Source organism: Maribacter sp. (assembly GCA_020629415.1).
In the GTDB taxonomy this organism is placed as follows: domain Bacteria; phylum Bacteroidota; class Bacteroidia; order Flavobacteriales; family Flavobacteriaceae; genus Maribacter; species Maribacter huludaoensis.
Genome location: JAHDDL010000009.1, coordinates 39,230 through 96,900, shown reverse-complemented (window position 1 = coordinate 96,900; position 57,671 = coordinate 39,230). Strand labels below are relative to the sequence as shown.

Sequence of the window (57,671 nt, the reverse complement as noted above, 5' to 3'; positions counted from 1 at the left end):
TCCCTTAAAAGTAATTGTAGTTTTAGGTTAATTTGCTTTCAGAAAGTTAGACCGTAAAGATTTTAAAAACTTAATCGTTAAATGATAAAACAAAAAAAGAGAATGCAAAATGCATCCTCTTTTTTAAATTTAAGTTTCTATTTTTTTATCTGTATAAAGTAAAGTGACCTACATATTTAAGCTCATCGCTGTTGGCATTTACCACATACCAATAATCTCCTGTAGGTACTTCTTTTCCTTCATAGGTACCGTCCCAACCGCTAACTTCATCTAAAACAGCCACTACCCTACCGTAACGGTCATATATTCTGACTTCTACGCCGTCAAAAAGCTCTCTATTCTTTGGTGACCAAATATCATTAAGGTTGTCTCCATCAGGAGTAAAGAAATTAGGGAATTCTAGCATACCTGTAAATTCGAACGGTACACTCAATTCTAGCTCACAACCTCTTGCATCTCTTACACGAACATTTACCATTCCGCTTTCATTGGTTGTAAATGTAGTTTCGGTGCCGTATGATTCTCCGTTAAAGAAAAATTCATAGTCTCCATAACCACCTTCTGCAAAAGCTTGAACTTCATTTGGTCCTGTTTTATCAACCACCAAGCTTAAAGGCTCGTATGCATCAATACTGAACTCCACAAAATTAGTACATCCGTTTTCGTGATAGATATAAACAGTATGATCACCTGCAGGTAAATCTCCCCAAACATATTCATCATTTGCATTTGCAGTAATCGCATCTGTAGGATCAATAGGATCTAATGCAAACATTAACTCAGATAGCAAATTGGTATTATCTAACTGAATAGTTGTTGTACTATTCGGAAAAATACCCTCACAACCATATTGTACTTGTGGTTCTGCAGTTAAATCTACTCCAATATCAATAGTGAACAATTCTGATGATGTACACAAGTTGGCATCTTGTATATATATAATATACGACGCTCCACCCTGTAAATCCTCTATAATTTCTCCGTTATAAGGTGCAAAAACTGCCGTTCCCGTTTCGTCTACCGGATCAATCATTTCAATTTTATACTCAAAATAAGGAGTAGGATTAATTAAAACATCATTAAAAGGAGTACCACCAACGATATCAAAAACTACGGTACCATCATTGGCGCCAATACATAATTCATCTGTTGTCTCAATATTGATTATTTCCAATTGATCAGGCTCTTCTACCGTAATAAAATCCTTTTCAAAACAGCCATTATCATCCTTAATCAAAATTTCATAAGTACCGGCAGCAAGTTCATCAAAAGTATAAACACCTGGGTTATCTGAATCACTAAAGAATTCATTAAAGTTTGGTGCAATTGCAAATTGAATTAAACCAACACCACCATCACTAACAGAAACTGTAATTGTACCATCTTCTTCACCGTTACAGGTAACATCTGTTGCAACTGCATCGAAAATAATTGGTTCTGGCCTAATGATTTCAAACGGTCCGTCTATAGCCTCACAGGTTAGCCCGCTAGTAACACCAATCCAATAATCCGAACCTTCGGGAAGACCTTCAAATGTACCTTCAGACTGCGGGCCCCTAAATATAGTTGCCGTTCCTGGATTAAAACCATCTGTTGGTTGACCTATATACAGCGTAAACATATTATTTCCTACACCGCCACTGGCAAAAGATTCTATTCTACCATCCAATTCAGATGCACATGAAATGGGATCTACTGGAGAGTTAGGCAAAAATTCAAGATCAGAAGCATCGGTCATAGTAATACCATTAGAACGTATAGCAGGACAAGTACCTGCTCCGTTTACTTTTCTAACATCAAACTGATACGTAATGCCCTGAACTCCTGTAACTGTCACAGAATTCCCTGTCAATGGCATATATGTTCCAATAGTTACGCCATTTTCAACCCTTAAATATTCATACGTAAACAATGGGTCAGGATTCTCGATCGTCAGTCTTATCTCACCATCGCCTCCACAACCAGGTACTCTAATCTGTACCAAAACCGGTTGAACTGGTGGTGGTGGATCAACATAGTAAGCATCCGTAACAAACGAACATCCAAAACTAGAGGAAACTTCTATTGCATACCAACCAGCGCTAATATAACCACCACTATCCCCAATAAAAGTAGGTGTATTTTGCAATCCACTTTCAGAAACAACGGCTGTATTATCATCTCCACTTAAATATAACAATGTGTAGTTATAACCTGCACCGGCAAAACCACCGCTTGCACCAGGTGTGGCCGTAATGGCATCACCGGTAGTGATATCATAAGCCTCTAAAACTGCATTGTTACCATTAGGACAATCTAAACTTTGAGGCTCCCTTATACCCGCTACTATTTGCGGAACTTCTTCCAATTCAATCTCTACGGTATTTGTACAACCCTCAACATCTCTTACCTCTACCTCGTAAAATCCAAAAGATAATCCTGTAAATTCATTGTCATTTGAGAATGTAGCAATCTCTGTAGTATAACTTGCACCACCATCAGTACTCATTAATAATCTGTACTCATACGGTGTTGTATCCCAACCACCTGAGCTGGTAGCTATAATTTCACCAGTATCATTAGTACAACTTACATTACCTATAGATTCTGCCGTAACCTGAAGTTCACCATTAGGGGTTCTAATATTGGTAACATTACTTGTAGCAGAACAATACGGTGTATCTATTGAGACGATGTCGATAATTAAATTACCGCCAATTAAATTATCAATTCTAGCCTCATCCCCGTTAATATCAGGAAAATTATTGGTATCAAAAGTCCCTGAAGCCAATGGTGTTGTTCTAGCATCATCAGTAGCCTCATAAACAATATAATCATACACCCCAACATAATCACTGACCGTTATGAACAATGCGCCATCATCACCGGGTACTGCACAACTAACCGGTTTGGCCTCCGTAATTGATACTGTTGGCGCTATTGGAGTATTTACCGTATGTACAGGCATTGGGTATGTACAACCCACTGTATTATCTACAATCTCGAATAAGTAATCACCCACATCTGGCAAGTACACATCTACATAGTTATTACCAGAAGTATTCGTTACAGGAGCAACCGCTGTAACCGATACTGTATTAACGGTAAAATCAGTTGTACCCGCTACTTCTATACGTACGCGCTCATCATCTCTACAATTTAAAATATCTACCTCAACAATTGTTGGAACAACATCTGTAGGTGGATTGATAGTAGGAACGTCAAATGTCGTTTGACAACCATTACCATCAATAGCATAAACAGTGATATTTTGTGCGCTACCGTCATCAATAATTTCAAAAGTATTCCCAGGTTGATAATTCTCAAAACCAGTAATACTATATTGATATCCTGACCCAACCGTACCCGCATCTACAACATTTACGGTAATGATAGTAGAACTATATCTATTAGCACCTGGCTCGCACGCAAAATCCGCAGCACTTGCCGTAATACTAAAAGCATCAGGATTTGTAATGGTATGAACAGCAGATAAAACCTCACAGTTACGTGCCGTAACCACTTGAACTTGATAATCACCTGCCGGTAAACTAGAAAAAGCTCCGGTATTATTTCTGGTCACCTCTGTAGTTCCTGAACTAACATCATTTAAGATATAAGTTATAGGAGTGTCTTGAGATGTGAATGGCACTAATGCATTTGCCGGACCAACTACTATCTCAATAGACCCATCATTTTCATCTCTACAGCTAATATCAATTGCTTCTTCTGAAACAATTACCGGCTGTGCCGCTTGATTTAAAATAATGTTCGATACGGTTGTTTCACAGAAACCAGCACCATCGTTTACAATATTGTCAGTTATTAAAACCTCATATGTACCTGGAGCAAGTCCTGTAAAAACTGGATTATTATTTTGAGTAATAGGACCTACGGCATTAGAATTATAATCTGTGCCCGTTAGTTCATACTCAAAATCACCGCTACCTCCAGTTGTCGATATTGTTATAATACCATCGGCATCATTACAAGTACTATCTGTTGAAAATCTACCAGTTGCCGATAAGAAGTCATAAACCGTAGCAGCACCTTCACTAGTACAACCATTTGCGTCTACTACATCTACAACATAATCACCAGGACTACTAACAACATAAGTATACTCCCAAAATGCACCATTTACCGTTGGTAATTGCTCATCACCACCCAAAGTGAATCTAGGAGTATTCACTGAACTTGGTACTCTTACCGTAATATCAAATGCTGTCGAAGTAGGATCACATTGATTTACTACCGCAAAAGTAGGTACCGGTAAATCTGGATCTAATGAAATAATTGTTGCAATATCAAAAGAAGTACAACCACTTGCATCTCTTACATATACATCATACGTACCATCAGGCGCTGAGAATGTCGTATCTGTAGTCCAACCTGTAGGAGCTACACCACTGTCCATAAAAGCAAATTCATATGGTCCACCAGAACCACCTCTACCTTGTACGGTTACCTGGCCAAAAGCATTACAATTTGCAGGAACCTCTTGTAAAATATCGATATCAGGTAAATTCTGAAGTATTGTAACAGGAGCTGCATCTGTACATGTATCAGTTAAATTCTCAACTAAAATCTGATAGTTACCTGGTAATTCAGCATAAGAACCTGTATATGGTAATGCGGTAGTGATAACAGAATTTTCCAAGATAGTACTTGAGCCATCCGAATTATCTATCAACTCTATTTTTAAAACATCTCCAATTGTAAAACCTATGACATCATAAACAATTTCTCCATTTCTATTTACATCACAAGCCCCAGGTGTTGATGTTGCCGTAACATCTAAAGTTGAAGGTGCATCTATAGGAGGAATTTCTTGCTCATAGGTACAATTTGTTACCACGTCTAAAACAACCACAGTATAAGCAACTCCGTATTGAATACTATCCGAAGTATTACTAAAAGTATGATCGTTAACCGCTGGCGTATTATTTAATGCGTAAAAACCAGGTTGATCTAATAATCTTATTTGATAGGTCCCAGAACCTCCGCTTACCGTAACTGCATAAGTAAATGATGAATCATCACAATCTGCTGGTGCCGGTGGCGGTATTGGTGTTATTACTACTTCATTAGAAGTAATTGAAACGGTATCAATATCTGTACAGCCATTAGCATCAATGGTAATAATCGTATAATCTCCCGTTACTAAAAGTGGATCTAAAATTTGTACCGGTAAGGCGGAAGGATCAACATCTTCCATCCTTGTAATTTCTACACCTGTATTATCTTCAATTACAAAAGTATAGTTAGCGGTACCATCAGTAACGGCATCAATATTTACCCCTCCACTAACCGGTCCGCTACCTCCACAAACAGCCTGTACTTCAGAAACCGTAGTTGCTGGTGGTGCTGTGGTATCCAATATTATATCAAACGTATCGGCCGGGGTTTCACAACCTCTAGCATCTCTAACCAAGTATGAGTATGTACCTACCGTTAAGTTGGAATATACCGTTTCTGAAGCCCATCCCGTTCCGTTGAAATTAACTTCGTATGGTGGCACACCACTAGTTGCATTAGGTATAATGGTTACAGAACCGTTATTTGTTGAACTACAACTAACCGGTCTAGCAACATAAGATGCAGCAGCAATATTTTGAGGAGGATTTAATGTAATGGCAACAGACTGTGCTACACAACCACTACTTGTCGTATTATTATCTGTAATTCTGAAAACATAATCTCCAGGTACATTTGTGTTATAATCAAATGTATCTGTAGTTAGTGGAATTGCAGCTCCAAAAGTAGCTCCACCATCAGAACTAACCTCATACTGTTTTGCTCCAGCACCAGATAAATAACCTCCATTAACACTTACTCTAATGGTACCATTAGCTCCACCACAAGGTATTTCCGCTTCAATATTTGTATTCACTCTTAATTGAGGAGCAATGGTAACCGCAATACTATCTGAACAGTCATTACCATCAACTACTTCAATCGTATAATTACCAGGTGAAAGTCCGGCAAAAGTTGGAGTTGGTTGAAGTGCGCCTCCATTAATTCTATATTGATGTGTTCCAATTACTGCTGTACCCGCTGTAGAGGTTACGGCAACCGTAGCGCCAGTACCAGCCACAAAACAAAAATCTGACGATGGTCCGTCCAAAGCTATACCTGGCGCATCAATAGGATTTAGATCGAAAGAAAAAGTATCTGTACAACCTTCAGCATCCTCTACAGTTAATGTATATGTTCCCGCTGCAGAGAGATTACTAAAGGTCCTTCCAGATTTTGGTCCAATTTGTGGCCCTACCGGTTGCGTAAGGGTATATCTAAACGTACCCCAGCCTCCCGTTGCGTTAGCTCTAACCGCTCCTAAATTACCATTGGCACAGCTCATAGCCGTAACCGTACTGGTAGATAAATCTAAAACCGGAGCTTCATTTATATCAAAAGAAATAGTATCTGTACAACCTGTATCGGCGTCGGTTACCGTAATGGTATAGGTCCCTGCACCAGATAATGGCAAATCTACTTCACGATCACTTTGTGGTGCACTCGTAGTACCTCCATTAATATCATAGGTATAATTATTTGCAAAACCATCAACAATAAAAGTTCCAGCACCATCAGTAGCACCGTTACACACTCTAAGGTCTCCACCTGATTTAACCTGAACTCTAATAGAACTGATTTCTACAGGTCTAAAACCTTCCGTATAAGAACATCCATTAACATCAGTAATCTGAAAAATATATGCCTGAGAAGTCATTAACCCAGTAAATGTATCATTAGTACCGTTATCTACATAAGCCGGACTAATAATTTCATATCTATTAATTGCGGCGTTGCTTGTTGGTGTCAATTGCACATCTGTAGTACCGGCAGCACAACTAGTATTACTTTGGGCAAAATCTAAATTTGTAGGTGGATCAACATCTAAAATTTCAATTGCCGTTAATTCTAATCTACATCCGCCTCCATCACGAATAATAGGGGTATAAGTACCCGCAGCCAAATCAGTATAAGTGGTAATAGTTGAAAAGTTAACACCATCTATACTAAATTCATAACCACTTCCGGAACCACCGGAAAACGGACCTACAAAATCAATTTGTCCACCTACGTTTCCTGTTCCAGAACAAGTTACATCAGCAACCTTAGTAGCAGAACCTGTCAATGAACCAACGGTATCTACTGTAACCGATGGCAATGCCAAAGTACATTCGAAACCACCTTGTTGGTATCTTACTTCAATATCATTATAAGTACCGGCAGCAACTGAAATTTGTGGTATACTTACCCAAGGGTCAGATGCACTTTCCCTGTACGATATATTATAACCCCTACCGTTGTTTATAGTAAATTCTAATTTGGCACCTCCGTTACTACAAGTACCATCAATACCTGCTACCGTAACATCTGGTGGTAATAAATCTTCAACATCGGAAGAAGCATTTATAATACAGCCATTACTATCGGTAATCACAAAATCATATGTTCCTGCCGCATTTACGGTATATGTAGTAGTACCGGAGTCTGTAGCGGCATCACCAAATGAAGGCTGCACCGGTCCGCCGTTTACAGTAAATGTATAAGGTGCAGAACCACCAGATGTATTTAAGGTAATATCTACACTAGAAATATCAGAACAACCAAAACTACTATTTACCTCTGTAGAAGCATCTAAAGCAGAAGCCCCTGCACCAATTGTCATAGGGTTTCCGTTGATATCCAAACTTTGTCGTGGAGGATCTATTCCGTTCAAAGGATCACCAGTACATTGTTGCGTTTCAACTTGTACCGTATATGTACCAAAGCCTACAGCTGAAAAGGTGTAGGGATTTGTTGGAATGAATGCCGTAAATTCTTGGGCAACACCACTAGAATTCAATAATGTATATTTATAAGGTCCGGGAACATTAGAAGCCGTTACCGTAATAGTACCTGTGTCCCCACTACACAATGCATCTGTAAAAGTCGTGGCTATTTCAATCTCCTTTTCTTCTATTACTATAGGTTCATAAGGATACTCACAAGTATTTGCCGTATTTCTTAATCTTGCTAGAATATTATAGGTACCTGGTGTCAAGTTAGAAAATATAGCACCTTGCCAAGAAGAACCTCCATCAATACTAAACTCATAAGCACTTGAAAGATTGGTAATCTGTATTCTACCATCTACACCACAGATATAATCTTGCTTAACATATGTTTGGGTTATAGTACTTTTCTTTACTTTAAAGTAATATGGTTGGTTATCTATTTCAACTCTATATTCAGCACCTGAAGTAGCTGATACGGAACTGGCATCTAGATTAAAAGTTTGTCCGGTTCCAACTTCTGTATAACAAGAATTGGTTGTATTAGGACATTCAACATTTACATCTGCTGAACAAGAACCACCCAATACCTGCCATGAAACTGAGCTATAAGGACCACCGGTAAGACTTATTATACGATCATCGAAATCTCCACATAAATTAAACCGTGCAATCGTAAATCCGTTATCGTTACAAGTAACCGTATTGTCCGCGCCTACTATTGGTGTAGTAAACATTGCCGGAGCCGCTAAGCTAGACTTGGATGCAATTTTATTTTCTAATGCAGTTTGGTTGTTGGTAGAAACCGAAACAGCCTTTTCGATTACATGAGCCACCTCTTCATAAAGCGTAGTTACTTTTGAGTTGGCCAGAGCCGTAGTACCAATTACTGAAATAACAATCAGAAGAAGTACATACAGCGCATACCGCTGTTGTTTTGGAAGCATAGGTTAAGGTTCGATTTTAAGAACAAAGTCGATTTGGGATCTAATTAGTTCTTTGGTGTAATTTTTTGCTTATATTTTATCTTTTAAATAATCATGTGTTCTCTAATATATTTCTAACGCCCGTATATGAAAAATAGTATTATTTTCAACCTTTTATTCGTTGTATCGCTAAATTTTTCTTGCGCACAAAATACTGACAACAAGACAACTACACCAAAAGAGTCTGTTTTTTCAGCTGAGCTGTTCGTCGATGAGCTACAGATTCCATGGGGGTTCACCTTCCTTCCTGATAAAAGTATTTTAATTACTGAAAAAGAGGGAAAATTGATTCGTTTTGCGAATGGAAAAAAAACGATTATTAACAATGTTCCCGAGGTTTATAATAGAGGCCAGGGAGGATTATTGGATATAACCCTCCATCCCAAATACACAAAAAACGGATGGATCTACCTTACTTATGCATCAACTGACGGAGAAGAAAAGGGTGGCCATACGGCAATTATGAGGGCAAAATTGAAAAACAGTTCTTTGACCGAAAAACATATTTTATACAAGGCAGTACCCAATACTACCAAAGGACAACATTTTGGATCTAGAATAGCATTTGACAATGACGGTTATCTTTACTTTTCTATTGGGGAACGTGGCGATAGGGATACCAACCCGCAAGACATAAAAAGAGATGGGGGCAAAATTTACCGTTTGCACGATGATGGACGTATACCAGCAGATAATCCCTTTCAGGATGTCAAAGGTGCCAAAACAGCTATTTATAGCTATGGACACCGAAATCCGCAAGGTCTTATAAAACATCCTATAACAGGAGAAATTTGGGACCATGAACACGGACCGCGAGGTGGAGATGAAATCAATATCATAAAAAAAGGTGCTAATTACGGATGGCCTTTAGTTACCTACGGTATTAATTACGGCGGAACACCTATCACCGACAAAACCGAAATGGAAGGTATGGAACAACCTATTCATTATTGGGTACCCTCTATTGCACCTAGTGGCATGACTTATGTTACCAGTGACACCTACAAAAACTGGAAAGGGAGTTTATTGGTAGGATCTTTGGCTTTTCAATATTTAGAACGATTGATTTTGGATGGTAACAAAGTAATTGCAAGGGAAAAATTAATGGACGGTATGGGAAGAGTTCGTGCCGTACATGAAGGTCCGGACGGATTGATTTATGTAGCTGTAGAAGGAAAAGGAATCTATAAATTGATTCCGAAAAGCTAAAGCATAAAAAAGCCTGAATATAAATTTAAATGTTCAGGCTTTCTCTTTAGCTAGGTTTAATCATCACCTTTATTGTTTACCAGCATCTATGGCCAGTTTAACAGACCCATGCTTTTTTAATAACGCTTCGGCAGCGTCATATTCAATACCTAGCCCTTCCATAATATAACGCGTACCACGATCAACAAGTTTATCATTGCTTAATTGCATGTTTACCATCTTGTTCCCCTTCACCCTACCTATTTTAATCATTAGGGCAGTAGATATCATATTCAATACTAATTTTTGAGATGTACCGCTTTTCATTCTAGTGCTACCGGTCAAAAACTCCGGCCCTACATTGATTTCAATGGGAATATCCGCAATTTTTGCAATAGGAGCGCCAGGGTTGTTGGTAATTGCAGCCGTTAAAATTCCATTTTTCTTTGCATCTTCCAATCCACCCACCACATATGGCGTACTACCCGATGCCGCAATACCTACAACAACATCATTATCATTAATGTTATGAGCTTTTAAATCTAGCCATGCCTGTTTGGTAGCATCTTCGGCATTTTCAACAGCTTTTCTAATAGCGGTATCACCACCGGCAATTAAACCTACTACACGTTCATGTGGCATACCAAACGTTGGCGGAATTTCAGAGGCATCTAAAATGCCAAGTCTACCACTGGTACCGGCGCCTATGTAAAAAAGTCTTCCGCCTATGTTGAATCTTTCCGTCAAGGCATCTACCAATTTAGTTACCTGAGGTATCGTTTTCTCTACAGCATGGGCAATCTTTTTATCTTCTTCGTTCATTTTTTGAAGAATAGTTGTGGTATCCATCAACTCTAAATTGTCATGATTGGACGGAGTCTCGGTAATTTTTTTGTAATCCATATAATTATAAAATTTTTATGTCGTGATTTTTAAAAGCATTCAGCAACTTGTCATCGGGCTTTAACTCTGTTATCATGGTATTGATCGAATTAATATCGCACGTTTTATACCGATGTTGAGAATTGAGTTTTTCAGAAATAGATAGCAACACCGTTTTTTTCGATGCTTTAATTACCGCTTTTTTAATCTGTACAATATCCCAATCAAATTCCGTTAACCCAAATGTGGCATCTACGTATCCTGTACCTATGAAACTAAAATCGAACCGTATTTCAGAAATATGGTGAATGGCATTTGCACCAATAGCGATCTGTGCTTCTTTTGAAATTTGACCACCAATAGAAATCACATTAATATTGGCTTTATGAGAAAGCTCCATGGCAACGGGCAGACTTATGGTAAAACAGGTAAGATTTAAGTTTTCAGGTATTATTCGTGCCAATTCCATACACGTGGTTCCTCCGTCCAAAAAAATAACCGCACCATCTCGCAACATGGTGACTGCCTTGGTTGCAATAGTAACTTTATCGTCTAATTTATAAATATTGGTGTTTCTGGCGCTATTGGTCATATACCCCATTGAAATTGCACCGCCATGAACCTTGCGTAGTTTATTTTCTGCATCAAGCTCCTTCACATCTCTTCTTATAGTATCTATAGAAACGTCCAGTGCCTCTGCTATATCTGTAATAAGAATTCTATTATGCAGATCCACCTCATTTAAAATAGTCTGTTGCCGTTCTTCTTTTAGCATGTTAAAAGCTTTTTCACTAATGAATCATACAAAGATAGGGATTTTTAAATCATGCCGTTTTATGACGTTTATATTATTAAAACATGATTTTAAGATTAATTAACGGCAAAATACAGCATAATTTATGGCAAAAAACTGCAAATTGATAAAATAACGCATATATTTGTAAAGCTTATAAGAACTAAAATCCACTGCTGCCAGATGAAAAATACTTTGAAAGATTCTAAAATGGATATTGCCCATAAGCCTATTGGGCAATTTGAAGAAACACGTTTCGAAAAGATACACAATGTAATTTTTGAAGATTCAAACATAGCCTCTATTCAAGTTGCTCATGAAATTGCAGCTTTAATAAAAAAGAGACAAGGGCAAAAAAGAAACTGCGTTTTGGGTTTAGCCACAGGATCGTCACCGATCAGGGTCTATGAAGAGTTGGTTCGCATGCATAAGGAAGAAGGTCTAAGTTTTAAAAATGTAATCACTTTTAACTTAGATGAATATTTACCCATGGAGCCAAATAATATTCAAAGTTACTTCTACTTCATGCACGAACATCTATTTAATCATGTAGATATACCTGAAAAGAATATTCACATTCCAGATGGCACGGTAAGCAATGAAGAAACTACGGCTTACTGCTTAAGCTATGAGCGTAAAATTAAAGAACATGGCGGACTGGATTTTCAGCTATTAGGTATTGGTAGAACAGGGCATATTGGTTTTAACGAACCTGGATCTCATTTTAATTCCGGCACACGGGTAATAACATTAGATCATATTACACGAGTAGATGCCGCACCGTCTTTTTTAGGCATAGACAATGTACCTAGAAAAGCCATTACCATGGGTATTTCAACGGTAAGAAAAGCGAAACGTATTGTCTTATTAGGTTGGGGGCAAAACAAAGCGAACATTATTAAGAAAACAATTGAAGGGGATATATCTTCACACGTACCGGCCACATATTTGCAAGAGCATGACAATTGCACCTTTGTTCTTGATACGGGTGCTGGAAGCGAATTGACAAAAAACAAAACTCCTTGGCTGGTAGATGCCTGTGAGTGGACAGAAGAATTGAAAGCTAAAGCTATCGTTTGGCTTTGTGAGACTACCGGAAAAACGATTTTAAGTTTAACCGATAAAGATTACAACGATAACGGTATGGCAGACTTACTGGCTCTAAATGATGCTTATAACCTGAACATTGAAATGTTCAACAAATTGCAACATACCATAACAGGTTGGCCTGGCGGAAAACCTAACGCAGATGACACTCACCGCCCAGAACGTGCCACTCCTGCAAAAAAGAGAGTGATAATATTTAGTCCGCACCCAGATGATGATGTCATATCAATGGGCGGTACGTTTGACAGACTTGTAGAACAAGGTCATGAGGTGCACATTGTATATCAAACCTCTGGTAACATAGCGGTTTCTGATACAGACGCCAGGAAATATGCAGAAATAGCTTTACATATCAGTCCGTCAGACGAAGCTAATAAAATCATCAAATCTCTTTCGGAAAAGAATGAAACCCGTATAGACTCGCCAGAAGTTCGAAATCTAAAGGGCAAGATAAGAAGAGGAGAATCTTATGCAGCAACAAGATACATGGGGTTACAAGATAAAAATGTGCATTTTTTAGATTTGCCATTCTATGAAACGGGCACCATAAAAAAGAAAAATCTCTCTGATGAAGACATTACCATTGTCGCCAATATTATAAGCGATATAAAACCCCATCAAATATATGCAGCTGGTGATCTTGCCGATCCACACGGCACGCACAAAGTTTGTTTAGATGCAGTGTTTGCAGCCTGCGAAAAACTAAAGACCGAAGACTTTATGAAAGATTGTTGGTTATGGCTTTATAGAGGTGCTTGGCATGAGTGGGACATCAATGAAATTGAAATGGCAGTACCAATGAGTCCGGGTCAGGTTTTGAAAAAGCGTAATGCTATTTTCTGTCACCAATCCCAAAAAGATGGTGTCATGTTCCAAGGAGATGATTCAAGAGAATTCTGGATGCGCGCCGAAGAAAGAAATCGGGATACCGCTAATAAATACAAAGCAATGGGCTTATCATCATATGCAGCAATGGAAGCCTTTGTAAGACATAAATTCAACTAACAACTGAATTGAATTAAAAGGCCTATTTTTAAAATTAAAATGGGCCTTTTTTGTTAAAAGTCATCTAATCGGCTTCTACTTTATGATAAAACAGCTAACACTTTTTGCTTTACTACTTATTCTTAATTCATGTGGCATTTTTAAGTCATATGAAAAATACCCTAAAAGAGAATTTAGAGGGGTTTGGGTAGCTACTGTGGTCAATATAGATTGGCCAAAGAATGGCAATGATTCAGCAGAAAAACAAAAAACCGATTTCTTAAAGATTTTAGATTTTTATGAAAGAGAGAATTATAACGCCGTAATAGTTCAAGTACGTGCAGCCGGCGATGCCTTTTACCAATCTGATTATGCGCCATATTCACGATTTTTAACAGGAGAAGAAGGTACAGCCCCTAAATGGAATACAGACGTCCTAGAATGGATGATCAGCGAAACCCATGAAAGAGGCATGGAGTTCCATGCGTGGTTAAATCCGTACAGGGCAACTTTCGATGAAAATTTCGAAGTATTATCAGAAACCCATGACTACTGTACCCATCCGGAATGGATCGTACATTACGGCAAGAAAAATTATTACAACCCAGGTTTGCCAGAAGTGCGCAACCACTTTTCAAATATTATAGCGGAGTTGGTGACTAATTATGATGTAGATGCCATACACTTTGATGATTATTTTTATCCCTACACCATTAAAGATGCTGTTTTTAACGACTCCTTAGCATTTAAAACCTATGCATTAAAGAATCAAAAGATTGATGATTGGAGACGTAGTAATATTGACTCTTTAGTAAGACAGTCTCACGAAACCATAAAATCAATTAAACCTTGGGTACAGTTTGGTATTAGTCCGTTCGGGGTTTGGAAAAACAATTCTACAGATCCAAGAGGCTCTGACACCAAAGCAGGACAAACTACTTATGAAGATTTGTATGCCGACCCATTACTTTGGATGGAAAAAGGTTGGATAGATTATTTAGCACCCCAAGTATACTGGAGTATGGATCTACCTGTAGCATCGCACAGAAAAATTGTTGATTGGTGGGCAAAGAACAACTATAACACTAATCTATATGTTGGTAACGGACCTTATAAGATTAGAAATAACAGCGATAAGGCATGGGATGATATTGAAGAAATTCCAAATCAGATTAAGCTCGCCCGTGAAACTCCTGAAATTCAAGGCAACATTATGTTTAGTGCAAAATCGCTAATGAAAGATAATGACGATGTGGTTGAATATATGCACAAAAAGTATTACAAAAAACCGGCATTGAATCCTATTTCTGGCTTAGCCAAAAAGCACACAGTAAAAACACCAAAATTGGTAAGTGCAAGTAAAAATGTTACTGAATTATCACTAGAGTTCAATGACTTGAACAATATAAGATTTGCTTTAGTCTACTCATCTGGCATAAGGGTTAAAGACACCTATGACATAAAGAAATTAAGATCGAAAATTTATGTTGAGAACAATAACACTAGCCTAAACATACCACTTGACCAGTTGAAGAAAAAGTACAACGCCATTAGTTTCATAGATGTTTACGGTAAAGAGACCACTCCAATAATTATTAATTTAAAACAAGTGAATAAGTAGTATGGTACAAAAAGACAAAGGAGCTTGGGCATGGGTACCTGTGCTTTATTTCACACAAGGTTTGCCCTATGTATTGGTAGTTACGGTTTCCGTAATCATGTACAAAAAATTAGGGGTCAGCAATGAAGACATAGGTCTATACACCAGCATTCTCTATTTACCATGGGTACTTAAACCATTATGGAGTCCGTTCGTTGATTTAAAAAGCACCAAACGAAAGTGGTTTTTAAGCATGCAACTATTAATAGCTATTGCATTGTTAGGTGTGGGCTTAACATTGCCCACTAATATGTTCTTTGTTTCATCTTTGGCCTGTTTCTGGATGGCTGCATTTGCCTCTGCCACCAATGACATTGCTTCAGATGGATATTATATGCTTGGCCTAACAGAAAAAAAACAATCGTTCTTTGTTGGCATGAGAAGTACTTTCTACAGACTTGCCATGGTAACGGGCGAAGGTTTAATAGTTGTACTTGCCGGTTTCTTGGAAAACAAATATGGCGACAACACCAAAGCTTGGAGCATAACCATGTCAGCTGCCGCTTTTTTAATGTTGATCATGACTGTTGCCAACTTTTTTGTTACACCAAAATATGAATCTGAAAATACGGAGGATAAAGAAAAACCAGCAGGCTTTTTAGAGGTATTCGCATCATTTTTTAAAAAACCGGGCATAGGTATTGCGTTAGCTTTTATTCTTACGTACCGTTTAGGTGAATCACAATTGGTAAAAATGGCGTCCCCTTTTTTATTGGACTCACCCGATAAAGGCGGATTAGGATATTCTACGGAACAATTAGGAACTATTTTCGGTACCGTAGGAGTTATTTTTCTTTCCGTTGGCGGTATATTGGGTGGTATCTTAATTTCACGCGATGGTTTAAAAAAATGGATGTTGCCCATGGTACTTTCATTGAACCTGCCTAATATTCTTTATGCCGTTTTGGCCATGACCAATACTACAAGTATCTATGCCGTTACGGCAACAGTGGTTTTTGAAAAATTTGGATATGGTTTCGGTTTTGCCGCCTTTTTAATGTACCTCATTTATATTGCCGAGGGCAAATCTAAAACATCTCATTACGCCATTGCCACCGGTTTTATGGCCTTAGGGATGATGCTACCCGGCATGATCAGCGGTTACATGCAGCAATGGCTGGGGTATGACGGCTTTTTTGTATGGGTAGTCATTGCGGCCCTGCCAGCACTCTTACTTCTAAAATTTATTACCTACCCAGCAGATTTCGGCAAAAAAACAACGGTTACCAATGAATAGATTACTACCTACAAATAAAACTTTAAAGCAACTTTCACTTTCAGAAAAAGTTGGTCAATTATTTATGCCCGCAGCTTTTATAAATGATACCGAAGAAGAAATACAGCAGCTAGAAAAATTAATATCGGAACACCATGTTGGCGGGCTTTGTTTTTTTCATTCTCGTGCAAGTGCGGCAACTAACTTTGAAGGCAAAAAGAAAATTGTTGTCAATGAAAATAGTTTTGAAACTTTAAAAAACCTCATCAAAAGATATCAAAAAGCGGCTACTTACCCCCTATTGATTTCCATTGATGCGGAATGGGGTTTGGCCATGCGCATAGAAAACACCCCCCAATATCCGTACGCCATTACCTTAGGAGCCAATAAGGACAGTAAAGACTTAGTATTTAAAGTAGGCCAGAACATTGCCAAAGATTGTAAAGCCGCAGGAATACATTGGAATCTTTCTCCTGTAGTAGATGTCAACGTAAACCCTAACAACCCTGTAATTGGGTATAGATCCTTTGGTGATGACAAAGAACAAGTAACCTCATTGGCAAAAGCATTTGTAAAAGGAACCCAGTCCGAAGGTATACTCACAAGCATTAAGCATTTTCCCGGACATGGAGACACGGCTACAGATTCACATTTGGGGCTTCCTGTTATAGAGAAAACAAAAGCCGAGTTATTGGAGACTGAGCTGTACCCTTTTCAAAAATTAATAGATGAAGGTGTAGATTCCGTGATGGTAGGTCATTTATCCGTGCCTGCACTGACCACTAGCCCAGAATTACCATCCAGCATTAATAAAGATATAATAACCGGTGTATTAAGGCATGAAATGGGCTTTGACGGAGTAGTCATTTCAGATGCCTTGAACATGCATGCAGTATCTAAAAACTACCCAACCAATGGAGAATTGGAATGGTTGGCCTTTAATGCAGGTAATGACGTTTTATGTTTTGCCGAGCATATAGAAGAAGGCATTCAATGTATTTTAAAAAATGCATCGGAAGCACAAATTAACAAGAGTATAGAACGTATTTGGAAACTGAAAGCAAAGGCAATATCAGAAGTTGATTCCACTCTAGAATTAACAGACCCAAGTGCTCTGAACAAACAAATAGCGGAGCGATCAATCACCTTTCATAATGGCACTGCGCAAGGTATTGAACATTTTAGAACAACCAATTTCTGCACATTGACACTTAAAAGGTTTACCACAGATCAAACGAACCAAGATATTATTAAAAATGTTATGGCAATGCGAAAAGAAGTTGAAAATGAGACCGAGATTCTTTTGCTGCTAACTCCTCCTCAAATAAAACCAACCAATAATTTTGGTTTTCTTCAAGAGGAAATAGATTTTGTAAATGATTTAATCACTACCAAAAAAGTGGTCCTGTATCATTTTGGAAACCCATATGCTCTACAATCTTTTAAAACGGATAAAACAATGGCTACCGTAATTGCATATCAGAATTTCAAAGAGTTTCAAGACGTTGCCACAGCACATTTTATGGGTACATTAGAGGCAAAAGGAAAATTACCTGTAAAACTAAATTAAAGTCTTATGAATCATAGTGGGTGGGCTAGAGTAATTGCATTGATATTTCCATATTTTATAATAGTTGGTCTATTTCATGTTGCCGGTACTTTTATTGCCGGTATTCCACTTGGAGATAAAGATTTTCAAGAAACCTCTCTTCAGCTACTGATCATGACATTTTTCTCGTTTTTAGGAACGCTACTTTTAGTCTGGATTTTCATGAAATATATGGACAAGCAAAATTTTATGGAGGTTGGGCTTCAGATTAAAAACAGAAAAAACGATATTATAATAGGTACTCTACTTGGGTTGATCATAATGGGGTTGGCCTATGTTAGTTTATGGGCTACCGAAGAAATTATTAATACTGAATTTAACTTTGATGTATTAGAGTTAATCTATACTACATTACTGTTCATACTTGTAGCCATTTTAGAAGAAGTTCTTTTTAGAGGGTATATTCTAAAAAACCTTATGCTATCCTTTAACAAGTATATAGCACTTATAATTTCTTCTATAGTGTTCGCTATAGCTCATGGTGCAAATCCAAATATTAGTCTTTTCAGTTTAACAGGCCTTTTTTTAGCAGGAATTGCACTGGGGGTCTCATACATCTACACAAAAAATTTATGGTACCCTATAGCCTTCCATTTTAGTTGGAATCTATTTCAATCCTTGTTCGGCTTTAATGTAAGCGGACAAGATATCTATAGTATCATAGAGTTCACTGTTCCAGAAAATAATCTGATGAACGCAGGGCAATTCGGTTTTGAAGGCTCTATTTTTTCATTAATAACAGAACTAACACTGGTAGCACTGATCATTTATTATTATCAAGTAAAAAAACGGCAACTCATCAGAAATGAAAATATATAAAATTATCGGTCTCATGTCAGGCACATCATTAGATGGCCTTGATTTAGCTTACTGTCACATTTGGGAGAAAAAAGGAACTTGGCAATTTGAAATCAAAGAAACCAAGAGCATTAAGTATTCAACTGAAATGTTGAACACCTTAAAAAATGCCATTGATTTATCCGCAGAAAAACTTATAGAATTGCATAACACCTATGGCACTTGGCTAGGAGAACAGGTTTTGACCTTTGTTAATGACCATTCGTTGGTAGTAGATTATATTGCCAGTCATGGTCATACCACTCACCATAGACCAGAGATGGGGCTTACATTTCAAGTTGGCTCAGGACAGCATTTGGCAAATGCTTGCGGCATAAAAGTCATCTGTGATTTTAGAACAAATGACCTGGCATTGGGTGGTCAAGGAGCTCCTTTAGTACCTATTGGAGATAGTATTTTCTTTAGTCAATATGATTTCTGTTTAAATCTAGGTGGCATCAGTAATATATCTTTTGATGTAAAAGAAAAGCGAATAGCTTATGATATTGGTTTAGCAAATATGATTCTCAACTATATTACAAGAAAGGTGGATCTAGAATACGACGAGGACGGTAAACTAGCCCGCAAGGGTAAAATAAACAAAACCATGTTAGAAAGGTTAAATGGTCTAGAGTACTATTTATTACCACACCCAAAATCTATTGGGTATGAGTGGTTTTTAGCCGAGGTAGTGCCCATTGTAGAAGATACCAAAGATACCTTAGAGAACTTGTTACACACCAGCATTCATCATATCTGCGATAAAGTGGCACAACAGATTCAATTGAATTTTAAACACAACAACCAAGAATTATTGGTAACCGGTGGCGGAGCTTTAAATTCCTTTCTAACCGAAACATTACAAGCTAAATTGGGCGAAACCACAACTGTAGTGGTGCCCGAAAAAATAATTATAGAGTTTAAAGAAGCTTTGGTATTTGCATTAATGGGCGTTTTAAGAGTTGAGCAACTAACAAATGTACTTTCCTCTGTAACTGGAGCAAAAAAAGATTCATCAAGTGGAGTATTGTTCATACCTAATTAAACTTTTATGCCTAATTTACTTGATATTCAAATTTAAAATAATAGAGCTTTTGCTCTGTCATGGCACAAGTTTTAAACGAATACGGCTTTAGTGCACTCTAAGCGTATTCACTCATTAAAATAGCATATAACATGTCTGAAAAACAAAAGAAAGCTACCGCTTATTGGAAAGAAAATGTACGTTATTTATTCATTTTGCTGGCCATTTGGTTTGCTGTATCATTTGGAGCTGGCATTTTATTTAAGGAAGCATTGGACACTATTAAGATCGGCGGATTCAAATTAGGTTTCTGGTTTGCGCAACAAGGGTCTATTTACATCTTTGTCATCCTAATTTTTGTTTATGTAAGACTCATGAACAAATTGGATAAAAAATACGGATACAACGATTAATCACACCAACTAAAACTAACAAAATGAGTGTACAGACCTGGACATATATTTTAGTAGGACTCACCTTTGCACTATACATAGGTATAGCTATATGGTCTCGCGCAGGTTCTACAAAAGATTTTTATGTTGCGGGTGGCGGCGTTTCTCCATTAGCCAATGGTATGGCCACCGCAGCAGATTGGATGTCGGCAGCTTCATTTATCTCTATGGCAGGCATCATCTCTTTTGCTGGCTATGATGGTTCTGTATATTTAATGGGATGGACAGGCGGATATGTGCTTTTGGCCCTATTACTTGCTCCCTATCTTAGAAAGTTCGGAAAATTCACCGTTCCGGATTTTATTGGTGACCGCTACTACTCAAAAACGGCTAGAATTGTAGCTGTAATCTGTGCACTTATCGTATCGTTTACTTATGTGGCAGGACAAATGCGCGGTGTAGGTGTAGTATTCTCAAGATTTCTTCAAGTAGATATCAATACTGGGGTGATTATAGGAATGATCATCGTATTATTTTATGCTGTGTTAGGTGGAATGAAAGGTATTACCTATACCCAAGTAGCACAATACTGTGTGCTGATTTTCGCCTTTATGGTTCCCGCAATTTTCATATCCATACAAATGACAGGAAATCCTATACCTCAATTAGGAATGGGCTCCACCTTAAATGATGGGTCTGGAACTTTTTTATTGGATAAACTAGACGGATTATCTACAGAACTAGGCTTCAACGAATATACCAATGGATCTAAATCTGTCACCGATATTTTTGCCATAACCTTGGCGCTTATGGTAGGCACAGCAGGCCTGCCCCATGTCATTGTTCGCTTTTTCACGGTAAAGAAAGTAAAAGATGCTCGTAAATCTGCCGGACTCGCCTTATTACTAATCGCTATTTTATACACCACGGCCCCGGCTGTTTCCGCATTTGCAAAAACCAATCTCATCAACACGGTCAGTAATGAAGAATATTCAAACATGCCTGTTTGGTTCAAAAATTGGGAAGAAACCGGACTATTATCTTTTGATGATAAAAATGAAGATGGCAAAATTCAATATGTAGCTGAAAAGTCAAAGAATGAATTGACTATTGACAATGATATTATGGTATTGGCAAACCCCGAAATTGCGGATTTACCGGCTTGGGTAATTGCTTTGGTTGCCGCTGGCGGTCTGGCGGCTGCCCTATCAACAGCAGCCGGGCTATTGCTTGTTATATCTGCCTCGGTATCACATGATCTGGTCAAAAAAGTCTTTAAACCTAACATCTCGGACAAGGCAGAATTATGGGTCGCAAGGGGATCGGCCACTATAGCCGTAATAATTGCAGGGTACTTTGGTATAAATCCGCCAGGTTTTGTAGCTGCAGTTGTCGCCCTGGCATTTGGTCTTGCTGCCGCATCTTTTTTTCCGGCAATCGTACTTGGTATATTTTACAAAAAAATGAACAAAGAAGGCGCCATTGGTGGCATGGTCGTCGGCATCTTACTTATGCTCTTCTATATGACCAAATTTAAATTCGGTTGGTTTGGGGGCGGAATATCAAACGATTGGTGGTTTGGAATTTCACCTGAGGGTTTTGGTAGCATTGCAATGATCGCTAATTTTATAGTAGCCATTATTATACTGCAATTTACTCCTGAACCTCCAGAAGATGTTCAAGAAATTGTAGAAAATATTAGAATACCCAGTGGTGCAGGTGAAGCTACGGGACATTAAACAACATAAATCAATTAGAAACAACAACGACCAAAGGCCTCAACAACCTTTGCATATTAATTAACGCATACCATGAGTAATTACCACATTAAACATCTTGAGGAATACTATCAAGTCTATAGAAAATCGATCAGAAATCCCGAAGCATTTTGGGAAGAGATTGCAGAAGAGCATTTTGTCTGGCGCAAGCGCTGGGACAATGTACTGAGCTGGGATTTCAAAAAGCCCGAAATAAAATGGTTTGAAGGTGCAAAACTCAACATCACTGAAAATTGTTTAGACAGGCATTTACCCACAAGAGGTGACAAAACCGCCATCATATTTGAACCTAACGATCCTAAAGAAGAAGCTCTTAATATCACCTACAGGCAATTGCACGAGAGAGTTTGCCGCATGGCAAATGTTCTATTGGACCATGGCGTAAAAAAAGGAGATCGTGTTTGTATTTATCTTCCAATGATTCCAGAGCTATCTGTCGCATTATTGGCATGTGCACGTATTGGCGCCATACATTCCGTTGTATTTGCAGGATTTTCTTCAAATGCCCTAGCAACACGGATAAATGATTCTGATTGTACGGTTGTCATAACTGCGGATGGTTCTTTTAGAGGAAGTAAATCAATCGACCTCAAAGGTATTGTGGATAAAGCTTTGGAAGGTTGCCCAGGTGTAGCCAATGTTTTAGTGACCAAACGTACAGGAACCAAAATAGACATGCTAGATGGCAGGGACAAATGGCTACAACCCTTATTGGACGAAGCTTATGCAGATTGTGTTGCAGAGATCATGGATGCCGAAGATCCATTATTTATACTGTACACCTCCGGATCAACCGGTACCCCCAAAGGAATGGTACATACCACGGCAGGTTATATGGTATATACCGCCTATACATTTAAAAACGTATTTCAATACAGAGAAAATGATGTCTATTGGTGTACTGCTGATATAGGCTGGATAACCGGGCACTCGTATATTGTGTACGGTCCACTTGCCAACGGAGCCACTACATTAATGTTTGAGGGAGTTCCCTCCTACCCAGATTATGGACGTTTTTGGGAGGTTGTAGAAAAACATAAGGTAAATCAATTTTATACTGCACCTACGGCTATTAGAGCTTTGGCAAAGGAAAACTTGGAATTTGTTGAAAAACATGACTTATCAAGCCTTAAAGTGTTAGGCTCAGTAGGTGAACCTATAAATGAGGAAGCATGGCATTGGTACAACAACAATGTTGGTAAAAAGAATAGTCCTATAGTGGATACTTGGTGGCAAACGGAGACAGGCGGAATAATGATTACACCAATACCGTACGTAACACCAACTACACCTACATACGCGACTTTACCATTTATTGGCATTCAACCGGCACTAATGGATGAAAATGGAAAAGAAATAAAAGGCAATCAAGTTGATGGTAGGCTGTGCATTAAATTTCCATGGCCGTCTATTGCAAGAACGGTATGGGGCAATCATGACCGTTACAGGGACACCTATTTTTCTGCCTTTGAAAACATGTATTTCACAGGTGATGGCGCATTGAGAGATGCCGTTGGGTATTACAGAATTACAGGTCGTGTAGATGATGTAATTATTGTTTCTGGACACAATTTGGGTACCGCTCCTATTGAGGATTCTATTAACGAACATCCGGCTGTTGCGGAATCCGCCATTGTAGGTTTCCCACATGATGTTAAAGGAAATGCACTTTATGGCTATGTTATTCTTAAGGAAACTGGTGAAAGTAGAGATCGTGAAAATTTAAGAAAAGAAATCAACCAGCAAATTACAGAACATGTTGGTCCTATTGCCAAATTGGATAAAATTCAATTTGTATCTGGACTGCCAAAAACTAGAAGTGGTAAAATTATGCGAAGAATTTTACGCAAAATCGCCAGCAACGACACTAGTAATTTAGGAGATACCAGTACACTTTTAAACCCAGAAGTTGTTCAAGAAATTATGGACAATGCACTGTAAAAAAAATTAAATTCCTCAAAAATCCGTCAGATTTATTTAAACATATACTGACGGATTTTTCATATCATAAAATGACTTACACTTTCATTCTACCAAATCCATCAATTGGAGAAAGCACGGTTACTTGCAAAAAGCGGACGCGTTTTAAATGTCATAAACAAAATCACCGATATTAGTCCACATACCCCCAAACCGGCAAAAAGTGCCCATACGGAATCTTCAATAAAACTACCTACGAAAATAGAAATAGGAATTGAAAGAATCGTTGAAATAAAGCCCGTAATTGCTGCGCCAATTCCGGCAATATGACCAATAGGCTCCATAGCAATTGACCTCATGTTACCCCATATAAAACCTAAACACAAAAATTGTAGAGAAAGGAATATCAACAAGATAGTTATGTTCGGATTTTTAGAATCCAAGAATAATAGGGCATAAGATAAAGCTATGACGGTAAAAGCCACGAGAGCTGCAAAAGATAAATTACGCATACCAAAGCGTAACACCAACGTGCCGTTCATTAAGGTAGAAAACCCTACGGACAGTGCCAACCCTGCAAAAACGTAGGGGAAAGTTTCCGTTAGCCCATAAAGCTCTTCAAAAACATGCTGGGCAGAACTTAAGTAGACCAGAAAAGAGCCCGTAATTAAACCAGATATCATAGTACAAGAAACGGTCTCTTTATATTTAAAGATTTCTTTAGTCCCTCTAATAAAAACATTGAAAGAAAAAGGAACCTTATATTCCGGCTTTAACGTTTCCTCTTGCCTTTTATAAAACCAAATCCCCACTACCAGAGCAAAAAACAATTGCATATAAAATATACCTTGCCACCCCATAATACCCATTACGGCCTTACCTATGGCAGGAGCTACCACAGGAACCAGAATAAAGAAAGCAGTAACAAAAGACATTATTTTGGCCATATAATCACCGCGGTACGTATCACGTATAATAGAAATACTTATAGTTCTTGGTGCCGATAGACCAATACCCTGCAGTATACGACCCACAAGCATTATCTCAAGATTTGGAGCAAACAAACAAATAATGCTGGCAATTAAAAATACAATGAACCCTAAGTAAACTATAGGTTTTCTACCAAGACTATCTGACAGTGGACCGAAAAATAACTGCCCTACACCCAATCCTAAAAAAATCATGGTCACCAATAACTGGTTTCGAGTAGGATCCAAACTATTAATAGACACCCCAATATCTGCCATTGCAGGCAAAATAGCATCGATTGTTAATGCTACAATAGACATCAAAGAAGCCATTAGTGCTACAAACTCAAAATTAGGTTTCACCTGTTCATTCTGCATTGTGCAAAAATACGGCTTAACATATCAAGCCATGTTAATAAAAGTTGATTTTTAAGTTTATGCTATTTTGAGATTCAAATATGTATTTTTGCATTAAATTTCAATGTATGCTGATTATAGGTATTGCCGGTGGAACAGGTTGTGGAAAAACCACAGTAGTCAATCAAATCATAAATGAATTGCCAAATGAAGAAGTTGGGGTAATTTCACAAGATTCTTACTATAACGACCTATCTCATCTAACACTTGAAGATAGACGAAAAACCAATTTTGATCACCCAAGTTCTATAGATTTTGCATTACTGGAACAGCATTTGCTTGCATTAAAAAATGGTGAATCAATAGAGCAACCGGTCTACTCATTTTTAGAATGTAACAGAACCGCCAAAACAATACTTACCCACCCTACCAAGGTAATTATCGTAGAAGGTATTTTAATAATGACCAATTCTGCTATTCGTAAAATGTTCGATATTAAAATATTTGTTCATGCAGATACAGACGAACGATTGATCAGAAGATTAAAACGAGATGTAAACGAACGTGGTTGGAATTTAGATGAAACCATAGAAAAATATCAAGCAGTGATCAAGCCTATGCACGAGCAGTTCATAGAGCCTACCAAAGAGTATGCAGATATTATTATTCCAAATAATAAATATAATACGGTAGCTGTTGAGATAGTTAAAAGTATAATCAACGAAAAAATTATGCAAGAGTAATGGCATTCAAAGATTTAAAACAAAAAAAATGGTTTAAAATCATGACCAATATGTATGTATTGGTACTATCCGTTTTTGTTGTTTGGATGCTTTTTTTTGATACCAATTCGCTATTGATCCACCTTGAATTAAGAAAGGAAATAAAAAAACTGGAAAAAACTCAAGAATTTTTAAAAGAGGAAATAGCGCGGGACAAAAAAATAATTGAAAAATTATCTGATGAAGAAGAACTTGAGCGCTTTGCCAGAGAGGAATATTATTTAAAGAAAAAGAACGAAGAAATTTATCTTATTGAATACGAGGACAGTTTAAAACTCAAGGATAAAAATTAGTTTTTCATATTCTTTTAATAAGTTTTTGACTTTTTATATAATACGCAACAAATGGTATCTTAACCATTTCATAATTAAAAGTTTAACGCTTTATTAAAGAAAAGTACGCCCTTATTCACTTAGTGTTAACAAAAAGCTTTCATTAGCCCCATAAATAATTGTATTTTTACGACCTAACTTACTTTGAACATGGGCAAGATTATTGCTATAGCCAATCAAAAAGGAGGCGTAGGTAAAACTACGACCACAGTAAACTTAGCTGCCTCGCTAGGTGTATTGGAAAAAAAGGTATTATTGATAGACGCCGACCCCCAGGCGAATGCTACTTCTGGGCTAGGTATTGATGTCGATGGTGTAGAATTGGGTACGTACCAACTTTTGGAGCATACCAAGACCGCTAAGGAGGCCATTATCCCTACAACATCGCCTAACGTAGACCTTATTCCTGCACATATAGACCTTGTTGCCATTGAAATAGAACTGGTAGATAAGGACGAGCGTGAGTACATGATGAAGAAGGCTATTACGGAATTAAAGAACGATTACGATTATATTCTTATAGATTGTGCCCCATCATTAGGGCTACTGACGTTGAATGCGTTGACCGCGGCAGATTCAGTAATAATCCCTATTCAATGCGAGTATTTTGCATTAGAAGGATTAGGTAAATTATTAAATACGATCAAAAGTGTTCAAAAATTACATAATGCGGAATTAGATATTGAAGGCATGTTGCTGACGATGTACGATTCTAGATTACGTTTATCTAACCAAGTGGTAGATGAAGTAAGAAAACATTTTGGAGATATGGTTTTTGAAACTGTAATTCAGCGTAATGTTAGATTGAGTGAAGCTCCAAGTTATGGAGAAAGTATAATCAAATATGATGCTGCCAGTAAAGGGGCAACAAATTATTTGAACATGGCTAACGAGATAGTCAAAAAAAATAAGCAGACGGTTTAAGTATGGCAAAAGCGACAAAGAAACAAGCTCTTGGTAGAGGACTTTCAGCTCTTTTGAAAGACCCGGAAAATGATATAAACACGGCTTCGGATAAGAATGCTGATAAGGTTGTTGGTAATATTATAGAATTAGATTTAGAACACATTGAAGTCAACCCATTTCAACCACGTTCTAATTTCAATGATGAAAATATAAAAGAACTGGCCGCATCTATTAAGGAATTGGGTGTTATTCAACCAATTACGGTTAGGAAACTTGGTTTTAACGAGTACCAACTTGTATCTGGAGAAAGAAGATATCGTGCTTCCAAACTTTTAGGTTTAGAAACTATACCAGCTTATATCCGTATTGCCAATGATCAAGAGTCCTTAGAGATGGCTTTGGTCGAAAACATTCAACGTCAAGATTTAGATCCAATAGAAATTGCACTTTCTTACCAACGTCTTATTGACGAAATTAATCTTACCCAAGAAAGATTGAGTGAGCGTGTTGGTAAAAAAAGATCTACTATTGCCAATTACTTGCGCCTTTTAAAATTAGATCCGATCATACAAACAGGTATGCGCGATGGCTTTTTGACAATGGGCCATGGTAGAGCTCTAGTTAATATTGACAAGAAACAGGATCAGATATCACTTTACGAAAAAATTATTTTTGACAATCTTTCCGTAAGGGATACTGAAAGTGCGGTAAAAGCGTATCATGCAGATGATGTACCTACTGATGAAGTAGTTAAAAAAGTAAACAAAGAAGCTTCTGTTTTTGTTCGCAAAGGTATTAAAGAACTGACGGAAGCCTTATCCGTAAAGGTCGACATTAAGTCTGCCGATAACGCAAGAGGAAAAATAACCATACCATTTAAGTCTCAGGAGGAATTTGACCGTATCAAAAAATTGATAACAGGTGCGTAACTATCTTTTATTATTTAGTACTCTATTATTATTTATTAATTTATCCTTTTCTCAACAGGAACAAGATTCTATTCCTAAAACTGAAATAGACAGCTTACAAGCTCATTTAGCTGATAAGGGAATGGTAATCAAAGATTCCGTATCCTTCAAGAAAGCAAAAAAAGAATTTAATCCATTAGCACCAAGTAAAGCAGCATTTTACTCTGCCGTAATACCAGGGCTAGGTCAAATCTACAACAAGAGATACTGGAAAGTTCCTATCGTTTGGGGAGCTATTGGTGGCAGTGCATATATGTATATCTACAACAACGATCAATATCAACGTTTTAGAACTGCATTTAAACGAAGACAAGCTGGTTTTACAGACGATGAATTTAATGGTGAAGGTACATTGCCCCTTTTTGATGAAGATGACCTTGAATATCAACAAGAGCGTTTTCAAAATGACCGTGACCTTTGGTTGGTTGCGGCTATAGGGTTATACGCCCTTAATATTGTCGACGCCAATGTTGACGCACATTTAAAACAGTTTAATATTGACGATGACCTAAGTATAGACTTTGAACCTTATCTTGATTTTAATCAAATAACGAATAGTCCTAATTACGGAATGGCATTAATTATAAAATTTTAAAAATGAGGATTGCACTTTTCGGATACGGAAAAATGGGTCAGATGATAGAGCAAATTGCAGTGAATAGAGGTCACGAAATTGTTGCTAAAATTGACGAAAATTCCGAGAATATAGACTTTAGCATTATGGATGTTGCTATTGATTTTAGTATGCCAAAAGCAGCTTACGGAAATATCAGCAAATGCTTGAACAATGATATTCCCGTAATTTGTGGAACAACGGGGTGGCTAGATAAATATGATGACGCTGTTTCTTTATGCGAAGAAAAGAAAGGTGCTTTTATTTACGCTTCCAACTTTAGTTTAGGAGTAAACATTTTTTTTGAGTTAAATAATTATTTGGCCAAAATGATGCAAAACCTTCCTGAATACAAGGTAGAACTAGAAGAAATACATCACACTCAAAAATTAGACGCACCAAGCGGAACCGCAATAACTTTGGCAGAAGGTGTCATTGCAAACTCTAATTATACAGAATGGAAACTAGATAGTTCAGCAGAAAAAACGTTGAAAATTACATCTAAAAGAATTGGCAAGGTACCTGGTACACATACGGTAGCTTATAACAGTGATGTTGACAGTATTGAAATTAAGCATACTGCGCATAATAGAGAAGGGTTTGCACTGGGTGCGGTTACCGCTGCAGAATGGATTATTGGAAAAACAGGTGTTTTTTCAATGCGAGATGTGTTAAACCTAGGTTAAAAGCGTAACAATAATTTATCTAAAAGACTGATGGATTATTAATGTGAACCTTCACATTTATAATTCAATCTATTTCAATAAAAAATAAAGACGATGAACGGCACTCAATGGATTATTTTTATTCTCATTGTACAAGTAATACATTTTTTAGGTACTTGGAAACTATATGTTAAGGCAGGCAGGAAAGCTTGGGAAGCAGCAATACCTGTATACAATGCTATAGTTTTAATGCAAATTATCAATAGACCAAAATGGTGGGTAGTGCTACTGTTCATTCCCATTATTAACCTATTGATGTTCCCGGTAATATGGGTAGAAACAATTAGAAGCTTTGGAAGAAATAGCAAGTTAGAAACTTGGATCGTAGTATTGACACTGGGTTTTTATATTTACTATGTAAACTATTCTCTAGATGTAAAATATATTGAAGACAGGTCTTTACAACCAACTACAGCGGCAGGAGAATGGATTAGTTCCATTTTATTCGCCGTAGTAGCTGCTACATTGGTACACACTTATTTTATTCAACCATATGTAATTCCAACAGGATCATTGGAACGCACGTTAAGAGTGGGAGATTTTCTTTTTGTAAGCAAATTTCATTACGGGGCAAGAACACCAATGACCACTGTTGCAGCTCCCATGGTTCATGATACGTTACCTGTATTAGGTGTTCCTTCCTATCTAAAAAAACCACAACTGCCCTATTTTAGGTTACCAGGGTTTACAAAAGTAGAAAGAAACGATATTGTTGTATTTAGCTGGCCTGCAGATACCGTTCGTGTATTCTTTAAAAAAGAAAAAGGCGTTGATAAACCGATAGATAAAAAATCTAACTACGTTAAACGTTGCGTTGGTGTACCTGGCGATTCTCTTGAAGTTCGTGACGGTTATGTTTTTATCAACGGTAAGCAATTAGAATTGCCCAGTAGTGCCAAACCACAGTTTGACTATAATATTTACAGCTCTAAAGGTGTATCTTCTAAAACACTTGACAATTTAGGGGTCACTGATTTTACCAGAAAATATTTATCTGGGCAGTTAAATCAAAATCAAGCAAATGCCCTTAATCCTTATTTAGTTGGTTACAAACCAACCGACAACGGCCAGCTAGAACTCTATACGAAAGCGTCGGGTATTCCTCCAAAGATCATATCTAAATACGGATTTTCATTAAAAGAAATTACCGATCGCCAACGCACCGTTCCTTTAACTGCCGATATGGTGTCAGCATTGAGAAAAGACCCTAATATTGATTCTGTAGTACAACAGGTAGTAGAAAAGGGAAGAAGAGGCATCAACTTATTTCCTCAAAGTCCTGATTACCCTTGGAACTATAGCCAAATGGGACCGATCTACATTCCTCAAAAAGGAGCAACGGTAGACCTAAATTTAAAAGTTCTTCCATTATACAAGAAAATTATCCAGGAGTACGAGAAGAACGATATTTCAGTATCTGGCAATCAAATCAGCATAAATCGTGTTCCGGTAACTAGCTACACCTTTAAACAAGATTATTTTTGGATGATGGGTGATAATAGGGACCACTCTGAAGATAGTAGATCTTGGGGTTTTGTTCCGGAAAATCATATTGTTGGCACTCCTATTTTCATATGGATGAGTTTCGATAATTTCACGGAAGGCATAAGCAATTGGAGACCTAGATGGGATCGCATATTTACTACGGTAAACGGCGATGGAGAACCACAATCATACTTCAAGTATTTTTTAATTTTATTAGTAGCGTATTTCGTAGGAAATTGGTTCTGGAAACGTAAAAAGGAAAAAAAGTGAAATTAATACACCCCTCATATTTCCCTAACATAGTAACATTTAGCTATATCATGCACCACCCTATTTGCTGGGAGGTTAACGATAATTATCAGAAACAGACCTTTAGAAATAGAACCTATATTTCTAATGATCGAGGTAAGCACATTCTAAGTATACCGATCATACATGTAGGCAGAGCAAACGGTAGACAAAAATATAAGGATGTTCAAATAGACAATTCTTATCCTTGGCAAAGACAACATTGGCGCACGTTAGAGGCCGCCTACAGAACATCACCTTTCTTTGAGTTTTATGAAGATGATATAAGACCATTATACAATCAGCCATATGAAAGTCTGCTTGATTATAATTTAAAGACCATAGAGACCATATTTGATTGTTTACAATTAGATATGCCAACCGATAGAACAGTTGCATTTGAAACAAACCCTGAATATAAGGAGGATTTTAGATTTCTGATAAATGCAAAGTTCAAACCTCAGTTAAATATGGAGCCTTATACGCAAGTGTTTGGAGACAGACATGGCTTTACACCTAATTTAAGCATTTTAGACCTGCTATTTAACATGGGGCCCAATAGTGTTGAATATTTAAAACACGACTTTATAGAGCTATCTAATGATTAGGTTTGTAGCCCATTATGGTATACATTTTATATTACCTATTATAATTGCCATTTATTTTTATAAGGACAACAAACTTTGGTCTGCAATTATATTATTATCCGCAATATTGATTGACATTGATCATTTTTTGGCCACGCCATTATTTGACCCTAACCGATGCAGCATTAACTTTCACCCGCTACATACCTATTGGGCAATTGGCATTTACACTTTATTTTTTATTTATAGAAAAACACGCATATTTGGACTGGCATTGCTAATACACATTTTAGCAGATACCGTAGACTGCCTATTTATTCTTCGTTCAACTTAAAAGTAGCCATAATCGGTTCGTGATCAGATATATCTATCCTATAGTTCTTATGCGATAAAAAAGTAAAACTAGGATCGCCTAAAATCATATCAATTCTAAAAGGGAATTTCCAAAATTTAATGGTTTCTCCATAACCATGTCCTGATTCCAAAAAACTATCCTTGAGACCTTCCTTTATATTAAAGTAAACTTTCGAAAATTGCGTATTATTAAAATCACCTCCCACAATCACAGGATAAGGACTAGTTTTAATATGCTCTCTTACAATATTGGATTGTCTTTCTTGTTTATCAAAAGAATCTCTAAGCCTAACAAAAAGCTTATCTGACCGTTCTTTCTTAAAGTAATTAGGTCTTATACTCAAAGATTCCAAGTGCAGATTATAAAAACGAATGGTGTCTTTTTTAAATACAATATCTGCATAAACGCCACCATTAAACGTATTAGGAAAATCAAGTTCTCCATTATTGATTATTTCAAGCTTTGAAAATATCGCTAGATTTTTACTTGACTCCCCATCTTTTATCTGAAACTTATTCGCTTTAAAAGGATAATTTTTCAACATATCGTCCTTGAGATAGTGGGGCTCAAACTCTTGAAAATATATTATATCAGGATTTTCACTTTGAACGAATTTCACCACCTCTGGACTAGTGATATTTTCCCAATCTTCATGATACTTGCTATGAAAACCCAATGCATTATAACTTAACAACGAAATGGTATTAGCATCAGCAACATTAGTGGAACGCCCATTAAAGGCTATAAAAGAACCAAGGGTAAAGTAACCAAAAACTAAAATAGCAAGAGACAATAACATATATATGCTCTTACCAATTAACCAGTATATAAAAAACAACATGTTTATTAAAACCAATGCAGGTACCGTTAAACTTATAAATGCCAGGCTAGCTATAGATGTATACGGTACAATGCACGCCAAAAACAAACAGAAAGCCACAATCACATTTAAGAACAACATGATTTTTTTAAAAAAAGACAATCTTTTCATGCTTAATTTTCTTTACCAGCTTTAAACAAAAAGTCCTTTTCTGCCTTTGAAAGACTTTCATAACCAGATTTACTAATTTTGTCAAGTATAGCATCAATCTTTTTCTGATGAGATTTCTTATCGTAATCAACGGCAGAACCGCTGGTACTATGTGTAGTACTTTTATTCTTATAGACGGTTTTTAATGGCGCCTTCTTCTCTGAAGCCTTAAAAAGGTTAGCAATACTATCCATAAACTTTGAAAAACCAGACCCAATATCGTTTCCTTTTGCCAATTGACTTGCATATAAGTATCCTAAAAATGCACCGCCCAAATGCGCCAAATGCCCCCCAGAGTTACTGATTGGCAATTGAATTAAATCACTTAGAACCAATACCGCCCCTACCATCCAAAGTTTTACATTGAAAAATATAATCCGCACTTCTTGATTTGGCAAATATGTACATATAAATATTAAAACGGCACTGGCACCTGCCGAAGCACCGATCAAAGTGGCATTGATGTCAAAAAAAGCAGGAAAGATATTATAGCCCAGAACAAAAAAGAGTCCGCCCAAAATAACCCCCAAAATATATACATTTAAAAAGCGCTTCGCATCAAATAAGTTTAGAAAGATACGCCCCACAAAATAGATCATTAACATGTTCCAAAACAAGTGACCTATACCTCCATGAAAAAATGAATAGGTAACAATTGACCATGGTTGCAAAGCAATATCCACTATATCATTGGGCAACTCAAACCACTGCACAATACTATTACCTGATAAGCCTAATAGAAAGGGAATTAAAGCATTTACAATAAAAACCAGTACGTTGACCGCAATGAGTTTTTCTGCAATGTTTAATCTACTAAATTGATATTTTAAATCTGGTTGAGCCATAGTTTAGTTCCACCTATTATTAAACTGATTTTTTTTCCAGTACCACATCATTAAGAATCCAAATAAGGCTCCACCAACATGGGCAAAATGAGCAATACCTTGCCCAAACAGACTATACCCGGTAACACCAGAAAACAAATCCAATCCTATTAAAACAGGTATAAAGAATTTTGCCTTAATGGGAACAGGAAGAAAAATAAGAAACAATTCACTATTTGGATAAGACATACCAAATGCAACTAATATACCGTAAATAGCACCAGACGCACCAACTACCGGGGTATTGAATGCGCTTAGAAAGTTATCTATAGTTGCTTTACCTGCTATATTATACCAGTCTGTACTATACTGCCCGCTATTAATGATTTCAAGAATATTACTTTCAGCTAATCCAGCCTCCATTAAGGCACTCATTCCGGCATTGTAGTAGTAATAATTAACCCCAATATGAATCAATGCAGCACCTAAGCCGGCAGAAATATAGAAAAACAAGAATTTATTTCTACCCCACATTTGCTCTAAAGGTGACCCAAAAGCCCATAAAGCATACATATTAAATAATATATGCATAAACCCGCCATGCATAAACATATGGGTAATGATCTGCCAAAGTTGAAAATGTTCATTTTTTGGAAAGTACAAAGAAAATAACTCATACATTTGTTCACCATACAATTGTGTAGCAACAAAAAACAGAACGTTAATTATCAGTAAATGTTTAATAGTTTCTGTTATCCTTCCCATTTATATAAATTTTCGTTCAATATCATTCTCTGTAACCGTAATGTAAACTTTCTTGTTAAACGGACTTAAAGTTGTTTCCTTACATGCAAACAAATCGTTTACCAATTTTACTTGAGAAAACTCATCTAAGGTTTCGCCAGTTTTTACAGAGAGTGTTTTTGCCAAGGTCTTTGCCAACATATCACTTTGAGAAAAACTATCGCCCGGCACTTCTTGCTGAAAATCAGAAATGAGTTGCTCCATAATCATTTGCACTTCACTTTCAACAACTAAAACCGGAACTCCTGAAATTTCTACGCCGTCATTGGAAATTTCCCCAAATACGAAACCAACGGTACATAAATTCTCTTTAATTTCCCTTAAAATACTTATTTCGCTAGTAGAAAAAGATAAGGTCAAAGGAAAAAGTAACTGCTGGCTAACAGCTTCTTTAATTGTAATATTTTTTAAAAAATTCTCATATAACACCCTTTGGTGCGCCCTACTCTGGTTGATGACGACCATACCAGATTTAATTGTTGTAATAATATACTTTTTACGCATTTGAAAAGTAGTCGTAGAATGATCTACAACTTCTTTTTCATTATCAAAAATACTGCTATTGACTACTTCTGACTCAAACTCCAAATGACTTGCTCCACTATCTGCAGATGTTTCTAAGCCTACATATAAATTTTCCCAACCGTCTACCTTTGGTTTCTTATAATTACCACCGTTAGTATTGCTTTTCACAGGTTGTGCCGTTTCAAATGGATTAAAGGAAGAGTCTACTACTACTTGCGGTATATCTACTGTTTTGTTTTTATAGGAATACGGAGTATCTAAATTTTGATCTTGTTCAAAATCCAATGCGGGCACAACGTTGAATTGACCTAAACTATGTTTAACGGTAGATTTTAGCATAGCGTATAACGTATGCTCATCATCAAACTTAACCTCTGTCTTGGTTGGATGTATATTTATATCAATGGTACCCGGATCAACCTCAAGGCTTAAAAAATACCCGGGATGCGTACCCGGACGAATTAAACCTTCAAAAGCACCCAATATAGCATGGTGTAAATACGGACTCTTAATAAATCTATTATTTGCAAAGAAAAACTGCTCTCCCCTACTTTTTTTAGCAAATTCAGGTTTTTGGATATAGCCGGAAATTTTAACCACCTGGGTTTCTTCTTCTACAGGCACCAGCTTTTCATCTGTTTTTCTCCCAAAAATATGTACTATTCGTTTTCTAAAATCATTTCCGGGCAGCTGAAAAACATCGCTACCATTATTATAAAAATTAAAAGCGACCTGTGGATGAGCCAGTGCTATTCTATGAAATTCATCGGCAATGTGCCTGTATTCAACTTGATCAGACTTTAAAAAATTACGTCTTGCCGGAATATTGAAGAAAAGATTTTTTACCAACATTGAAGTTCCCTTTGGGGCTACCACAACCTCTTGTGTAACTATTTTACTGCCTTCAATTTTAATTTTGGTACCAATGTCGTCTTCCTCCGTCTTGGTCAGCATTTCTACATGTGCAATAGCGGCAATTGAAGCTAAAGCCTCTCCCCTAAAACCTTTGGTATTTAAATTAAAGAGATCTTCTGCCTTTTGAATTTTTGATGTAGCATGGCGTTCAAAGCTTAAGCGTGCATCTGTTCCGCTCATACCTTTACCGTTATCAACTACTTGAATCAATGTTTTACCACCATCCTTGATAATAAGCTGAATTTCGGTCGCACCGGCATCAATGGCATTCTCCATTAATTCTTTTACCACAGAAGATGGACGTTGAACCACTTCACCAGCAGCAATTTGGTTTGCTACATGGTCTGGTAATAATCTAATAATATCTGCCATTATGAAGTAAAGAAAATTGTGAGGTCAAAATCTATAATGTAAAGAAATATAAGAACCAATACCGCAATTATTATAGTCATTCTGATCTTTAAATTACGATCGCCTTGTCTTTTAGTGTCTTCAATTGCACTATTAATCTTTCTTTTTAATCCCCGGGATGTATTTAACGTACTGCGGAATTGGTCAAATTTCGGCTCTATTTTATAAGGATTACCTTTTCCCTTACCATCGTAATACCTAGGATTGTATTCAAATGACCTATTTTTTCGTAACCGCGTTATTTTGCTCAGCATCCCCATAACATCAAAGTTACTTAAAATAGAAAAATAGGACATGTTACCAATGCCAAAATTTGTTAACATCTTACGACATTGACCCAGCTCTGTTAAACTTCGCGAAAAACTAAGTGAGTATAAACTTTAGCCTTTACCCAAAACTGCCATTTTAATGGCGGCAATAGCGGCTTCAGTACCTTTATTACCATGCTTACCACCACTACGGTCTATGGCCTGCTGCATAGTATTGTCCGTAAGAACACAAAATATGACCGGTACATCAGTAATTACATTTAAGTCTTTTATGCCTTGTGCAGTTGCATCGCACACAAAATCAAAATGTTTGGTTTCCCCTTGTATAACGCTACCAATAGCAATGACCGCATCTACCTTAAGGCTCTGTATCATTTTCTTGGAACCAAAGGTTAGTTCAAAACTACCGGGCACGTCCCAACGGATGATGTCAGATTCTTTTGCGCCGCAATCTAATAAAGCTTCAATTGCACCAGAATATAGACCTTCTGTTATTTCTGAATTCCATTCTGAAACAACAATCCCAAACCGAAGTCCGTTCGCGTTTGGGATTGTTGCTTTATCGTAAACCGATAAATTTTTATTTACTGTAGCCATTATTCACCACTTTTAGCCATGCCTATAAACGCATCTATAGAAGCGGCATTTTCTGATTTTGGAAACTCGTCCTTTATTTTTTGGAAAAAACTCAAGGCCTTATCCTTATCTCCCATTTCCAAAGCAGTAATACCTGCCTTGTATAGAAATTTAGGGGCCGTATAATCATTATCACTATGCTTAACCGCAGCCTCATAATATCCTAACGCATCTGAAGGTTGATCCAATTGCATAAAAGCATCACCCAAACCACCTTTGGCCAAAGCGCCCAAAACAGCATCGTCAGAACTAAAATCTTCTAAATAAGTAATTGCCTCCTGGTATTTGTTCATATTTAAATAAGACATACCAGCACCATAGTTTGCAAGGTTTGCCGCTTTTGTACCGCTATATTCTTCTATAATATCCAAAAAACCATATTTACCTTCAGCACCTTCCAATGCCAAATTAAACAATGAATCCTTAGCGCTGGTTGCAACCAATGCCTGGTCAAAATATTGCTGTGGGTAATACATCTCATTTGCAGCATTGGCCTCTTTCGGTTTTTCCACAAATTGATCATAGGCCAAATAGCCTAATACACTAATAGCAATAACACCAATGACACCTAAAATAATATTTTGATTCTTAGAAACCCACTCTTCCGATCTAGAAGCACCTTCATCCAACGAACTAAAAACCTCAGCAGTTGTGCTTTCCTGTTCGTCAAATTCTTGCTGTTCAGCCTTTGTTTCAGGTTTATATCCTCTTTTTTTATATGTAGCCATCTCTAAATTTATTGGTCGCGCAAAAATAATGGTTTTATTGAAATCGCAAAGTGTATTTATTCGTTATTTTTGGATATTTTAAACTGGTTTACATTCTTCCAAATCTAAAATCCGATTTTATTAATGCTGCTAAGACAATTATCGCTAATCAATTACAAAAATTTTGAATCAAAAGAACTGACGTTCGATGCTAAAATAAATTGTTTTGTAGGTGATAACGGAATTGGTAAAACAAACATTCTTGATGCCATTTACCATTTATCATTTGGCAAAAGCTATTTTAACCCTGTTTCTTCTCAAAATATTCGTCATGGTTCTGATTTTTTTGTTATCGATGGCACATTTGAAAAAGAGGGAAGGGAAGAAAAAATTGTTTGTAGCTTAAAGAAGAACAATAAAAAAGTAATAAAACGCAACGGAAAAGCATACGATCGCTTTGCGGACCATATTGGTCTTTTGCCATTGGTCATTATTTCTCCTGCGGACAGAGACCTTATAATAGAAGGTAGCGATACCCGTAGAAAATTTATTGATGGCGTAATCTCCCAATCCGATAAAGGCTACCTGCAAAACCTCATCAATTATAACAAGGTTGTTTCGCAAAGAAATGCTTTGCTTAAATACTTTGCCGCCAATAGAACGTTCAACAAAGATACTTTGGCCGTATACAATGAGCAGATGGAGACTTATGGTAATGAAATCTTTAAAAAAAGAACCTCATTCCTGGAAGCCTTTATACCTATTTTTCAAGAACAATATAAATCTATTACCGTCAATACCGAAGATGTTTCACTTTCCTACAATAGTAAATTGAAGGATTATGACCTCCTAACTCTTTTAAATAAAAATTTAGATAAAGACCGGGCACTGCAATACACCAGTGTAGGTATTCATAAAGACGACCTTAGCTTTGAAATCAGCAACTATCCCATTAAAAAATTTGGTAGTCAAGGCCAACAGAAGTCCTTTTTAATAGCTTTAAAATTTGCACAGTTTCATTTTATGAAATCGCAAAGTGGAACTACGCCTATTCTAATCTTAGATGATATTTTCGACAAACTGGACGAACATAGGGTATCGCATATTATAACTTTGGTAAACGATGAAAATTTTGGTCAAATTTTTATCAGTGACACCCATGCGGATAGAACCGAAAGTGTTGTTAAAAAAATTCATCAATCCTATAAAATTTTTAAATTATAACGATGAAAAAATTACTGGTCATTTGCTCCTTAATCTTTATTTCTTGCAACGCCAAAATTGACGAAAGTCAGTTACACCTATTAAACGGATATTGGGAAATAAAAGAAGTTACCTTTAAAGACGGGGCAAAAAAAGAGTACACCGTAAACAGTACCGTAGATTATATTAAATTAGATTCTATAACGGGATTTAGAAAAAAAGTTGACCCAAAATTCAACGGTACTTTCGAAACCTCAAATGATGCAGAACCTTTTACAATTAGAATTTCTAACGATTCGGTTTTTATGAGTTACAGTAACAACGCTAATACTTGGGAAGAAGTTTTGACCAAACTATCTGCTGAAAGTTTCTCGGTAAAGAACAATCAAGGTACTACATATCAATACAACAGATTTGAACCTATAAACATAACCCCATAATGGCAAGTAGAGGCAACGATAACACTTCAATGAAAGATGCGCTTTCTGCATTTATTCAAAAAAACAAATTAGAAAAAGGAATAGATAAAGTTGATGCTAGAGTAGCATGGGCAAAACTAATGGGCAACGGTGTAAATAATTATACTACTGAAATTGAATTAAAATTCGGCACCCTTTACGTGTCCTTAAGCTCATCTGTATTGCGTGAAGAATTAAGCTTGGGAAAATCTAAAATTGTACGCATGCTCAATGAAGAAATCGGAAAAGAAGTAGTAAAAAAACTTGTGCTTAGATAGCCAAATCACAAACACAGATAATAAAAAAAGCCAGTTCTAAAGAACTGGCTTTTTTTATTTGTTATAATTCGTCTTAGTAAATTTCTCTACCAGAAAAATGGAATGCACCTTCAATAGCCGCATTCTCATCGCTATCAGAACCATGTACGGCATTTTCGCCAATACTGGTAGCAAACATTTTACGTATAGTACCCTCTGCTGCGTCTGCAGGGTTGGTAGCACCGATCAATGCCCTAAAATCCTCAACAGCATTTTCTTTTTCCAAGATTGCCGCTACAATTGTACCACTTGTCATGAACTCCACTAACTCACCAAAGAAAGGACGCTCTCTGTGCACACCATAAAATTCTTGTGCATCTCTTAAGCTCAATTGTGTATATTTCATCGCTACGATCTTAAAACCAGCAGCAGTAATTTTTTCTAAAATAGCCCCAATATGCCCGTTCTTTACGGCATCTGGTTTGATCATTGTAAACGTTCTATTCGTACTCATATCTTAATTTTTGCGCAAAAATACGTTTTTCCACATATCTCACAACTATTCGTAGACTTGTTCTATCTCCTCCAGCACAATTCCATTATCTCCAACTATTTTAAAATCAACCTTTTTAGCTTCAAAATCAAACTCCAAAATTCCAAAACTTTCTGTAAAAACAACTTCTCCTACTCTATATTTATTTGGTTCACCCGTAAAACCTCTATAAGCATGGGTAAGCCCGCTACTAGTAAAATCTATTAAAGGATATTCCATTCCTGTTATTTTAGTGCTTGAAAACTCTGATATATGCCTATCACCAGATAAAATAATTACTCCTCTAGCCTTTGAATCTAAAATAATGTTTGCCAACTTATCTACCTCATGAGGAAAATTGCCCCAAGTTTCAAAACCATGTTCATTAGACAAGTATTGTACACTACTTACAATGATGTTAAAATCAGCTTTTGAATCATTCAGTTCTTTTTCTAACCAACCCCATTGCGCTGCTCCCAACATAGTACCTACCCCATACTCATTGGGTCTTACCCTCTTTCTTGTTTCGGTATCAGGGGTCAACTTTGTTCTAAAATACCGAGTATCCAAAATAATGATATTTATAGTATGACCATCCACTTCATATTTCTTGGAATTATAGACCCCTTGGCGCTTTCTTAGCGGACTGCTCTCTGGGACATCCATAAAATTCAAGAACTCTTGTTGACTGGCATCCTTAGCCTTAAATTCTACTCCGCCATCATTTAGACCATAATCATGATCATCCCAAGTACCTAATATATCCGTACGTTCTACAAGTTTCTTATATATAGATTGTTCTTTTTGTTCATTATACATTGCTCTAAGAGCAACCATATCATCGGTATCCGCATAAATATTATCACCGCCCCAGACCCAAACATCTGGTTTGGCTTTTAAAACGTCATCCCATAAAAGATTGGGCAGATCAACCCTGTTACAAGAACCAAAAGCCAGTACAAAATCAGCATTTAAAGCTTTATTTTCTACCGCTTTTTTCTTGAATGAACATGATACCAAAAATAGCGTACTTATAAAAAAGTATATAATTTTCATATGAGATAGTTAAGTCTGGGTAAAATTAAGGTATTCGGTTTAAAGCCTATATTATTAAATTGTATCTTTGCCGCCATGAATTTAGAGCACTTAAACGAGCTAAAAAAACTACTTTCTTCACCAAAGAAAATAGCAATTATTCCACACAAAAATCCTGATGGGGACGCCATTGGATCAACTTTGGCACTTTGGCATTATTTGGTCAACACCGGTCATACAGCTAGTATTGTTGCTCCAAATGATTATCCAAAGTTTTTAAAATGGATGCCGGGCTCAGATAAAATATTGAATTTTGAAAAAGAAAATTCACAATCTAAAGCATGTATACATAATGCAGACATCATTTTTACATTAGACTTCAACCATTTAGGCCGCGTTGGTCAAATGAGCGATATTTTGGCATCTGCAAAAAGTACTTTTGTGATGGTAGATCATCATCAAGAGCCATCGGATTATGCTAAAATCATGTATTCAGATGTAAAAATGAGCTCTACTTGTGAAATGGTATATGTACTCATCAACCAACTGGGGGACGATAATAGCATTACCCCAGAAATGGCCAACTGTATATATACAGGTATTATGACAGATACCGGATCTTTTAAATTTGCAGCCACAACCAGCAACACCCATAGAGTTGTTGCAGATCTTATGGACAAAGGCGCAGAAGGCACAGAAATTCATCATCGTATTTATGACACAAATTCTCCAAGCAGACTTCATTTATTGGGCTGTGCTTTGAAGAATATGGTAATATTAGAAGAATATTCAACGGCCTACATTACGTTAAGTCAAGATGAATTAGACACTTTTAATTATCAAAAAGGCGATACCGAAGGGTTTGTAAACTATGGTCTAACATTGGACGGAATTAAATTTGCAGTCATATTTATTGAAAATAGAGAAGAGGGAATTTATAAAATTTCTTTTAGGTCGGTAGGTGATTTTTCCGTTAATGATTTTGCAAGAAAACACTTTAATGGAGGCGGACACACAAATGCGGCAGGCGGAAAAAGTGATGACAATATTGAAGACACCATAGCTAAATTTACATCATTGTTACCTGCTTATAAGAATCAATTACAATCATGAGATTAGTTTTAGTTTTATTCATAGCCATTTTGGCGCTAGGCTGTGATGGCCCTGAACCAAGAAAACCGGTTCAAACGAAAAGCGGAAGCTTCTTTAAGGCGTCTATAGAAAGAAGTAGAAAACTGCTGGAAGCCGAAGAAAGTAAAATTCAAAAAATTATTGCCCTAGACTCTCTAAAACATTATTCTCACAGTAATTCCGGTTCTTGGTTTCATTATTTAAATGTTAATGAAGAAACTAACTACACCCCAAAAACAGATGATTTAGTAGCATTTACCTATGACATTTTAACCTTGGATAACGATACTATTTATTCTCAAGAAGATATTGGCGTTGTTACCTATAAGGTTGATAAGCAAGAATTGTTCTTAGGCCTTAGGGATGCTATTAAAATGTTAAAAGAAAATGAACGGGCTACATTTCTTTTTCCTTCATCAATTGCTTTTGGGTATCATGGAGATGAAAATAAAATAGGTAGTAATGTTCCAATTAAATCTACGATTACCATTTTAAAAATAGAAAAACAAGAAGACAACGCAGTAAATTAAAAAGACCATTATGATTAAAAAAATGTACTTGATTGCAGTAATTGCCCTAGTTTTAGCTAGCTGCAAAACCAGTAAAAGAGCTGATTTAGGAGACGGCTTGTTCGCCGATATAAAAACATCTAAAGGCGATATTATTGTTCGTTTAGAGCAAGAAAAAACACCTGTTACCGTAGCCAACTTTGTTTCCTTGGCAGAGGGAACAAATACTTTTGTAAGTGAAGAATATAAAGGTAAAAAATATTATGACGGATTAACGTTCCATAGAATTATGAAAGATTTCATGATTCAAGGGGGCGATCCTTTAGGGCAAGGAACAGGAAACCCTGGCTATAAATTTATGGATGAATTCAACGATTCATTGGTTCATGATAAAAAAGGAATTCTGTCAATGGCAAACTCAGGGCCAACGACCAACGGAAGTCAATTTTTCATTACTCATAAAGAAACACCTTGGCTAAATAACAAACACACCGTGTTTGGAGAAGTAGTTGAAGGTATGGAGGTAGTGGATTCTATTGCAAATGTTCCAGTAGGCGCAGGCAACAAGCCATTAGAACCGGTTATAATGAACACTATTGAAATCATTAGAAACGGCAAAGAGGCCCGCAAATTCGATGCGGTACAAATAATGACTGATTATTTTGATGGTGAAGAAGAAAGACTGGCCGCTATTGAAAAAGAGAAAGCTGAAAAATTGGCGGAAGTAAAAAAAATTAAAGCGGAATTTGCATCTTCGATCGAAGCTCAAAAAGCAAAAGCACAAACCTTGGCTTCAGGTCTTAAAGTATTGACTTTAGAAAGTGGCTCTGGTGAAAAACCAAAGGTAGGTCAGAAAGTAAATGTAATGTATGCAGGTTACTTAATGGACGGTACCTTATTTGACAGTAACTATGAAGAAGTTGCTCAAAAATATGGTATGTTCGATATTAAAAGACAACAAGGTGGCGGTTACATGCCGGTACCTATGGATTACTCTCCAGAATCTCGTTTGATCGCCGGATTTAGAGAAGGACTTTTAACCATGAAAGTGGGTGATAAAGTCCGTTTGTTCATTCCGTCTCATTTAGGTTATGGTCCACAAGGTGGCGGTCCAATTCCACCAGATGCAGATTTAATCTTTGATTTGGAAATTACGGGAATAACCCAATAATAAAAACAAATAAAAAAGCCCTTTAGTCTTCACTAAAGGGCTTTTTTTATATCTGCAATTCTAATTTGTATTCTTTAAAATCTCTAGAAGTAAACTCCAAAATTTTTGAACGGAAGAAATACTTACTCTTTCATCTGGCGAGTGTGCCCCAAGAATTGTAGGTCCAAAACTAACCATATCCACATCAGGATAATTTTGACCCAAAATACCGCATTCCAATCCTGCATGGCATGCAACGACCCTTGGCCGTTCCTTAAATAATTTAACATAGCTATCTTTTACTACTGTTAATATTTCAGAATTAGGATTAGGATTCCAACCTGGATAAGCCCCACTAAAACTAACCTTAAAACCACTTAATTCAAAAGCAGAACGCAGAGAATTTGCCAGATCTAGCTTAGCCGTTTCTACTGATGACCGTGTTAGGCAACCAATAGTTATCTCTCCTTTTTCAACTTTTACAATTGCAATATTGTTAGACGTTTCAACCAAATCAGCAATAGCCCCGCTCATGGCATAAACACCATTATGCGCTGCATAAACAGCTTTTACCAATTTTTCTTGCGCACCAAGACCCATCACCTTTTTAGCGGGCTTTACATCTTTAAATTCTATTTGCAGATCCGGCTCTTGCACACTTAACTCTTCCTTTATAACCTTAGAAAGTTCATTTATCTTTTTAAAGAATTCACTGGCATGCTTTCTACCAACATTTAGTTTACAAACACTTTCCCTAGGTATTGCATTTCTAAGACTACCACCGTTCAATGAGCTGATGCGAACGTTATAATCAAGACCTAAAAAGAGCAATCTATTCATAATCTTATTGGCATTGCCCAAACCTTTATGAATATCCATACCACTATGGCCACCCTTTAAACCTTTTACAGTAATCTCTAAACCGGCGTCACCGTGAGTTCCGTCCTTTTCATTATATGTTCTAGTGGCGGTAACGTCAATACCACCTGCACAACCAATATCAATTTCGTCATCTTCCTCAGTATCTAAATTTAAAAGAATTTCTCCCTGTAAAACTCCTGCTTTCAATTCAAAAGCACCGGTCATTCCCGTTTCCTCATCAATTGTAAATAAAGCTTCAAGAGCAGGATGCTGTATTTCTGTACTTTCCAAAAGCGCCATTATAGCGGCAACACCCATACCATTATCCGCACCTAATGTGGTACCCTTTGCTTTCACCCAATCATCATCAACATACATTTCTATACCTTGGGTATCAAAATCAAAAACGGTGTCGGCATTTTTTTGGTGTACCATATCTAAATGGCTCTGCAGCGTTATCATTTTCTTATCTTCCATACCTTTTGCGGCAGGTTTTCTAATGATAACATTACCTATTTCATCAGAAAAAGTTTCTAGACCAAGACCATTACCAAAATCCAACATAAAACTGATTACCCTTTCCTCTTTTTTTGAGGGTCTAGGTACGGCATTCAATCTAGAAAAATTTTTCCATACAGCTATAGGTTCTAACTTATCAATATCCATATAATTATTTTCATGGTTAGTACCTGCAAAAATACTTATAGAAAAAGGATTTCGCTATTTTTGAGATAATGAAGATATCTTTTAAAAATGCGCTTGCTATTTCTTTGGTCCCACAAATTATAATTGTAAAATGGCTTGCCACACGTAGCGATTTAGTGGAGCAATATTACAGTACGGGATTATATCCTGTAATTTCCAAATTCTTTAGGTTTCTTTTAGGTTGGATTCCTTTTTCAGTAGGCGATATCATCTATTTTATTTTAATACTACTTGCCATCACCTACCTATTTAAGAACAGAAAATACATTTGGCGAAATAAACTGAAATTTTTACAAAATGTAGCCATGGTACTCTCCGTTGCCTATTTCACCTTCCATGTCATGTGGGGCATGAACTATTATAGAGAACCATTGGCCAAGAAACTAGAATTGGTACCAAACAGAGAATACCAAGATTTACTTGAATTTACGGAAAGGTTAATTAAGAAAACTAACCAGACACAAATTGCCATAACTAAAGACTCAAGTTTAGCGGTAAAAATACCTTACTCCCAAAAAGAAATTTTCAATAAAACGATAGACGGTTATGATGATCTAAAAACGATTCATCCTTTTTTGGCATATGATAGGCCTAGTATTAAAAGATCATTGTTCAGTACCGGGTTGACCTACATGGGATACGCCGGATATTTAAATCCGTTTACAAATGAGGCCCAGGTAAACGACTTACTACCAAACTTCAGATTTCCATTTGTTGCCGGTCATGAGGTAGGTCATCAAATTGGTTACTCTGCGGAAAACGAAACAAACTTTATAGGCTATCTAGTAACTTCTAATAACAAAGACCCTTATTTTAAATATGCGGCATACGCCTATGGACTAGGTTATTGTTTAAACGATATTAGAAGAACCAATACCGAAGATTTTGATAAATTGATGCTACAACTGAACTCTGGGGTAAAAAGCAACTTTCAAGAAATGTCCATTTTTTGGAATTCTTACGAAAACCCTATGGAACCGGTTTTCAAATCAATATTCGATACTTTTCTAAAAGCCAATAACCAAAAAGAAGGTATTAAGAGTTATAGCGCCGTAGTACTATTCCTGGTAGCTTATCATAAAGATCATCCACTTTAAATTTGGATGAAATTTCGTGATCCTAGCTCAATTTATCGGTCCTTTTTTTAAATTTTTAAGAAAATAATAGCGATTCTTTATAATTAAAAAACCAAGTGTTAAAGAAAAGTGAAATAGACCGTGTTTGCTGAGTAATCCGAGTATTTTTAGAGATACTAATTCAAACCGAACACAATGAAAAAACTATTTTTTGTGCTATGCCTACTTGGGTATGGCTCACTTTTGACCGCACAAGACTATTTCCCGGAAAATGCAGGGATAAAAGTCAATAACAATAATTACACGGCTTTTACCAACGCAAAAATCTTTGTAACCCCTACACAAGTAATAGAAAACGGAACATTATTGATCCAACACGGAAAGGTCGTCAGTGCTTCAAGCTCTGTAAGTATTCCAAAGAACGCCGTAATTATAGATTTAAAGGGTAAATCTATCTACCCATCTTTTATAGACGTATATTCTAAATTTGGAGTAGAACAAGCAAAGAAAAAACAAGGTGGAGGTCGTTCTACCCAATATGAACCATCAAGAGAAGGTTATTACTGGAACGACCATATTATGCCAGAAAACAAAGCAATTGAAAAGTTTGCTTATGATGACAAAGAAGCAAAGGTGTTACGAGAAGCTGGATTTGGTGTCGTAAATTCCCATATACAAGATGGTATTGCCAGAGGTACAGGAGTCTTAATTGCCCTGAATGCAAAAGGAACAAATGCCAATAGGATATTAGATGACAAATCCGCCCAATATTTTTCTTTGACCAGAAGTATTGCAAAAGGACAATCTTACCCAGGTTCATTAATGGGAGTATTAGCATTGTTGAGACAAATGTATAGCGATGCAGATTGGTACGCTAAAGGCAATGCTACCACTACAGACCTTTCTTTAGAAGCACTTAATGAAAATAAAAGTTTGGTGCAGATTTTTGAGGCCAAAGACAAATCTCATGATTTACGTGTAGATAAAATAGGAGATGCCAACGGTATACAATATACTATTTTAGGTGGTGGCAATGAGTTTGAACGTATAGAAGAAATTAAAGGCACCAATGCAAAATTCATAGTACCATTGAACTTTCCTGATGCCTATGATGTCTCTAACCCGTATGCCGTAGATTACGTATCCTTACAAGATATGCGTTATTGGAACCAAGCTCCTTCCAATCCAAAAGTATTGGCAGAGAACGGAATTCAGTTTTCATTTACTACGCACGATCTTAAATCACCGGCAAAGTTTAAAGAAAAATTGATAAAAGCCATTGAATACGGTCTTTCTTCTACAAAAGCTCTAGAAGCCCTAACTACGGTACCTGCACAAATATTGGGCAAATCAAACGAAATAGGCACTTTAAAAACGGGGGCTTTGGCAAATTTCTTGATTACGTCGGGCAACGTTTTTGATAAATCGACCACATTATACGAAAACTGGGTACAAGGGACCAAAAATGTCATAAACTCAATGGATTCAAAAGATATTCGTGGAGATTACAGCTTAGCAGTACAGGGAAAATCCTATGATGTTTCTATAAAAGGCGAAATTTCTAAACCAAAAATCGAGGTAAAACAGGACACCACAAAATTATCATCTAAAATTTCATACGATGACAATTGGGTTACCCTTTCATTTGCAACGGACAAAGGTGAAAAAACATATAGAATGATAGGTGCCGTAACCGAAGCATCTGACAATTTAGCTGGTAGATTGGTACTACCAGATGGTACAGAATCTCAATTTACTGCCACAAAATTGAAATCGTTTACAGAAACGGAAGCGGAAAAAAATAACAACGAGCCGGCTATCAAAGTAATGCCAGTAACCTTCCCTAATTTAGGCTACGGCTTTGCAACTAAACCAAAAGCACAAAACACATTATTTAAGAATGCCACGGTATGGACAAGTGAAGATGCCGGTATATTGGAAAATACAGATGTTCTTGTTAAAAACGGAAAAATAGTTAAAATAGGAAAAGATCTAAGCGCCGGTGGTGCAACGGTGATCGATGCTACAGGTAAACATTTAACTGCCGGCATTATTGATGAACATAGCCATATAGCAGCTTTGGCGGTAAATGAAGCCGGTCAAAACAGTTCTGCGGAAGTTAAAATGGAAGATGTTGTAGATCCGGAACATATGGGAATCTATCGTTCTCTTGCCGGTGGTGTTACATCACTTCAATTACTACATGGTTCTGCAAACCCAATTGGTGGCAGATCTGCAATTCTAAAATTAAAATGGGGAGAAGAAGCAGACGGACTCATATATGACAATTCTCCTAAGTTCATCAAATTTGCACTTGGCGAGAATGTAAAGCAAAGTAATTGGGGCAGCTTTTCACGTTTCCCACAAACGCGTATGGGGGTGGAACAATTATACATGAACTACTTTCAAAGAGCCAAGGAATATGACACCAAAAAGAAAAATGGTGAACCTTACCGATATGACGAGGAAATGGAAGTACTGGCCGAGATTATTAACGGTGAGCGTTTTATCTCTTGCCACTCTTACGTACAGAGCGAAATTAACATGATGATGAAGGTTGCCGAACATTTTGGATTTAGAATAAACACGTTTACCCACATTCTGGAAGGTTATAAAGTAGCCGATAAAATGGCAGAACACGGTGTAGGTGCAGGTACCTTCAGTGACTGGTGGGCGTATAAATTCGAAGTAAACGATGCTATACCTTATAATGCGGCAATAATGCAAAAGCAAGGGGTGGTAACGGCTATTAATAGTGATGACCGTGAGATGATCAGAAGATTGAACCAAGAAGCCGCCAAAACAATAAAATACGGTGGTTTGACCGAGCTTGAAGCTTGGAAAATGATTACTATCAACCCTGCAAAATTGTTACATTTAGATAACCGTGTAGGTAGTATAAAAGAAGGTAAGGATGCAGATTTGGTCTTATGGTCTGGCAACCCGCTATCAGTTTATACCAAAGCAGAAAAGACAATGATCGAAGGAGTTACCTATTTTGATTTGGAAATGGATAAGAAAAACCGTGAGAAAATTAAAAAAGAAAGAAACGAGTTGGTTACCATGATGCTTAAAGAGAAAAGTAGCGGTAAAAAAATGCAAGGTCCTAAACAAAGTGTAAAAAGAGATTTCACTTGCGAAAGCCTTTAACATAACAAGCTACATTTCAAAAAACATAAAACAATACAAATGAAAAAATTTATAACCTTAATCATAGCCTTAGGACTTGTAGTACCAACTATGGCACAACAAACACCCGGCTCTAAACAAACCGAAGCCATTACTATTGAAGGTGCCACGGCGCATTTGGGTAACGGAGAAGTAATTGAAAGTTCGCTTATCATGTTCGAAGATGGTAAGATTACTTTTGTAGGGGATTCAAAAATGAGAATTGCCAGAAAAGGTAAAGTAATAGATGCTACCGGCAAACACGTTTACCCAGGATTCATTGCTCCCGCAAAAACACTAGGTTTAGTTGAGATTGATGCCGTTAGAGCATCTAAAGATGAAGATGAAATAGGAGATTTCATACCCCATGTAAGAAGTTTAATTGCCTACAATGCAGAATCTAAAGTGGTTGAAAGTATGAGACCTAACGGAGTCTTAATAGGGCAGATCGCTCCTTCTGGAGGTCGAATTTCAGGAACTTCAAGTATTGTACAATTTGATGCTTGGAACTGGGAAGATGCAGCCATTAAAGTAGATGACGGTATACATTTAAACTGGCCAGCTACCTTTAAACAAGGTCGTTGGTGGGCAGGTGAAGATCCAGGATATCACCCAAATAAAGATTATGCGGAACAAACCGAAGCGGTAATATCATTTATAAAAAATGCTACCGCCTACGGGAAATCTACTCCCAAAGAGGTAAACCCTGCTTACGCAGCAATGAAAGGTGTTTTTGATGGCAGTCAAAAATTATATGTACATGCAGATGATGAAAGACAGATTATAGATGCCATTAACATTTTAAAAATGAACGGCGTTAAAGAAGTGGTTTTGATCGGTGGATACCATGCTTATAAAATTCCAGAATTTTTAAAAAGCAATGATATTCCTGTTTTGGTACAGTATACGCATAATCTTCCGGTATTTGATGATGATGATTATGACCTACCTTATAAATTACCCAAGCTATTGGTAGATGCAGGTTTGCTAGTGGGAATTCAAAATTCAGATGCGGTTAATTTTCAAACCAGAAATTTACCTTTCTATGCCGGTCAAGCTGCACAACAAGGACTGGATAAGGAAATAGCAGTTCAACTATTGACCGGTAATACTGCCAAGATTTTAGGTATAGATGACCTTTACGGAACATTGGAGAATGGTAAAAGTGCCACCCTTTTTATATCTGAAGGTGATGCTCTAGATATGGCAGGAAATCGTTTAACACATGTTTTTATTGATGGTAGAACAGTTTCTTTAGAAACACACCAAACTGAACTTTGGAAACGCTACATGGGCAAGTACGAAGGAAAGTAACACCTTAAAATTATGTGTAAAAAAGAGGCTGTCTAGAATTCTAGACCGCCTCTTTTTATTTATAACTATTTTAGGTTATTTCTTGCCAAGCATGTAACCAACATATGCCATTGGCATGTAAGCCACTATAATATCTAGAGCGGTAAACCACATTGGTCCGCCAAGCATGGCAATATTTGCTGTACCACCAATTAGAAAAAACAAGCCAATGACTAAAGCCATTAACATTTTTCTGGTTGCCGCTATTCTAGTTGCCACAAAAGCCCCTACCAACGTGCCCAAAGCATGAGCAAGAAAAGGAAAAATGAAATGTTTGGGTTCAAATAAATGCATGGTTGCTTTCAATCCTACCATTGTCGTAATATCTCCGCCCTCTGGTGGCGGAATTATGGAACCACTAATCATAATAATTCCCATATTAACGATACTACCAACAACTACTCCGGCTACGACAGCCAAAATATTTTTTACCACTGGATTCATATAGAAAAATTTAATTGATTACTACCTGGTCTTTACAAAAGGTACAACCTCCCCTACTTCATACTCCTTATTTCTCGGTTCTAGGCAAATAAATCCGTCAGCCTTTGCTAAACTGGTTAAATCTCCCGAACCATTTTCAACAACAGGAGTTGCCCAAAATTCACCTTCTCTTTCTTCAGCATTTACCTGTATAAATCTGGTTAACGGCTGTGATACGGTTATCCTTATACTTAACTTAATATACGATTTATCTATTGAAATGCCCCATGAGATATGCAACCATGGTAAAAAGTAAAGATGATAATTGGCAAATGTAGAAACGGGATTCCCAGGAAAAGAAAAAATAACTGTCTTCAATTCTGGATGAATTCCAAACCAAAAGGGTTTACCCGGTCTTTGAAGTACTCTATGAAAAACTTTGGCTACACCCAATGATTCCATCACTTCGGGAATAAAATCGAACTTTCCTTTTGATACTCCGCCACTCAACAGAAGCACATTATTTTCAATTAAAGCTTTCTCTAATTTGTTTTTGATCATAGTTTTATCATCTACTAAATGAAGAGAACTAGCTTCAATTTTAGAATTCAATAATGCGGTCTCAATTGTAAGCATATTGGATTTTCGTATTTGGTGCGGCTTGGGAGTATCACTAACCTCAACCAATTCATTCCCTGTGGCAATAGTACAAACTTTAGGGTTTCCCTTAACCATCACCGTTGCCTTCCCAACGGTAGCCATCACACCAATTTCTGCAGGACTAATCTTTTTTCCTTTAGATAACAGAAGTGCACCGGCTTTTTCATCACTGCCTTGATAATGAATATTTTGACCTTTAGTCACTTTCTCATTAATAGTAACCTTACCACCATCAATAGTGATGTGTTCATACATAACCACAGTATCGCAATTTTCTGGCACAACTGCACCGGTCATTACTTCTATACAATTATGATTATCCGACAAGACCTTTTGAACTGAACCAGCGGCGGCTACACCTTCAATTCCTAAAGAATGTCCGCTATTTACAATATCAGAGAACTGAATTGCAATACCATCTTTGGTTGCACGATCAAAAGGAGGAAAATCTCTATCGGCAAAAATATCCTCAGCTAGTATTCTTTTTAAACTATTTATTAGCGGCACGGTCTCCGTTCCTAAATTTAAAGGATGGTCCAATACTTTTTGGTAGGCTTCATTAAATGTGATCATAGAATTAAAGGTAAAACTATTATAAATTATACCCTCATAGAATTACAATCAAATGTATTCAACCTTTTAAAATAACCCGAGTCCGTTGATCAACAATACACGCATACCAACAACGAGTACCAATAACGCAGTAACCCTTTTAATACCATTAGCCGATAGTTTTTTAAGACTAATGCGAATACCTAACTGTCCGCCAAGAAGAACTGATACAACCAAGCAAATAGTTTCTAGCCAAGGTAATGACAATGAATTACTGGTTATCAACCCAAATAAACCTGATACAGAATTTACCAAAATGAAGAAACTTGCTAGAGCGGCTATTTTGATGGCTTTATTCCATCGTAAATGATTTAAAATCGGAGCAAGAAAAATTCCTCCACCAATCCCTACTAATCCAGACAAGAACCCAATTCCCGCTCCCAATACATAACTTAAATAATTAGGATAATCTTCAACCTCTTTTTTAGATTGGTTTATATTAAATGTCTGGACAGCCAAAAACAAAGCCGATAGAATAAGAGAAGATCCTAGAATCATAAAAAAGACACTCTCCTTTAAACGAAATGTAGCACCTAAATACGCCAACGGAATGCTTGCCAAAACAAAGGGTAAAAAATCTTTCAATTTTGCGTGACCATTTTTGAAATACAGATACGTACTACCTGAAACTACCACTAAATTACAAACTAACGCAATGGATCTAATATCAAAAAAACTAGTTAGAAATAACGTTAGTAGCGCTAGATAGCTAGAACCACCACCAAAACCTACAGAAGAATACAATGTGGCAATTATAAAAAATCCAAAACATAAAAGAATTAGTTGCTCAATAGGTATCAACATAATTCTTTATCTGGTTCATACCTCCTGAAACATCAACAAAAGCCTTACCAGGAAATAATTCCAGTAAAGATGCAATAGCTTTTTTACTGCGAATACCTGACTGACATATAACATAAACGGTACTCTCTAGATCAATCTCATCTACCCTACTCGTTAATTCACTTAAAGGAATATGTTTGGCTTCTTTTAAATGTTGCCTTTGAAACTCTTTATCTGTACGTACATCTATGAGCTCAACAGCCGTATCTGAAAGCAATTTTTTAAGCTCAGCAGCCCCAACCGATTTTATAGGTAGCTCACAGTCAAACTCATAGCTACTTGCAAGAGTCTTAATTTTGTTATTACCTATCTGTAGCTGGAATTTCATTTTTTGTGTTCGCTGGCTTAGTGCATCAAAAAGTAATAAAGTACCGGACAACACCTCTCCTATCTCCGCAATTACTTTTACAACTTCCAGTGCTTGTAGATTACCAATAATACCAGGTAAAATACCCAATACACCGTTCTCATTACAATTTGGAACGGCATCAGCCCCTGGCATGGTAGGGAACAAACAACGATATGTTGGTCCGCCTTTGTAGTTAAATACGCTTACCTGACCTTCAAATGCATGTAGTGCCCCATATACAAATGGTTTATCCAAAATTATACAGGCATCGTTAATTAGATATCTGGTGGGAAAATTATCTGTAGCATCTACAACAATATCATAGTTTTCAATTATATCAAGCGCGTTGGCTACAGTTAAAAAAGTTTGATATGTATGTATTTGCGTTGTAGAATTTTGAGCCGATAATTGCTTTTTAATAGCCTCAACTTTGGGAATGCCTACCATAGCTTCGGTAAATAAAACTTGACGATGAAGGTTAGATAACGAAACTATATCCGCATCTACAATACCCAATGTACCCACACCCATGGCATTCAAATAGGTTAGGACAGGAATACCCAATCCGCCAGCACCTACCACAAGTACTTTGGCATCGTTTAGCTTTTGCTGGCCAATGGTGCCAAATCCGTCTAAAGTTATTTGTCTTAGATAACGTTCTTCGTTCATGGTGCTATTTTTAGTAGCGCCTCTTCATACTCCGCTCTGGAATTCGCATTTAACAGCACCTCTTTTTGTTGTGGAAATACCAAATTTACATCTGAATTAATCAGAAATTTTCTAGGGCAAGAACCGTTACCTGCTTCTAAATAAGCAACAGATTGTTTTAAAGCCTCCGGTTCCCAAATAGCACAAAGTGGCTCTGGCAACGGGTCATCCGCGTCTGCAAAAGCACTTGCTATTTTATCTGAATTTCTTGCTTCAATCAGCTCCTCTAAAGCCCTTTTATCCATCAATGGCAAATCGCAGGCTAATACCAACCACGCAGCATCTGGATGCTCTTTATGAGCAGACAGCAATCCGTTGTAAGGACCTCTGAATTCATCATTATCTATTATGACATCGAACATATTAGAAATTTCGCTTTTTTGATCTTTACGGATACTAAGAAAAGTTTTATCGCAAACCTCATTCAACAAATGGTACAAATGCTCACGTTGCGGCAGCTTGTGGTAAGTAATTAAACCCTTATCCTCTCCCATTCTAGTGCTTTTACCACCTGAAAGAACCAATCCGTATATCTTATCTTTGGAAATCATTCTTACCTCCTGTTTTTTGTTCTAGTTGAATTGTACCGATTACGATGTCTTGTGAAAGCGCCTTGCACATATCATAAATGGTTAAGGCAGCTATAGAAACCCCGGTTAAAGCTTCCATCTCAACCCCGGTCTTTTCATTGCATTTTACAGTACAGGTAATCTGAAATGAATCTAATGCCGGTTCAATTTCAACATTTATTTTAGACAGGTTTATTTGATGGCACAACGGTATTAATTCCGATGTTTTCTTTACACCCTGTATACCAGCAATAACAGCTGTTTGTACAATACTACCCTTCTTGCCTACAAAATCTTGGTCTGATAATGATTTAAAAACTTCCGCTGGAAATTTTATAATTCCACTGGCAATTGCAGTACGTACCGAAGGTGTTTTTTGAGAAACATCTACCATGGTAGCATTCCCAGATTCATCTATATGTGATAATTTCTTCTGCATCATCCTCCTATTGAAGTCATTGAATTACTAAATACGTCCTTATACTTTTCTTGTGCCTCAAAACCTGTTTTTGCACGACTGCCAACAGCCTTTAAAATTTCTTTTTTGATATTATCTTCCATAGCATCGGCTCTCATAATATCTCTAAGATTTGCGCTTGCTTTGGCATACAAACAAGTAATAACGTCTCCCGTAGCCGAAATTCTTAAACGATTACAACTACCACAAAATGTTCTACTAAAAGAAGGAATGACCCCAAAAGTTCCTTTAAACCCTGGTATCTTATAATTTATAGATGTAGATGTTTTTGGAGAGTCTAGTTTGTAATAATCTGGATGCTTACTTCTAATATGTTCAAGTATAGTTTTAAAATCCCATTTAATAGTCTGAAATTCCTTGGAACCACCATTAAAAGGCATTTCTTCCAAAAAACGCACCGATACATTATAGTGCTTTGTCAATTCTAGCATTGGTAGAATGTCATCTGTATTCTGACCATCTAAAGCAATAAAGTTGATACGCACATTAAAACCTTCGGTAATCAACCTAATCATATTATTATACACCACATCATAATGATCCCTGCGGGTAATACGCTCAAAAGTCTCACGATTAATGGCATCCATACTCACATTTATATTCTTAATGCCCAGTTCTTTCAACTCATCTATAAATGGACCAATTAGCGTTGCGTTCGTAGTAACGGAAATATCATTTAAACCTTCTAATTTAGACAAGCTTCTTAACAATACCATTAAATCTTTACGAACAAAAGGCTCACCACCTGTAATCCGTATTTTATCTATACCTTGAGAAACTACTATCTCGCTCAATTTTACCAACTCCTCTATGGTAAACAACTTATCATTTTTGGCAAAATTAATTCCCTCCTCAGGCATACAATAATTACAACGAAGATTGCAACGGTCTGTCACCGCCAATCTTAGATAATTAATTGCTCTATTATGGTTGTCTACTAACATACTTTATAAATACAAATTCAA

General features: G+C 36.9%; 49 protein-coding genes. 28 read left to right on the top strand and 21 right to left on the bottom strand.

Annotated features, from left to right (window positions below; genetic code table 11):
• Positions 1 to 145: 145 nt before the first annotated feature.
• Entirely contained in the window at positions 146 to 8,710 is an 8,565-nt protein-coding gene (locus tag QZ657_RS05870) for a T9SS type B sorting domain-containing protein (RefSeq protein ID WP_291965573.1), read from the bottom strand.
• Positions 8,711 to 8,836: 126 nt separating this feature from the next.
• On the opposite strand from QZ657_RS05870, the gene QZ657_RS05865 reads away from it, so the two are divergent.
• A complete protein-coding gene (locus QZ657_RS05865) occupies positions 8,837 to 9,958 on the top strand; it encodes a PQQ-dependent sugar dehydrogenase (RefSeq protein ID WP_291962505.1) in 1,122 nt (373 codons plus the stop codon).
• 69 nt (positions 9,959 to 10,027) lie between these two features.
• Here QZ657_RS05865 and murQ read toward each other — a convergent pair whose 3' ends face one another.
• On the bottom strand, positions 10,028 to 10,840 hold the full coding sequence (gene murQ / locus QZ657_RS05860; protein ID WP_291962504.1) for an N-acetylmuramic acid 6-phosphate etherase: 813 nt from the start codon (positions 10,838 to 10,840) through the stop codon (positions 10,028 to 10,030).
• 4 nt (positions 10,841 to 10,844) lie between these two features.
• Positions 10,845 to 11,594, bottom strand: a complete 750-nt coding sequence (locus QZ657_RS05855; protein ID WP_291962503.1) for a DeoR/GlpR family DNA-binding transcription regulator — start codon at positions 11,592 to 11,594, stop codon at positions 10,845 to 10,847.
• Positions 11,595 to 11,795: 201 nt separating this feature from the next.
• Between QZ657_RS05855 and nagB the strand changes: the two genes are divergently transcribed.
• From nagB to acs, 9 genes are all read left to right on the top strand, one after another.
• Positions 11,796 to 13,724, top strand: a complete 1,929-nt coding sequence (gene nagB, locus QZ657_RS05850; protein WP_291965570.1) for a glucosamine-6-phosphate deaminase — start codon at positions 11,796 to 11,798, stop codon at positions 13,722 to 13,724.
• Positions 13,725 to 13,806: 82 nt separating this feature from the next.
• A complete protein-coding gene (locus QZ657_RS05845) occupies positions 13,807 to 15,324 on the top strand; it encodes a glycoside hydrolase family 10 protein (protein WP_291965569.1) in 1,518 nt (505 codons plus the stop codon).
• 1 nt (position 15,325) lies between these two features.
• Positions 15,326 to 16,600: an MFS transporter gene (locus QZ657_RS05840; RefSeq protein ID WP_099191590.1), complete on the top strand. Its 1,275-nt coding sequence runs from the start codon at positions 15,326 to 15,328 to the stop codon at positions 16,598 to 16,600.
• Complete coding sequence (locus QZ657_RS05835; protein WP_291965567.1) at positions 16,593 to 18,149, top strand: glycoside hydrolase family 3 protein; 1,557 nt, start codon at positions 16,593 to 16,595, stop codon at positions 18,147 to 18,149. The genes QZ657_RS05840 and QZ657_RS05835 overlap by 8 nt, the downstream gene beginning before the upstream one ends.
• A gap of 6 nt (positions 18,150 to 18,155) precedes the next feature.
• Complete coding sequence (locus tag QZ657_RS05830) at positions 18,156 to 19,007, top strand: CPBP family intramembrane glutamic endopeptidase (RefSeq protein WP_291965565.1); 852 nt, start codon at positions 18,156 to 18,158, stop codon at positions 19,005 to 19,007.
• Positions 18,994 to 20,070 carry an anhydro-N-acetylmuramic acid kinase gene (locus tag QZ657_RS05825; protein ID WP_291965563.1) on the top strand — a complete coding sequence of 359 codons (1,077 nt, stop codon included), beginning with the start codon at positions 18,994 to 18,996 and terminating at the stop codon, positions 20,068 to 20,070. The genes QZ657_RS05830 and QZ657_RS05825 overlap by 14 nt, the downstream gene beginning before the upstream one ends.
• Positions 20,071 to 20,201: 131 nt before the next feature.
• The gene (locus QZ657_RS05820; RefSeq protein WP_071341780.1) at positions 20,202 to 20,462 is read left to right on the top strand and encodes a DUF4212 domain-containing protein; all 261 of its coding nucleotides are present in this window, start codon (positions 20,202 to 20,204) and stop codon (positions 20,460 to 20,462) included.
• 23 nt (positions 20,463 to 20,485) lie between these two features.
• Positions 20,486 to 22,180, top strand: a complete 1,695-nt coding sequence (locus tag QZ657_RS05815; protein WP_291965561.1) for a sodium:solute symporter family protein — start codon at positions 20,486 to 20,488, stop codon at positions 22,178 to 22,180.
• A gap of 72 nt (positions 22,181 to 22,252) precedes the next feature.
• Positions 22,253 to 24,160, top strand: a complete 1,908-nt coding sequence (gene acs, locus QZ657_RS05810) for an acetate--CoA ligase (protein WP_291965560.1) — start codon at positions 22,253 to 22,255, stop codon at positions 24,158 to 24,160.
• A 101-nt stretch (positions 24,161 to 24,261) separates the two neighbouring features.
• On the opposite strand, the gene QZ657_RS05805 is transcribed toward acs, so the two are convergent.
• Positions 24,262 to 25,485, bottom strand: coding sequence for a multidrug effflux MFS transporter (locus QZ657_RS05805; RefSeq protein ID WP_291965558.1), 1,224 nt, complete (start codon positions 25,483 to 25,485; stop codon positions 24,262 to 24,264).
• 107 nt (positions 25,486 to 25,592) lie between these two features.
• Here QZ657_RS05805 and udk point away from each other — a divergent pair, with 107 nt between their 5' ends.
• The 9 genes from udk to QZ657_RS05760 all read left to right on the top strand — a co-directional run bounded on the left by udk (position 25,593) and on the right by QZ657_RS05760 (position 32,484).
• Positions 25,593 to 26,207 (top strand): uridine kinase, encoded by a 615-nt coding sequence (udk, locus tag QZ657_RS05800; protein ID WP_276473126.1) that lies wholly within the window; start codon positions 25,593 to 25,595, stop codon positions 26,205 to 26,207.
• Positions 26,207 to 26,539: an FtsB family cell division protein gene (locus QZ657_RS05795; RefSeq protein WP_291965556.1), complete on the top strand. Its 333-nt coding sequence runs from the start codon at positions 26,207 to 26,209 to the stop codon at positions 26,537 to 26,539. The genes udk and QZ657_RS05795 overlap by 1 nt, the downstream gene beginning before the upstream one ends.
• A gap of 189 nt (positions 26,540 to 26,728) precedes the next feature.
• On the top strand, positions 26,729 to 27,502 hold the full coding sequence (locus tag QZ657_RS05790; RefSeq protein WP_276473128.1) for a ParA family protein: 774 nt from the start codon (positions 26,729 to 26,731) through the stop codon (positions 27,500 to 27,502).
• 2 nt (positions 27,503 to 27,504) lie between these two features.
• Positions 27,505 to 28,413: a ParB/RepB/Spo0J family partition protein gene (locus QZ657_RS05785; protein ID WP_276473129.1), complete on the top strand. Its 909-nt coding sequence runs from the start codon at positions 27,505 to 27,507 to the stop codon at positions 28,411 to 28,413.
• Positions 28,406 to 29,047, top strand: coding sequence for a DUF5683 domain-containing protein (locus QZ657_RS05780; RefSeq protein WP_291965554.1), 642 nt, complete (start codon positions 28,406 to 28,408; stop codon positions 29,045 to 29,047). The genes QZ657_RS05785 and QZ657_RS05780 overlap by 8 nt, the downstream gene beginning before the upstream one ends.
• Positions 29,048 to 29,049: 2 nt before the next feature.
• Entirely contained in the window at positions 29,050 to 29,751 is a 702-nt protein-coding gene (gene dapB, locus QZ657_RS05775; protein ID WP_291965552.1) for a 4-hydroxy-tetrahydrodipicolinate reductase, read from the top strand.
• A gap of 93 nt (positions 29,752 to 29,844) precedes the next feature.
• Positions 29,845 to 31,545, top strand: coding sequence for a signal peptidase I (lepB, locus tag QZ657_RS05770; RefSeq protein ID WP_291965551.1), 1,701 nt, complete (start codon positions 29,845 to 29,847; stop codon positions 31,543 to 31,545).
• Complete coding sequence (locus tag QZ657_RS05765) at positions 31,542 to 32,171, top strand: WbqC family protein (RefSeq protein WP_291965549.1); 630 nt, start codon at positions 31,542 to 31,544, stop codon at positions 32,169 to 32,171. The genes lepB and QZ657_RS05765 overlap by 4 nt, the downstream gene beginning before the upstream one ends.
• Positions 32,164 to 32,484 (top strand): DUF6122 family protein, encoded by a 321-nt coding sequence (locus QZ657_RS05760; protein ID WP_291965547.1) that lies wholly within the window; start codon positions 32,164 to 32,166, stop codon positions 32,482 to 32,484. The genes QZ657_RS05765 and QZ657_RS05760 overlap by 8 nt, the downstream gene beginning before the upstream one ends.
• On the opposite strand, the gene QZ657_RS05755 is transcribed toward QZ657_RS05760, so the two are convergent.
• The 7 genes from QZ657_RS05755 to QZ657_RS05725 are packed head-to-tail and all read right to left on the bottom strand — an operon-like array spanning position 32,465 to position 38,647.
• The gene (locus tag QZ657_RS05755) at positions 32,465 to 33,496 is read right to left on the bottom strand and encodes an endonuclease/exonuclease/phosphatase family protein (RefSeq protein ID WP_291960087.1); all 1,032 of its coding nucleotides are present in this window, start codon (positions 33,494 to 33,496) and stop codon (positions 32,465 to 32,467) included. The two genes, QZ657_RS05760 and QZ657_RS05755, sit on opposite strands and share 20 nt — an antisense overlap.
• A gap of 2 nt (positions 33,497 to 33,498) precedes the next feature.
• On the bottom strand, positions 33,499 to 34,380 hold the full coding sequence (locus QZ657_RS05750; RefSeq protein ID WP_291965545.1) for a rhomboid family intramembrane serine protease: 882 nt from the start codon (positions 34,378 to 34,380) through the stop codon (positions 33,499 to 33,501).
• 3 nt (positions 34,381 to 34,383) lie between these two features.
• On the bottom strand, positions 34,384 to 35,124 hold the full coding sequence (locus QZ657_RS05745) for a rhomboid family intramembrane serine protease (RefSeq protein WP_291965543.1): 741 nt from the start codon (positions 35,122 to 35,124) through the stop codon (positions 34,384 to 34,386).
• A complete protein-coding gene (gene mutL / locus QZ657_RS05740) occupies positions 35,125 to 36,975 on the bottom strand; it encodes a DNA mismatch repair endonuclease MutL (protein WP_291965541.1) in 1,851 nt (616 codons plus the stop codon). It lies immediately after the preceding gene.
• The gene (locus tag QZ657_RS05735) at positions 36,975 to 37,337 is read right to left on the bottom strand and encodes a riboflavin synthase subunit beta (RefSeq protein WP_366934158.1); all 363 of its coding nucleotides are present in this window, start codon (positions 37,335 to 37,337) and stop codon (positions 36,975 to 36,977) included. The genes mutL and QZ657_RS05735 overlap by 1 nt, the downstream gene beginning before the upstream one ends.
• A 57-nt stretch (positions 37,338 to 37,394) precedes the next feature.
• Positions 37,395 to 37,880, bottom strand: a complete 486-nt coding sequence (gene ribH, locus QZ657_RS05730) for a 6,7-dimethyl-8-ribityllumazine synthase (RefSeq protein WP_291960080.1) — start codon at positions 37,878 to 37,880, stop codon at positions 37,395 to 37,397.
• Complete coding sequence (locus QZ657_RS05725; RefSeq protein ID WP_276473140.1) at positions 37,880 to 38,647, bottom strand: tetratricopeptide repeat protein; 768 nt, start codon at positions 38,645 to 38,647, stop codon at positions 37,880 to 37,882. The genes ribH and QZ657_RS05725 overlap by 1 nt, the downstream gene beginning before the upstream one ends.
• Positions 38,648 to 38,770: 123 nt before the next feature.
• On the opposite strand from QZ657_RS05725, the gene recF reads away from it, so the two are divergent.
• Genes recF through QZ657_RS05710 form a run of 3 tightly spaced genes read left to right on the top strand, consistent with a single transcriptional unit; the run spans position 38,771 to position 40,565 of the window.
• A complete protein-coding gene (gene recF, locus QZ657_RS05720) occupies positions 38,771 to 39,850 on the top strand; it encodes a DNA replication/repair protein RecF (protein ID WP_291965539.1) in 1,080 nt (359 codons plus the stop codon).
• Positions 39,851 to 39,852: 2 nt separating this feature from the next.
• On the top strand, positions 39,853 to 40,269 hold the full coding sequence (locus QZ657_RS05715; protein WP_291965537.1) for a lipocalin family protein: 417 nt from the start codon (positions 39,853 to 39,855) through the stop codon (positions 40,267 to 40,269).
• On the top strand, positions 40,269 to 40,565 hold the full coding sequence (locus tag QZ657_RS05710) for a DUF721 domain-containing protein (RefSeq protein ID WP_291965535.1): 297 nt from the start codon (positions 40,269 to 40,271) through the stop codon (positions 40,563 to 40,565). Before QZ657_RS05715 ends, QZ657_RS05710 begins: the two co-directional genes overlap by 1 nt.
• A gap of 73 nt (positions 40,566 to 40,638) precedes the next feature.
• On the opposite strand, the gene QZ657_RS05705 is transcribed toward QZ657_RS05710, so the two are convergent.
• Together QZ657_RS05705 and QZ657_RS05700 are read right to left on the bottom strand one after the other, a co-directional pair.
• Complete coding sequence (locus QZ657_RS05705) at positions 40,639 to 41,058, bottom strand: nucleoside-diphosphate kinase (protein WP_276473144.1); 420 nt, start codon at positions 41,056 to 41,058, stop codon at positions 40,639 to 40,641.
• 45 nt (positions 41,059 to 41,103) lie between these two features.
• Complete coding sequence (locus QZ657_RS05700; RefSeq protein WP_291965533.1) at positions 41,104 to 42,132, bottom strand: alkaline phosphatase D family protein; 1,029 nt, start codon at positions 42,130 to 42,132, stop codon at positions 41,104 to 41,106.
• A 75-nt stretch (positions 42,133 to 42,207) separates the two neighbouring features.
• Between QZ657_RS05700 and QZ657_RS05695 the strand changes: the two genes are divergently transcribed.
• The 3 genes from QZ657_RS05695 to QZ657_RS05685 are packed head-to-tail and all read left to right on the top strand — an operon-like array spanning position 42,208 to position 44,922.
• A complete protein-coding gene (locus QZ657_RS05695; protein WP_291965532.1) occupies positions 42,208 to 43,224 on the top strand; it encodes a DHH family phosphoesterase in 1,017 nt (338 codons plus the stop codon).
• Complete coding sequence (gene gldI, locus QZ657_RS05690) at positions 43,221 to 43,772, top strand: gliding motility-associated peptidyl-prolyl isomerase GldI (RefSeq protein ID WP_276473147.1); 552 nt, start codon at positions 43,221 to 43,223, stop codon at positions 43,770 to 43,772. The genes QZ657_RS05695 and gldI overlap by 4 nt, the downstream gene beginning before the upstream one ends.
• 13 nt (positions 43,773 to 43,785) lie before the next feature.
• Positions 43,786 to 44,922 (top strand): peptidylprolyl isomerase, encoded by a 1,137-nt coding sequence (locus tag QZ657_RS05685; protein ID WP_412759675.1) that lies wholly within the window; start codon positions 43,786 to 43,788, stop codon positions 44,920 to 44,922.
• A gap of 60 nt (positions 44,923 to 44,982) precedes the next feature.
• On the opposite strand, the gene QZ657_RS05680 is transcribed toward QZ657_RS05685, so the two are convergent.
• Positions 44,983 to 46,428, bottom strand: a complete 1,446-nt coding sequence (locus QZ657_RS05680; RefSeq protein ID WP_291965528.1) for an aminoacyl-histidine dipeptidase — start codon at positions 46,426 to 46,428, stop codon at positions 44,983 to 44,985.
• 68 nt (positions 46,429 to 46,496) lie between these two features.
• On the opposite strand from QZ657_RS05680, the gene QZ657_RS05675 reads away from it, so the two are divergent.
• From QZ657_RS05675 to QZ657_RS05665, 3 genes are all read left to right on the top strand, one after another.
• Positions 46,497 to 47,564, top strand: coding sequence for a DUF3810 domain-containing protein (locus QZ657_RS05675; protein WP_291965527.1), 1,068 nt, complete (start codon positions 46,497 to 46,499; stop codon positions 47,562 to 47,564).
• A gap of 174 nt (positions 47,565 to 47,738) precedes the next feature.
• Complete coding sequence (locus QZ657_RS05670) at positions 47,739 to 50,693, top strand: amidohydrolase family protein (protein ID WP_291965525.1); 2,955 nt, start codon at positions 47,739 to 47,741, stop codon at positions 50,691 to 50,693.
• 39 nt (positions 50,694 to 50,732) lie between these two features.
• Positions 50,733 to 52,025 carry an amidohydrolase family protein gene (locus QZ657_RS05665; RefSeq protein WP_291965523.1) on the top strand — a complete coding sequence of 431 codons (1,293 nt, stop codon included), beginning with the start codon at positions 50,733 to 50,735 and terminating at the stop codon, positions 52,023 to 52,025.
• 75 nt (positions 52,026 to 52,100) lie between these two features.
• Here QZ657_RS05665 and QZ657_RS05660 read toward each other — a convergent pair whose 3' ends face one another.
• From QZ657_RS05660 to moaA, 7 genes are all read right to left on the bottom strand, one after another.
• On the bottom strand, positions 52,101 to 52,508 hold the full coding sequence (locus QZ657_RS05660) for a hypothetical protein (RefSeq protein ID WP_291965521.1): 408 nt from the start codon (positions 52,506 to 52,508) through the stop codon (positions 52,101 to 52,103).
• A 21-nt stretch (positions 52,509 to 52,529) separates the two neighbouring features.
• Positions 52,530 to 53,720, bottom strand: coding sequence for a molybdopterin molybdotransferase MoeA (locus QZ657_RS05655; protein ID WP_291965519.1), 1,191 nt, complete (start codon positions 53,718 to 53,720; stop codon positions 52,530 to 52,532).
• Between the two features lie 66 nt (positions 53,721 to 53,786).
• Entirely contained in the window at positions 53,787 to 54,563 is a 777-nt protein-coding gene (locus QZ657_RS05650) for a sulfite exporter TauE/SafE family protein (protein ID WP_291965517.1), read from the bottom strand.
• The gene (locus QZ657_RS05645) at positions 54,547 to 55,620 is read right to left on the bottom strand and encodes a HesA/MoeB/ThiF family protein (protein WP_291965515.1); all 1,074 of its coding nucleotides are present in this window, start codon (positions 55,618 to 55,620) and stop codon (positions 54,547 to 54,549) included. Before QZ657_RS05645 ends, QZ657_RS05650 begins: the two co-directional genes overlap by 17 nt.
• Positions 55,617 to 56,210: an NTP transferase domain-containing protein gene (locus tag QZ657_RS05640; protein ID WP_291965513.1), complete on the bottom strand. Its 594-nt coding sequence runs from the start codon at positions 56,208 to 56,210 to the stop codon at positions 55,617 to 55,619. The genes QZ657_RS05645 and QZ657_RS05640 overlap by 4 nt, the downstream gene beginning before the upstream one ends.
• Positions 56,194 to 56,667, bottom strand: a complete 474-nt coding sequence (gene moaC / locus QZ657_RS05635; protein ID WP_291960051.1) for a cyclic pyranopterin monophosphate synthase MoaC — start codon at positions 56,665 to 56,667, stop codon at positions 56,194 to 56,196. The genes QZ657_RS05640 and moaC overlap by 17 nt, the downstream gene beginning before the upstream one ends.
• Positions 56,667 to 57,650, bottom strand: a complete 984-nt coding sequence (gene moaA, locus QZ657_RS05630) for a GTP 3',8-cyclase MoaA (protein WP_291965510.1) — start codon at positions 57,648 to 57,650, stop codon at positions 56,667 to 56,669. The genes moaC and moaA overlap by 1 nt, the downstream gene beginning before the upstream one ends.
• Positions 57,651 to 57,671 lie beyond the last annotated feature (21 nt).

Bases quoted from the DNA above. Each gene is read 5' to 3' on its own strand.
- QZ657_RS05870 (WP_291965573.1), bottom strand. From the start codon at position 8,710: ATGCTTCCAAAACAACAGCGGTATGCGCTGTATGTACTTCTTCTGATT.
- QZ657_RS05865 (WP_291962505.1), top strand. From the start codon at position 8,837: ATGAAAAATAGTATTATTTTCAACCTTTTATTCGTTGTATCGCTAAAT.
- murQ (WP_291962504.1), bottom strand. From the start codon at position 10,840: ATGGATTACAAAAAAATTACCGAGACTCCGTCCAATCATGACAATTTA.
- QZ657_RS05855 (WP_291962503.1), bottom strand. From the start codon at position 11,594: ATGCTAAAAGAAGAACGGCAACAGACTATTTTAAATGAGGTGGATCTG.
- nagB (WP_291965570.1), top strand. From the start codon at position 11,796: ATGAAAAATACTTTGAAAGATTCTAAAATGGATATTGCCCATAAGCCT.
- QZ657_RS05845 (WP_291965569.1), top strand. From the start codon at position 13,807: ATGATAAAACAGCTAACACTTTTTGCTTTACTACTTATTCTTAATTCA.
- QZ657_RS05840 (WP_099191590.1), top strand. From the start codon at position 15,326: ATGGTACAAAAAGACAAAGGAGCTTGGGCATGGGTACCTGTGCTTTAT.
- QZ657_RS05835 (WP_291965567.1), top strand. From the start codon at position 16,593: ATGAATAGATTACTACCTACAAATAAAACTTTAAAGCAACTTTCACTT.
- QZ657_RS05830 (WP_291965565.1), top strand. From the start codon at position 18,156: ATGAATCATAGTGGGTGGGCTAGAGTAATTGCATTGATATTTCCATAT.
- QZ657_RS05825 (WP_291965563.1), top strand. From the start codon at position 18,994: ATGAAAATATATAAAATTATCGGTCTCATGTCAGGCACATCATTAGAT.
- QZ657_RS05820 (WP_071341780.1), top strand. From the start codon at position 20,202: ATGTCTGAAAAACAAAAGAAAGCTACCGCTTATTGGAAAGAAAATGTA.
- QZ657_RS05815 (WP_291965561.1), top strand. From the start codon at position 20,486: ATGAGTGTACAGACCTGGACATATATTTTAGTAGGACTCACCTTTGCA.
- acs (WP_291965560.1), top strand. From the start codon at position 22,253: ATGAGTAATTACCACATTAAACATCTTGAGGAATACTATCAAGTCTAT.
- QZ657_RS05805 (WP_291965558.1), bottom strand. From the start codon at position 25,485: ATGCAGAATGAACAGGTGAAACCTAATTTTGAGTTTGTAGCACTAATG.
- udk (WP_276473126.1), top strand. From the start codon at position 25,593: ATGCTGATTATAGGTATTGCCGGTGGAACAGGTTGTGGAAAAACCACA.
- QZ657_RS05795 (WP_291965556.1), top strand. From the start codon at position 26,207: ATGGCATTCAAAGATTTAAAACAAAAAAAATGGTTTAAAATCATGACC.
- QZ657_RS05790 (WP_276473128.1), top strand. From the start codon at position 26,729: ATGGGCAAGATTATTGCTATAGCCAATCAAAAAGGAGGCGTAGGTAAA.
- QZ657_RS05785 (WP_276473129.1), top strand. From the start codon at position 27,505: ATGGCAAAAGCGACAAAGAAACAAGCTCTTGGTAGAGGACTTTCAGCT.
- dapB (WP_291965552.1), top strand. From the start codon at position 29,050: ATGAGGATTGCACTTTTCGGATACGGAAAAATGGGTCAGATGATAGAG.
- lepB (WP_291965551.1), top strand. From the start codon at position 29,845: ATGAACGGCACTCAATGGATTATTTTTATTCTCATTGTACAAGTAATA.
- QZ657_RS05760 (WP_291965547.1), top strand. From the start codon at position 32,164: ATGATTAGGTTTGTAGCCCATTATGGTATACATTTTATATTACCTATT.
- QZ657_RS05755 (WP_291960087.1), bottom strand. From the start codon at position 33,496: ATGAAAAGATTGTCTTTTTTTAAAAAAATCATGTTGTTCTTAAATGTG.
- QZ657_RS05750 (WP_291965545.1), bottom strand. From the start codon at position 34,380: ATGGCTCAACCAGATTTAAAATATCAATTTAGTAGATTAAACATTGCA.
- QZ657_RS05745 (WP_291965543.1), bottom strand. From the start codon at position 35,124: ATGGGAAGGATAACAGAAACTATTAAACATTTACTGATAATTAACGTT.
- mutL (WP_291965541.1), bottom strand. From the start codon at position 36,975: ATGGCAGATATTATTAGATTATTACCAGACCATGTAGCAAACCAAATT.
- QZ657_RS05735 (WP_366934158.1), bottom strand. From the start codon at position 37,337: ATGTTAACAAATTTTGGCATTGGTAACATGTCCTATTTTTCTATTTTA.
- ribH (WP_291960080.1), bottom strand. From the start codon at position 37,880: ATGGCTACAGTAAATAAAAATTTATCGGTTTACGATAAAGCAACAATC.
- QZ657_RS05725 (WP_276473140.1), bottom strand. From the start codon at position 38,647: ATGGCTACATATAAAAAAAGAGGATATAAACCTGAAACAAAGGCTGAA.
- recF (WP_291965539.1), top strand. From the start codon at position 38,771: ATGCTGCTAAGACAATTATCGCTAATCAATTACAAAAATTTTGAATCA.
- QZ657_RS05715 (WP_291965537.1), top strand. From the start codon at position 39,853: ATGAAAAAATTACTGGTCATTTGCTCCTTAATCTTTATTTCTTGCAAC.
- QZ657_RS05710 (WP_291965535.1), top strand. From the start codon at position 40,269: ATGGCAAGTAGAGGCAACGATAACACTTCAATGAAAGATGCGCTTTCT.
- QZ657_RS05705 (WP_276473144.1), bottom strand. From the start codon at position 41,058: ATGAGTACGAATAGAACGTTTACAATGATCAAACCAGATGCCGTAAAG.
- QZ657_RS05700 (WP_291965533.1), bottom strand. From the start codon at position 42,132: ATGAAAATTATATACTTTTTTATAAGTACGCTATTTTTGGTATCATGT.
- QZ657_RS05695 (WP_291965532.1), top strand. From the start codon at position 42,208: ATGAATTTAGAGCACTTAAACGAGCTAAAAAAACTACTTTCTTCACCA.
- gldI (WP_276473147.1), top strand. From the start codon at position 43,221: ATGAGATTAGTTTTAGTTTTATTCATAGCCATTTTGGCGCTAGGCTGT.
- QZ657_RS05680 (WP_291965528.1), bottom strand. From the start codon at position 46,428: ATGGATATTGATAAGTTAGAACCTATAGCTGTATGGAAAAATTTTTCT.
- QZ657_RS05675 (WP_291965527.1), top strand. From the start codon at position 46,497: ATGAAGATATCTTTTAAAAATGCGCTTGCTATTTCTTTGGTCCCACAA.
- QZ657_RS05670 (WP_291965525.1), top strand. From the start codon at position 47,739: ATGAAAAAACTATTTTTTGTGCTATGCCTACTTGGGTATGGCTCACTT.
- QZ657_RS05665 (WP_291965523.1), top strand. From the start codon at position 50,733: ATGAAAAAATTTATAACCTTAATCATAGCCTTAGGACTTGTAGTACCA.
- QZ657_RS05660 (WP_291965521.1), bottom strand. From the start codon at position 52,508: ATGAATCCAGTGGTAAAAAATATTTTGGCTGTCGTAGCCGGAGTAGTT.
- QZ657_RS05655 (WP_291965519.1), bottom strand. From the start codon at position 53,720: ATGATCACATTTAATGAAGCCTACCAAAAAGTATTGGACCATCCTTTA.
- QZ657_RS05650 (WP_291965517.1), bottom strand. From the start codon at position 54,563: ATGTTGATACCTATTGAGCAACTAATTCTTTTATGTTTTGGATTTTTT.
- QZ657_RS05645 (WP_291965515.1), bottom strand. From the start codon at position 55,620: ATGAACGAAGAACGTTATCTAAGACAAATAACTTTAGACGGATTTGGC.
- QZ657_RS05640 (WP_291965513.1), bottom strand. From the start codon at position 56,210: ATGATTTCCAAAGATAAGATATACGGATTGGTTCTTTCAGGTGGTAAA.
- moaC (WP_291960051.1), bottom strand. From the start codon at position 56,667: ATGCAGAAGAAATTATCACATATAGATGAATCTGGGAATGCTACCATG.
- moaA (WP_291965510.1), bottom strand. From the start codon at position 57,650: ATGTTAGTAGACAACCATAATAGAGCAATTAATTATCTAAGATTGGCG.